We start from the raw sequence: 55,162 nt of genomic DNA, 5'->3' as shown, positions 1-55,162 counted from the left end.
TCGCCGCCGCCTCGGGGTCCTTCAGCACCAGCGTCCCGGCGGCGCCCGACCGCGGGTTGGTGAGCGTCTTGTCCGGATGCGCCTCGTTGTAGGCCGCCCACACCGACCGCAGCATCACGGCCTCGCCCCGGACCTCGACACGTCCGGGCGCCTCGATCCCGGTCGGCAGCCCCGGGATCACATGGCGCACCTTCTCGGTCACCAGCTCACCGACCGCGCCGGTGCCGCGGGTGGCGACGTAGTCGAGCCTTCCGTCGGTGTAGACGACGCTGAGCGAGAGCCCGTCGAGCTTCTCCGACACGCGGAACACCTGGCCGCCGAAGCGCTCGCAGAACGTGCGGATCTGCTCCTCGCTCGTCGCCTTCGCCAGCGAGAGCATCGGCCGCGCGTGCCGGACGGTCGGGCCGGTCAGCTCCGCCGGGGCGTTGACCTTGCCGAGCGGGCTGTCCGCCGGTTCGAGCTCGGGGTGCTCGGCGACGAGCGCCGCCAGCTCGTCCTTCAGCGCGTCGTAGTCCGCGTCCGGCAGCGGGCTGTCACCGGTGCCGTAGTACAGGTCGTTCAGCCGCCTGACCTCGGCGGTCAGCTCCGCGATGCGCTCTTCAACGTCCACTCCTCGATTAAAACCGACACCACCGACATTGCTCCGTCAGTCCGTCGTGCCGTCCAGCCGCCCGCCGAGCAGCATCTCGCACGAGACACGGATGTCGACGTCCGCCTCCGCCGGGGAGAGCCTCCCGTTCAGGCAGGACAGCAGCACGCCGTACCAGCACGATTCGAGCAGCCGCACCAGGCGCTCGTCGGCGGGCCCGGGGGCATCGATGCCGGCCGCCGCGAGCAGCATGTCGCGGAACGTGCGGTCCGACGACCAGGGGCCGTTCGCGGTGGCCTGCGCGGTCTGGTCGGCCTGGAGGATCGTGCGCGACAGCTGCGGCCGCCGCATCAGCTGCTCCCTGGCCCGCACCAGGGTCCGCACCACGGCGTCGAGGGGGTTCTCCGACGCCGCCCTCAGCCGGGCCACCTCCTCCGAGAGGAGTTCGACCTGCCTGCGCTTCACGGCGGCGAACAGATGGGTCTTCGAAGGGAAGTAGCGGTACAGGGTGGCGATCGCGACCCCGGCCTCGTTCGCCACGTCCTGCATCTGGACGCGATCGAGGTCGTGCACGCCGCCGAGCCTCCGCGCCGCCCGGAGGATGCGCTCGTGGCGGTCCTTCTGGTGCGGCGACCTGGGCTCGGCCGCCGGCCGGGGATCGGCGATGCGCGGCACGGCTTCTCCTTCGTCTCGACGCGGTCGATTGTGCCGTGCGCACCCCGGGGCTCGCACCCGTGGAGCCGCGGCCGCTCAGATCCAGGCGGCGTCCCGGTCGATCGCCGCGAGGCGGGCCAGCGTCTCGGCCGACCAGGTCTCCGCCGGTGCGCCGGCGGGTTGCCCCTCGACCTCCGAGACGAACTCCGCCGAGATCGTCCGCACCGCGGCGGCCACCAGCGGGGCGACGGTCTCCAGCAGGCATCCGGCGTCACCGGCGAGCGAGACGGCCCCGAGCGGACCCTCCGGGCCGCGCACGGCCGCGGCGACGCACGAGATGCCGGGGGTGTGCTCGCCCCGCTCGTAGGCGACCCCGCCGCGGTCGCGGATCCGGTGCAGCTCCTGGTACAGGGTCCGCAGGTCGCCGATCGTGCGCTGGGTCAGCCTGCTCATCGGGGCACCGACCCGCGCGTCGACCTCCTCGGCCGGCAGGCGGGCCAGCATCGCCTTGCCGAGCGCGGTGGAGTGGGCCTCGGCGCTGCCGCCCACCCGGGAGGGGACCTTGGCCGCGAACCGGCCGCCCATCTTGTCCAGATAGCGGACGCGAGCGCCCTCCAGCACGGCGAGATGCACGACCATCCCGGTCCTGAGCTGCAGCTCGTGCAGCACCGGGGCGGCGGCCGAGCGCAGGTCGACGAACCCTTGGGCGTCGCTGCCGAGCCGCAGGGAGCGGCGGCCGAGCAGGTACCCGGGCGGCGCGTGCTCCAGCCACGCCGCCCTCACCAGCTGGTCGAGGATCCGGTGCGTGGTGGACCGCGGGAGCCCCGACGCGTGGACGACCTCCTCGAGGGTCAGCCGCGTCGTCGAACCCCGGAACGCGTCCAGGATGAGCGTCATCCGCTCGACCATGGACGGCGGGAGCTCCCGCGGACGGCACCCGCGTCGCCCGGCCGTGGCGGCTGACGTCAACCCGACCACCTCCGAAACTGAAGTGAATTCTGGTTTCTGTCTCGCAAGGTAGCGCTCACGTGCGCAGAAGGGAAGCAATGAGCGCAGGCAAGGTGCGCGGGACGGCGGCCGGAGAGGCTAACGGGCTTCGGGTTCTCGTCCGGCGAGGCGACGTCTCAGACCGGCTCGCATGCGTGCTGACGCACCGGGCAGCGCGGCCAGGCGCTGCACCTCCTCCGGCTTCAGTTCCCGGCGGGCCGCGAGGGCGAGCACGGCCGCGTACGGCCGGCTCGCGGAGGTCAGCAGGTGAGCCTCGACCTCGGCCAGCACTGCGAGCAGCACGGCACGATCGGCTCTCGGGTGCTCGGCGAGCAGGTGCAGGAGCCGGCCGTCGTTCCACGCGCTGTCCCTCTTCGAGCACAGGTCACCCAGGACGTGCGCGGGCGTGCCGGGGTTCGCGGCCAGCGCCTGCCAGACGAACGGATACGGGCACCGGGCGAGAGAGGCCAGCGTCCGCGCGTCGGTGTCCGGGTCGCGCGCCGCATCGCGGTAGTCCGCAGGCCCGCGGAAGCGCAGCGGTGCCCGGTCGCCTTCGCTCTCGCCCACCCCGAGAATCTACGCTCGAACGGCCGAGGGACTCGCGTTCGCCGGGGGAAGCGCCGACCGTCCCGCATGCCGCGGCCTTCCAACTCCACCGCCTTCGTTCGTGCCTGCGGACGCTTCTCTGAGGGGGCGGCCGGTCTGTCGGGGCGGCCTTCTGCACGGCGCGGTCGTAGGATGGCGCGCCGTGGACCTGACAGCCGAACACCTTGATTCGCCCGTTGCCGAGGCCGGGCACTCGCCGGTTCCCGCCGTACCCGGCCTCGCCGGTCAGCCCTGCCCGCTGTGCGGCGAACTGATCAGGGAAGCGACGCAGGCGGGCGACGACCTCCAGGTCCTCCGTCCCTGCGGGTGCGTGGTCTAGCGACGTAGGCCGCGCTCGGCCTGGTCAGAGGCGGTCGCGGCGACGCGGCCGCCGTCACGGCCCCGCCGGCGGCGGCACCGCGGCGGCCGGCGGCGGGCGCGGTTCACCATTCCCGGGTGGCGATCAGCTCCTCGATGTCGGCCTCGGCGAAGCCGTAGGCGGTGGCCACGAACCAGAACTCTTCGCCGATCACGTCGCGGGCGACCGTCTCGATCTCGCTGCCGGCCGCGTCGAACTCCGCCTGCAGAGCGTTGAACTCCTCCGTCGCGGCATGCGTCAGCGTGTAGAGCGCCGCCAGATCCGCCGGCCGGTCGGCCTCGATCCGCTCGCACAGACCCACCAGGATCGCTTTGCCTTTGTCGACGAGGTGATCGGGGAAGTACCCGTCGTTGTACATCCCGGTGAGGAACTCGTGCTCGAGCACCTTCTGGTTCGTCACGGCCACCATGCTTGCCCTCTCGTCGCCCTGCCGGTCTCCGGCGCATACTTCACGGCGCCACTGACAACGCCGGGGACGTTCATCCGAACCCGGCGGATGCGCTCGCCTACAGCGATCGCTGTCAGTCGGGCTTTCGGCGGAGCATGGCGAAGGAGACCAGTCCGCCGATCGCCGACAGCGCGCTGAGCAGGACGAGGCAGAGGCGGAATCCCGAGGCGAGCGCGTCGGCGCGGCTGGGCGGGGCTTGCTGCGCGAGCAGGTGCTCGGTGCGGGTGGCGGCGACGGACAGCAGCACGGCGACCCCGATCGCGACGCCCAACTGGTAGGCGGTCTGCCGCAGCGCAGCCGCCATCCCCTGTTCCCCGGGCGCGACGCCGGAGGAGACCGCGACCGTCGTCGCGACCGCGGCCGTGGTGAACGCCGCGCCGATCAGCACGAGCCAGGGAAGGAGCGCGAGGTATCCGCCGGGCAGCCGGGCCAGGCCCGCGATGGCGGCGGCCGATGTCAGGAGCATCACGGCGAGTACGGCGCGGACGCCCCAGCGGGTGACCAGCGGTCCCGCGAGCCTCGTCCCCGCCAGCAGGCCGGCGAGTCCGGTGGGGACGAACGCGAGCCCGGCCTCCAGCGGCGTGTAGTGCCGGGCTTGCTGCAGGAACAGCGTGCACACGAGAACCACGGCGCCGTTGAGCGCACCGGTGACGGCGGTGGCGAGGTTGGTGCCGGCGAGCCACCGGGAACGCAGCATCGACAGCCGGATGAGGGGATCGCGGTACCTGGCCTCCACGGCGATGAAGACGGCGAGCAGGAGCAGTGACGCCGCGACCGCGGCGTAGAGCCCGGCCGAGGCCCAGCCGTGCTGGGAGCCGTACGTGGGCGCCCAGACGAGCAGGGCGACGGCCGAGGTGATGAGCACCGCTCCGGCGACGTCCGGCCTGCGGCGGGCGGCGGGCGGCACCGACGCGGGGATCGTGCGGACGGTCAGCAGCGCGGCGAGCGCGGCGACCGGGACGTTGACGATGAACACGCTTCGCCAGCCGAGCGTGTCGGCCAGCACGCCGCCGAAGATCTGGCCCGAGACGAACCCCAGCGAGGTCGCCGCGCCGAAGACCCCCAGGGCGCGGTTGCGCTCGGCCCCCTCCTCGAACGTGGTGGTCAGCAGCGCCAGGGCCGCCGGCGCCAGGACGGCGGCGCTGAGGCCCTGCGCGACCCGGGCGCCGATCAGGACCGCCGGGGCGCCGGCCAGGCCGCACGCCAGCGAGGTCGCGGCGAAGCCCAGGAGCCCGGCGACGAAGACCCGCCGATGCCCGAACTGGTCGGCCAATCGGCCGCCGAGGACGAGCACGCCGCCGAAGGCCGTCGCGTACGCGGTGATCACCCCTTCGGCGCCGACGGCGGAGAAGCCGAGGGAGTGCTGGATCGTCGGCAGAGCCACGTTCACGATCGCCGCGTCCAGGATGACCATGAACTGAGCGGTCACCATCAGGGCCAGGCCGAGGCGGCGCTGGCGTCTTCGGTCCTTGGCGGCGCCCGGCGCGGTCTCGTTCCTCAGGGGCAGGCCGTCGGTGGAAGCGCTCATCCTCATCCCTCATCGGTCAGCGAAATCCGGCCGACGCCGATCGCTCCGCTGATGCCGACCGCGACGCGGGCAGGGGCGATCGGCATCGGGCTTCTTTCGTCGGTTTCCGGCTCGGGCGTGAATTCCACGCTTTCAGCGAACGCGGCGCCGGAACAACGGCGATCTGCATCATGTTCGATCAGTCGCGCTCATCGATGGGAGGACCAGTGGACGTCGGAGAGATCGAGGTGTTCCTGGCGGTCGCCGAAAACCTCCATTTCGGCCGTGCGGCGGAGAAGGTGGGGCTGTCTCAATCGCGGGTGAGCCAGCTCGTCAGGACATTCGAGCGCCGCATCGGAGGGACGCTGTTCGAACGGACCAGTCGGAGCGTGGCCTTGACGCCGCTGGGCGCGCGGCTGCGCGACGGCCTGGCTCCCACGTACGCTCAACTCCTCGCCGTCCTGGAGGAGTCCCGCAGGGAGGCGGCGCGGACGGGCGAGGTGCTGCGCGTCGGGTGTGCCGGGGCCACCGGAGGTGCGATCCTCGACGCGGCCATCGAGGCCTACCGCGCGGAACGCCCCGGACGCGAGGTGGTCCTCTCCGAGACCCCGCTCGACGACCCCTACGGTCCGCTGCGCCGCAAGGAGGTCGACCTGCTGGTCGCCCGGCTGCCCGTCGGCGACGTGCCGGACGTCGCCGTCGGGCCGGTGATCGGCACCGACGAGCGGCTCCTCGCCGTCCCGGCCGGCCATCCCCTGGCCGAGCGCGGATCGGCGAGCGTCGAGGATCTCGCCGAGCTCGGCGTCTTCTCGCTCCGCTCGTCGCCCACCGGCCTGACCTGCCCCTTCGTCCCCCTGCACACGCCAAGCGGCCGGCTGATCCCACGCCGGCACGTCTTCTCCTCCTACACCGAGATGCTGGAGTTGGTCGCGCGGCACAAGGGCGCCCATCCCGTCGCCGCCTCGCTGCTGCGCTTCCACAAGCACCCGGGCGTGGCCTTCGTCCCGGTCCGGGACCTGGCACCGGTCGATGTGGCGCTCGTGTGGCCGGCCGGAGCACGGCATGCCGACGTCCGCGCCTTCGCCGAGGCGGCGGCGCGGGCACGAGCGGCAGTCGACCACTCGGACGCCGCAGACGGCTGATCCAGATCGGTTCGGTGCCCCGTTCGAGCCGGACCATGCGCGCGCCATCGGAGCCGCGGAGGCAGTTCCCCGACTCGGCAGCGGCCTGACCTTTTAAGACGGGATCCGATAATCGCGACCGCCTTTGCTGAGCGATCGTCGCCCTTGCACTCTCGTCCATTCGTCGAACGAGTGCCGGTAAGGGCCAGGCCGTCTTGCGAAGGAAAGGCACGCTCCGACGCGGGCGGTCGCCGGGCAGGTGACGCCCGGCGAGCCGTGAGAGCTACCGGCTCCGGGACCGGTCGCGGTCACCGCATGGGTTCCAGGGTGATCAGGTAGATGGCGTTGGGGTCGAGGTCGATGGCCTGGGTGTAGGTCTTGCCAGGGGTGATGGTCTTCTGGTCGACCATCTGGAGGCCGGCCGTGGCGGGGTTGGTGAAGTAGTTGCTGGTGGTCTGGTCGATCCGGTAGGTGCGCTGGCGGACCTTGCCGTGCCGGAGGTCGGCCGGCAGCCGGGACATGTCGATGGTCGCCCGATAGCTGTCGGTGTGGGTGTGCTGCCAGTTCCACACCATCAGGGAGGCGCCCGTCCTGTCCTTGGCGGCGAGCGCGTAGACGCCGTTGTCGCCCTTGAGGCTGCCGGAGACTGCGGACACCCGGGTGTCCTTCATCTTCGACTGCATCAGCATCATGTTCCCGTAGGGCGTGAAGGTGTCGAGGATGGGTCCGTTGGGGGTGCGGGTCACCAGTTGGTCCTTACCGGTCGGTGTAGTACGCGTGGGCGGGATGGTCGGGTGAGGTGGCCTCGCCGTGTAGCTGATGCCCGCCCGCCTGGCGACGTCCTTCATCGTGGCGCCGTAGAAACCCGTCTGGGCGAAGGCGTCCACGCACGCCTCCAGCACCCGGCGCCGGACCCCCGCCGACTTCGCGTACGGGCCGCGGCCCGGCCGAGAGCCCATGCAGCCATCTCCTCCCCGGGGCGATCCGCGCGACGAGCCCGCCCTGCCGATCCGCGACGGCAGCGCAAGCCGATCGGGAGCCCTGCCGATCCATCCTGGACGGCCGACCCCCGTCCGGGCAACGAGCTCGTCCCTGCCGGCGGCCACACGAGGAGCGGGTCACCGAGCCGGTCGTGGTACCACCGACCTCCACGGTCAGCCCGGCGGCACGGGCGTTGCGCAGAGCACCGGTCAGGGCGTCCCTCGTAGCGCCGGCAGTACTAATCGCGGCCTTGCCGACCGACACACCGACCGGTGTCGGGCATGGAACGGCGCAGGGTTCAGGCGGAATCCGGGCCTTCCGCCGCGGTGGAACTGGTGGCCGGCTCGGGCCGGTCATCGCGCAGGCGCTCTCGGCTCCGCCCGGGGTGCGCCGCCGGGGATCGGTCGGTGCCGTCGGCCGGCAGCCTGGCCAGGTGGGCCGACCGCACCATGTCGATGGTCGGCTTGATGGCGAACAGTACGGAGCCGATGAGAAACAGCCAGTCGGCCGGAAGGGACAGCGCCTCGTAGAAGAAGACACTACCGACGACGAAACAGGTGGCGGCACCGAAATCGACCCCCGTGCGGACCACCTGGTAACGCCAGAAGATCTCAAGATGACGGGGGGTGAGGTCGTTCAGGATCGGGTCGAGGATCTTCATGATGAAGCCGTTACCGAGAGGACGAGGCAGAAACACTCCCGCCGACGACCGGGGCCGCCCCGCCGAAGCGAGCCCCCGGCGCCTCACTCCCAGCGCGACCGTGGTGGCGTCCTGAACGGTGCAGTGCGGTGCCGCACTACCCGCGATCGTGGCCGCCTTGCGTGCCGGACGCGGAGTTCCCGCCGGTCCGACGTTCGGGTCCGGGCGGCACCCGCCGGGTGACGGGCACACCGCCGTAGGCCAGCGGGATCGGGCGGCCCTCCTCGTCGACGCCGCCAGGCGGCACTCGCAGTTCCGTGAACGTTCCGTCCGGCCGCTCCTCCAGCAGCCCGGTGGGGACGCCGTGCTCCAGCGCGTCCGCGTCCCTGCGCCGAAGGCCCGCGCAGACCCGATACGCGATTACGGCGGCGGTGAGCGGCACCACGAACACCCCGACCCGCCCACCCCACACGATCCACTCGAACGGCACCTCGAACATGGACGCCAGGAAGTCGTCCGCCCCGCACACCATCAGCACCAGGTAGAAGGTGACGGCGAAGACGCCGAGCGCGGTGCGGACCGGGGCGTCCCGGGGCCGCTGGAGCAGGTTGCGCAGCCCGTGGTCCTTGGTGGTGACCCGCTCCGCGTACGGGTAGACGGCCAGCAGGAACAGCATGCCGAGCGGCATCACCGCGGCCGGCCAGAAGGGGGCCGGGACGGTGTACGGCCCCAGGTGGATCGTCCAGGCGGGGAAGAGCTTCAAGGCACCGATGACGTAGCCGAGATACCAGTCGGGCTGGACGAACGTGGAGACCTCCGCGGGGGAGTACGGGCCCCAGAGCCAGACCGGCTCGATCTGGAGGATCCCGCCCATGATCGTCATGACGCCGACGGCGCAGGCCGCGTACGCGAGCGTCCGGCCGCCGAAGTGCCGGACGGCGCGGAACCCCACGATCGTGTGCTCGCGCGCCCCGGGCCCCGGCATGTGGGTGAGCCGCTGGTACCAGACCAGTCCCAGATGCACGGCGATCAGCGTGCCGAGGACGGCCGGCAGCACGAACACGTGGCCGAAGAAGAACCGGGGAAGCCACAGGTCGCCCTCGTACTCGCCGCCGAACACCATCCAGTGCAGCCACGTGCCGAACAGCGGGATCGACAGCAGCACGCCGGAGAAGATCCGCACGCTCTGCCCGGACAGCAGGTCGTCCAGCATCGCGTAGCCGGTGTAGCCCTCCACCAGCGCGACGATGAGCATGACGGCGCCGGTGAGCCAGGTCGTCTCGCGTGGTTTGCGGAAGGCGCCGGTGAAGAAGGTGCGGGCCATGTGCAGCGTCATCGACATGAGGAAGAGCAGGGCGGCCCAGTGGTGGACCTGCCGGAGCAGCAGCCCGCCCCGCACGCTGAAGGTGATGTCCAGGACCGACTTGTACGCGCGGGAGACGTGGGCGCCCCGCAGGTTCCCGTACGGGCCGTGGTAGACGACGTCGGCCTTGTCCGGGACGAAGAACAGCGACAGGACGATCCCCGACAGCAGCAGGACGGCGAAGGAGACCGCTGCGAGCCGCCCCCAGAAGAAGGAGTGGTGGGACGGCGTGACGCGGGACGACTCCCTGCGGACCCGGCCGAACAGGCGGTAGCGCTCGTCCAGTCCGTCGAGCGCGGCCCTGGCGGCGCGCCCGGCGAGCAGGCGGGCGGGGCGCGGAAGCCTCATCGGTCCGCTCCGGCGGGCGTCTCGGCGAGCGCGGCGCGGCGCTCCTCCGAGCCGATCCAGTTCCAGGTGATGACGACCATGGCGAGTCCCATCGGCAGCATTCCGACGATCATCGACAGGCCGCCGGCCTGGTCGCCGGACGCGACCCGGTACACCCCTGCGAGGTCCAGCAGCGGCATGGCGGTGAACAGGTAGAGCGTCCGGCCCGCGTCCGGCAGCCGCCGCCGGACGCCCAGCACCGGCGCCCAGAACGCGACCGCCCCGGCCAGCAGGACCAGCGCGGGCACCGCGTCGTGCGGCGACGGGCCCATGGGCATGTGGTCGCGGTGGTCCGGCCACACCGTGACCGCCGCGTGCAGCAGGACGAAGCCGGGCAGGGCCGCCCAGGCGGGCACGGCCCAGCGGTCCGCTCCCGGCGCGAACCGGGCCAGCAGGATCGTCACCGCCGGCGCCGCCACCGCCACCAGAAGCCCCATCCCCGCCATGTGCGCCATGTGCCAGCTCACCGGCGCCTCCCGCGGAGGGCGCGCGCCCCGGCCAGGGCCAGCGCCGCGGCGCGCGCCCACCAGGGCGGTTTCGGCGCCTCCCGTTCCGGCCCGGCGGCGGTGTCGGCGGCCTCGACCGTCCCGGCGTCGAGGCCGGAGCCGCGGTGGAGGGCGCGCGGCGGGCCTGCGGGCTCGGCGTCGTCCGGCACGACGGGCTCCGGGCGCGCGCCGCGCCGCAGCCGCTCGCCGCGCCGCAGCCGCTCGCCGCGCAGCAGCCACACCGCGAGCCCGAGCGGGTACAGCGCGAGCAGCGCCGGGACGCCGGTCGGCGCGGACCACCAGCCGTAGACGGCGCAGATGACGACCACGCCGACGGTGATCGCCGCCAGGACCGAGGCGCCCGCGCCGACCGGCTGCCGGAGCTGCGGCCCGGCCCGTCCCGCCCGGAGGGACCGCCGCACCGCGAGCCCGAACGCGGCGACGATGACGGCCGCTCCGACGAAGATCCCGACCGGCAGCGGCGGCGGCCCGAACGCCAGATGGACGAGCGCGAGCCCGAGGACGGCCGCCGCCCATCCGGCGACGACGGGGAACGGCCTCATCCGGTGCCCGCTTCGGCCTTGCCCTCCTTCTCCCGTTCCCTCTCGCGGAGATCCAGCAGCGGGGCGTGGCTGCGCACCGGAGGGACCGGGTGCCGGACGTCGAAGTTCCATCGCGGTGGCGGCGACGACGTCGCCCACTCCAGCGTGTGAGCCTGCCAGGGGTCGTCCGGGGCGTCCGGAGGGCGGCGCAGCGTGACGGCGACGTTGACGATGAACACCACCGCTCCGACGCCGAGCAGCGCGGCGCCGGCGGAGGAGACCAGGTTCCCGGTGGTGAAGCCGTCCGAGGGCAGGTACGTCGGGACGCGGCGCGGCATCCCGTGGAGCCCGAGCCAGAACATCGGCAGGAACGTCAGGTTGGTGCCGGCGACCCACAGCCAGAAGTGCGCCCTCCCGAGCGGCTCGCCGAGGATCCGGCCGGTCACCTTGGGGAACCAGAAGTACATGCCGGCGAACAGCCCGAACAGGCTGCCGGCGGCCAGCGTGTAGTGCCAGTGCGCGACGAGGAAGTAGCTGTCCTGGATCTGGTAGTCCAGCGCCGGCGTGCCGACCATGATCCCGGTCAGGCCGCCGACGAGGAACTGCGGGATGAACGCCAGCGCGAACAGCATCGGGGTGGGGAACCGCAGCCTCCCGCCGACGAGGGTGGCGAGCATGTCGAAGTACTCGACGCCCGCCGGGACGATCAGCGCGATGGACGTCAGCGAGTAGTAGTCGTTGGTCGCCTGACCGGTGGTGAACATGTGGTGCCCCCACACGCTCATCGACAGCGCCGCGAACCCCAGCTGCGACAGCGCGAACGCGCTGTAGCCGAAGAACCGGCGCCCGGCGAACGTGGCCAGCACCTCCGCGACCGCCGCCAGGAACGGGAAGAACATGACGTAGACGACGGGGTGCCCGAAGAACCAGAACAGGTGCTGGTAGCCGATGTTCCACGCGTTGTGGTCGAACAGGCCGGGGTCGGCGCGGCCGGCGACCAGGATGCCGACGGCGAACAGCAGCGACGGAAACGCGCCGATCACCATCAGGTTGGTCGCGACGGTCGACCAGCTGAAGACGGGGATCCGCATCATGGTCATGCCCTTGGTGCGCTTCAGCAGCACCGTCCACAGCACCGTCCCGGCCATGACCAGCATGCCGACGGCCGTCAGGGCGACGCTCGCCAGCCACAGGTCCACTCCCGGGCCCGGCGAGTAGCGGCTGCTCGCCAGGGGCGGGAAGGAGTACCAGCCCTGGTCGGCGGCGCCGGGGCCGGTCAGGAACCCTGCCGGCATCAGGACCGCTCCGATGAGGTACAGCCAGAACGCGAGCATCGTCGTCCGGGGCGCGGCGACGTTCGGTGCGCCGACCTGCAGCGGGACCAGGTACAGGCCCATCCCGATCGCGAACGGCGTGAGGACCAGGTAGATCATCATCGAGCCGTGGATCGTGAAGAACTGGTCGTACCGGTCGTTGGTCAGCACGTGCATTCCGGGCTGCGCCAGCTGCGTCCGCATCGTCAGGGCCAGCACGCCCGCCACCAGGAGCAGCAGCGTCGCCGTGCCGATCGTCATGAGCCCGATGCGCTTGTGGTCGGTGCTGGCGAGCCAGTCGACGACGGGGCCCGGACGCCGGCCCGCGTCCGGCTCGACGGCGGCGGACTTTTCGGTGTTCGCCGTCATACCGGCGCCCCGCCGCCCGCCAGGTACTGCCCGTACTTCTCGGGGGAGACGGCCTGCACGTAGAAGTCCATCGTCCAGTGGTGCGTCCCGCAGTACTCCGAGCAGCGCCCCCGCCAGCGTCCCTCATGCGGGAACGTCATCCGCAGCCTGTTCACGTGGTCGGGGAAGATGTCGCGCTTCACGGCGAAGTCGGGCAGCCAGAACGCGTGGATCACGTCCTTCGACCTCAGATCGAACTCCACCGGCTGCCCGGCGGGGACGACGAGCGTCGGGTACCGCCCGGCCCTGCACTCGCCGGTCACGCCGACCCGCGTGCCGCGGTAGGCGATGTCCCAGCACCAGCGGTACGCCGTGACGTCGATGCGGGCGCCGGGAGCCGCGGCGGCCGTGGTCACGGGCCCCTCGCCGCCGTCCAGCCGCCCGTTCGCGACGAAGCTGCCGGTGAACAGGGCGCCGACGATCGCCGCGAGGACCGCCACGTAGCCGAGTTCGAGCTTCTTGTTCTTGTCGGCCTGGAAGGCGACGCCGTGCCGCCGGTGCGCCCGGTTCCGCACCACCGCGACGAGCATGACACCGGTGACGAGGAGGAACACGGCCCCGGCGGTGGACGCCCAGATGGCCATCACCTGATCGAACACTTCGCGGAACTTCACGGCGCCCCCGGCAGGGAATCATCACCAGTTGTGATGAACTGATCACGGACAGCGTACATCGCGGCGTCGAAGCGGTGATCGCGGGTAGGGCCGGGGGAGCCGCGTGGACGGGAGGTGGAGATGGCGCGTCGGGGTCCGCGCGTCCGCGATCTCCGCCTACCGCGCCGGCCGGGCAGAGCCGCGCGCGCCCTCGTGCTGCTGTTCGGCCTGCTGGTGACCGGCGGTCTGTACGTCCTGCTCGTCCCGCAGGCGAGGCACGCCGCGGCCGAAGGCGGTCCGCCGCCGTCCACCGGGCAGCGCCTCTACGAGACCAACTGCATGAGCTGCCACGGCGCCGACCTGCGCGGCATTCCGCGCCGCGGACCGGGCATCGCCGGGACCGGCGAGGCCGCCGTGTACTTCCAGGTCTCCACCGGCCGGATGCCGCGCGCTCGGAACAGCGGCGTCGCGCAACGCAAACCGCCCGTCCGCGAACTGGATCCGAAGACCGCCGAGGGGCGCGCGAACCTGCTCGCCCTCGGCGCCTACGTCCAGGCGCGCGGGGGAGGCCCGCGACTCCCCGCCGAGCACGGCGGCGCGCTGGTCGGCCGCGACACCGCCGAGGGCGGGCAGCTGTTCCGCGCCAACTGCGCCACCTGCCACAACTTCACCGGCCGCGGCGGGCCGATGCCGGGCCGGAAGTTCGCACCGTGGCTGCGGGAGTCCGGTCCCGAGCAGCTCTACACCGCGATGCTCACCGGCCCCCAGGACATGCCGGTCTTCGGCGACCGCGACCTCACCCCCGGCCAGAAGAAGGACATCATCGGCTACGTCCTGTCGGTGCGCGGGCAGCGGAACGCGCCGGGCGGATTCGACCTCGGCGAGATCGGCCCGGTCACCGAGGGCTTCAGCGCCTTCGCCGTCGGGCTGGCCACGCTGTTCTTCATCGCCGTCTGGCTCGGGGCCAGGCTGTGAGCGACGAGCCCTCCGGCGCGCCCGCCGGCGGTGCCGGACGCCCCCTGCCGAGCGACCGCGAACTCTCCCGGATGAGCCGGGGCGAACTGGCCGAGCTCGCCGCCGAACTCGAAGACGTCACCGTCGTCTCGCGCACGCCGAAGCCGCCGGAGAAGCGGTCGGAACGAGCGGTCCTCGCATGGCTCGTGCTCTCCGCCCTGTCCGCCGTCGCGTTCGTGGTCGTGTACGTCGTATGGCCGCACGACTATGTCGCTCCGTCCGCCGGCGACCATACGATCCGCCTCTTCTACACGCCCCTCATCGGGCTCTTCGCGGGAACGTCCGTCCTGTCCCTCGGCATCGGCGCCGGCCTGTACGTCAAGAGGTTCGTCCCGGACGAGATCGCCGTGCAGCGCCGCCACGACGGGCCGTCCGACGACCTCACCCGCCGCACCGCGACCGCCCAGATCGCCGGCGCCGCCGCCGACACCGGCCTGGGCCGCCGCCCGCTCGTCCGATGGGCCGCGCTCGGGGCCCTGGGCCTGACGGGCGTCATCGGCGGAGTCCTCACGGTCGGATTCTTCGTCCGGAACCCCTGGAAAGGGCGGCCCAGCGCGCTCCGGAGGACCCTGTGGGCGCCGAGCGACGGCGAGACCGTCTACCTGCGGCACCGGACCACCGTCTCCGGCGAGGTCAGGCGCGTCCGCCCCGAGGACCTGCAACCCGGCTCGATGATCACCGTCTACCCCTACCGGCTCTCCGACGGCACCGACCCGGAGCGCCTCCACGAGGTCGACATCACCGCGGACGTCCCGGTGATGCTGTTCCGGTTGCAGCCCGGCGCGGACGTCCGCAAGAAGCGCGGCCAGGAGAACTTCAACCACGGCGACTACTACGCCTTCTCGGCGATCTGCACGCACCTCGGCTGCGCCACACCGCAGTACGACCCGCTGGACAACATCAGCATGTGCCCGTGCCACCAGTCGGAGTTCCTCATCACCGAGTGGGCCCGGCCGGTGTTCGGGCCAGCCGACCGCGCCCTCCCGCAACTGCCCATCGGGATCGACGGCGAAGGCTTTCTCATCGCCACCGGCGACTTCATCGAACCGGTCGGGCCGTCCTTCTGGGAACTGCGCTCGTCCTGACCGTCGCCGCAGCTAAGCGGCGCTGCTTCCCTGACCGGCACCCCCACCTGCAAGGGGGGTCCGCAGACGAGGCCCGTTCACCTAAACGACCACGGACCCGCCCTTAATCGAAGTCAGCACCATGCCCGGAATGGCGGCCGAATCTCAGGGGTCATCCAGCGGTGAATCCGGCGTCCAGCCCGCGGGCCTGTTCCTCTTCGGTCGTCCTGATCCGGAAGAAGCGGTCGATGACCTTGCCGATGATGTAGGTGACGAGGAATGCGTAGGCGCCCACGGCGAGCATCGCGGCGACCTGTTTGCCGAGGACCGAGACCGGCCCGCCGTAGAACAGTCCCGGTGAGCCCTTCTCCCAGCCGGTGGCCAGGAAGCCGAGCCCCACCACTCCCACGATGCCGCCCGCCCCGTGGATGCCGACGACGTCGAGCGTGTCGTCGTATCCGGCGACGAGCTTCAACTCGACCGCGTAGGTGCAGGCCAGGGCGGCCACGACTCCCATTGCCAGGGCGCCCTCCACGCTGAGGAAGGCGCAGGACGGGGTGATGGCGACCAGTCCGGCGAGCGCGCCGCTCGTGGAGCCCAGCCTGGTGAGATGCCGGAAGCGGATCCACTCCACCAGCCGCCAGGTCAGCATCCCCGCGCAGCCCGCGATCATCGTGCTGATGAACGCCCGGGTCGCCAGCACGCCGTCGTTCAGCGCCGAGCCGGCGTTAAAGCCGAACCAGCCGAACCACAGGAGGCCGAGTCCCAGCATGACGAACGGGATGTTGCCCGGACGGGGTCCTTCGCGGCGGCGGAAGGCGATTCCCGGCCCCAGTACGATCGCCATGGCGAGCCCGGAGATACCGGAGTTCAGTTCGACGACCAGTCCTCCGGCGAAGTCCATCACTCCCCATCTGTTCAGCCAGCCGGAGTCGGCGAAGACCCAATGGGCGACGGGGATGTAGACCAGCGTCACCCACACGATCACGAAGAGGATCCACGGCCCGAACCGGGCCCTGCCCGCGATCGAACCGCTGATCAGCGCGACCGTGATGATGGCGAAGGTCAACTGGAAGCAGACGAAGATCTGTTTCGGGATGCGGCCCTGCAGAGCCTCGGGGGAGATGTGCCCGAGGCGCCAGTCGCCCCAGCCGAGAAGTCCCAGACCGCCGAGATCCTTGCCGAACGCCATTCCGTATCCATAGAGGAACCAGAGGACCGTGACAAGGCTGATGGAGATGAAGCTCATATAGAGCATCGTCAGCATGTTCTTCGAACGGACCATGCCGCCGTAGAAAAAGGCGAGCCCCGGCGTCATGAGGAGCACCATCGCCGTGCTCGCCATCAACCAGGCGGAATCGCCCGTATTGAGACCGGTCGACATATCGGGCCTATCGGTCGTTTCTTGCCTCGCCGGGATCGCGGCGGGGATGCTTTCAGTCCTATTTGTTGCACGGCCAGGATGGGGCAAACTCCTGATTTCTGGACTTGACCAAACGTTGGCGGCAGCGGGTTGTTGTGGCATTGGCCTTCGGGGAACTCTGCTGGATGCCGTCCTCCGCATGGGGCGCCGTCCTCCGCATGGGGCGCCGTCGATCGCCATGCGGTCCATTCCGCGATAGGAGAGGCGTCCATGGACTCACCGCCGACGTCGGCGGGCGCGCGCGGTGAGCCGCCGCGCCCGCCGGCGGACCGGATCAGGGACGGAGTCCTGGCGATCCTCCGGGGTGTGGCCCAGGTCGACTTCCAGCCCGGCCACTGGACCGGGCTCATCTTTCTCGCCGCCCTCTTCGTCGGCGGATGGCAGTTCGGTGCCTTCGGGCTGCTCGGCTGCGTCACGGCCACCCTCACCGCGTGGCTGCTCGGAGTCCCCCGGGACCGGATCTCGGCCGGTCTCGAAGGGTTCTCCGGGACGCTCGTGGGGGTCGGCCTGGTGCTGTACCTCGGAACGAGCTGGGTGACGGCCCTCGTGGTCATCGGCGCCGCGATCGGGGCCAGCATGGTCAACTCGGCGCTGAACGTCCTGCTCAAGTCGTACGACCTGCCGGCGCTGACCGCGCCGTTCTGCGTGGTCACGCTGCTGATGCTGATCGCGGCGCCGTCCTTCCACCGGGTGTGGGTCCGCCATCCGCGCAACGTCGCGCCGGCGGTCGCCCATCCGGGCACGGCGGTCTCGTGGACGGACGTCTGGCACGGCTTCTTCAACGGGTTCGGGCAGATCTTCTTCCAGGACAAGTGGTACGTGGGGCTGATCTTCCTGGTCGGCCTGGCGGTCTCGAGCAGGACGGTCGCGGCGGTCGCGTGCGCGGCGAGCCTGATCGGCCTGCTGATGGGCTGGTGGCTCGGAGCGCAGGCGGCGAACCTCGGTGCGGGCCTGTACGGCTACAACGCGGTGCTGACCGGAATCGCGCTGGCCGGGACGTTCGTCGCGCTGGGGCCCGTCTCCCTCGGCTACGCGGCGATCGGGGCGGCGACCGCCGCGGTGACGACGCCCGCCATCACCAACACGTTCGGAATCATCGGCGGTCATGCGCTGACCTGGCCGTTCGTCCTGGTCACCTGGGTCTTCCTGGCCGCCGTGCCGACCCTGTCCAGGCTCCGGCGGACCGCGTGACCGGGCCGGGGGGCCGCGCCGTGCTGATGGTCGGCGGGCATGAGAGCCTTCCCGCGCACGTCCCGCGGGGCGGCGTTCCCCTGCCCGGCGCCGGGGGGATCCACGACCCCGGACGGGGACTCAGGACCGCCCTGCGAGACCGTGCGCGCGCCGTGGTGGTGCCGATGACGCTGGGCCGGGACCCCGTTCTCGGGCCGACGGCCGCGCAGACGCTGGCCTGGGCGGGGCGCGACCGGCCGGGCGACCTGCTGCTCGCCCCGCCGCTCGGCACGATCACGCACCTGATCGGGTGGATCCGGGCGGCGGTCCTGCGGGCCGTACGCGACGGGGACATCCGCGACGGGGACTCCCGCGCCGCGGTGCTGCTGGTGGCACGGGCGGCGGACCCGGAGGCGGACGCGGAACTCTTCAAGGTCGCACGGCTGGTCAGGCGGTATCTGCCCGTGCGCTGGGTAGAGGTCGCCTTGACGGAGGGTGATCCGGACGTGGCCGAGGGTGTGGAGCGCTGCCGCCGGCTGGGTGCCGGTGAGGTGGTGCTGGTGCCCGCTTCGCTGGTCCCGCTCCCGCCGTGCCCCGCGGCGGACCGCGTCGCCGGGCCACTGCTGGGAACGGCGGCGCTCACGGCGCTGGTCCGCGACCGCGCGGCCGAGGCGGAGCGCCGGTGGAGCCGGAACCGCGACGACGGCCTCGCCGCGGCCGCGCAACACGGCCACGGGCACGGGCACGGGCATGGCCACGGGCACGGCGGGGAGGACGCACCGCACCGTCACGACGATCTGCCGGAATTCACGAGGACGACACCGGGGGAGGAGACCGCGCATGGCGAACGGCGGTTACATGTTCGGGGACGGGGAGATCGAGCTCAACGCCGGTCAGCGCCGGGAGACGCTGACCGTGCACAACACCGGTGACCGGGCCGTCCAGATCGGCTCGCATTTCCATTTCTTCGAGGTCAACCGGGCGATGAGCTTCGATCGCGACAAGAGTTTCGGAATGCGGCTCGACATTCCGGCGGGCACCGCCGTCCGGTTCGAGGCCGGCGACACCAAGGAGGTGCAGCTCGTCGAGTACGGCGGCGGGCTGCGCATCGTCGGGTTCGGCGGGCTGCTGGACGGGAGCGTCCGCTCCTCGGCCGCGCGCAGGGAGGCGCTCGTCCGGCTGCGCAAGAGGGGATACCAGGACACCGAGGCGCACGGTGCATCGACCGGCGACCACTGAGGCGCTGGAGCCGCTGCTGGCGCAGTTGCAGCTGACCGACTCCGGATTCCCCAGCGGTCTGTACACCCTGTCGCACGGGGTGGAGGGCCATTTCCAGCTCCGCGCCTTCGGCGTGGACGGCCTGTACGACCTGATCCGCGACCTGGTGCGGGCCGCCGGGACCGCCGACGCGGCGGCGCTGGTGCTCGCGCACCGGGCGGTGACCGCCGGGGACTGGGACGCGCTCGTGGAGACCGATCGCAGGCTCCACGCGATCAAGCTCAACCGGGAGCAGCGGGCGGCCTCCGTGCGCACCGGGCGGCAGGTGCTGGACACGGCCGCTCCCGCGTTCGGCTCGGCCACGGCGGCCCGGCTGGCCCGCCTCGTCGCGGACGGTGCGACGCCGGGCAACCACGCGGTCGTCGTGGGCACCGTGCACGCGGGGCTCGGCGTGCCCGCGCGGAACGCCGTGGCGGGTGACCTGTACGCGTTCGCGGCGGGGTGCACGTCGGCGGCGGTGCGGCTCGGCCGGATCGACTTCCGGCGGGCGCAGGCGCTGCTGCGGGAGGTCCGGCCGAAGCTGGTCGCGGCGGCGGACGCGGCGCTGGCCGCCCGCGACCCGCGGGACCTGCACGCCTCGCTCCCGGCCGCGGACGCCGTCGCCGCCGAGCACGAACGGGCCGAGGCGCGCCTGTTCGCCACCTGATCCGATCGACGTCCAGGGGGACGACATGGAACTGGAAGAGGTGTACAAGGTCGGCGTCGGCGGGCCGGTGGGGTCGGGGAAGACCGCCCTCATCGAGGCGCTGGTGCCGCTCCTGGTCGCCCGGGGCCACCGCCCCGGCGTGATCACCAACGACATCTACACGCAGGAGGACGCGGAGCACGTCCGCCGGACGCTCGCCGGGATGCTGGACGCCGAGCGGGTCGTCGGCGTGGAGACGGGGTCCTGCCCGCACACGGCCGTCCGGGACGACCCGACGATGAACCTGGCCGCGGCGGCCGAGCTGCTCGACCGCTTCCCCGACATCGACGTGCTGCTGTTCGAGAGCGGCGGGGACAACCTGACCCTCACCTTCAGCCCGGCCCTGGCCGACGTGTACGTGTTCGTCCTGGACACCGCCGAGGGGGAGAAGATGCCGCGCAAGCGCGGCCCGGGCACCACCGACTCCGACCTCCTCGTCATCAACAAGATCGACATCGCGCGGTACGTGCGCACCGACCTGTCGGTCATGGAACGTGACGCGCGCGCGGTGCGGGGCGACGGCCCGGTCGTGCTGACCAACTGCCTCACCGGAACCGGCGTCCCGGAGGTCGCGGACTTCGTGCTGGGACGCCGGGAGGCGCTGTGCTCACCGGCGGGATGACCTCCGGCGGGCCGGTGACGGACACCGCCGGCCCGGTCCGGCCCGACCGGACGACCCCGGCGCACTGCGCTCCGGAGCGGGTTCCGCCCGCGGTGGCGCGGTACGCGGCGGTTCCCGACACCTTGCCGGTCGGCGCGGCCGGCAAGGTCGGCGTGCTGGAACTGGGATTCGCGCTGGCGGGCGGGCGGACCGAGCTGACCCGCCGCTACCAGAAGGCGCCGCTGCACATCGCCCGCCCGCTGCTCCTGGACGCCGCGTTGCCCGACATGCCGTACGTCATGTTCCTGTCGTCCGGGGGCGGGGTGCTCCAGGGCGACCGCTACCGCATCGGGCTGGAGTGCGGGCCGGGGACGTCGGCGCATTTCACGACCCAGACCGCCACGCGCCTGTACCGGATGGAACACGACTACGCGACCCAGGTCGTCGAGTTGAAGGCCGGGCCGGACAGCTACGTCGAGTACCTGCCCGCGACCACGATCCCGTTCGGCGACTCACGGTTCTACCAGCAGATGAACGTCACCGTCGGCGCCCGCGCGACGGTCGTCCTGGGTGAGAAGCTGATGGCGGGACGGCTCGCGCGCGGCGAACGGCACGCCTACTCCGCGTACTGCACGGACCTGGAAGTCCGGGACGGCCAAGGCCGCCTCCTGTTCGCGGATCCCCTCCGGCTCGTCCCCGGTGAGCGTGCGGTGACCGGTCCCGCCGTGCTGGCCGATTTCGGGGTGATGGCCACCCTGTACGTCGTCACCGAGATGGCGCCGGCGAGCGAGGTCGCCGGCGCCATGAACGCCGCGATCGCCGGTACGGGGCTGCGCGGCGGCGCGAGCGTGCTGCCCGGCGGCTGCGGGGCATGGGCCCGGATGCTCGGCGACCGGTCCCCGGAGGTCGACTCGGCCTACGCCCGGACGTGGGACGCGGTGCGGCGGCTGCTGCTCGACGTACCCGCGCCGGAGCACCCCGCCGGCCGCTGACCGCGGCGACTTGATCATTGGGGAGTCATGAGGCGCCCTTGGCTTTCCGGTGCGCGATAACGGAGATCAGGATATCGGGTCGCCCTTCCGTCCGGCTCGCGGCCATATCGTCCACGGCTCATGCCCGCGAGACGTCGGCACCGCCGCCTGGGGTCTTTCCGTACATACTCATCGAAAGGATCGCCGGTGAATCTCACGCCACGAGAGATGGACCGCCTGGTCATCTTCACCGTCGCGCAGATGGCCATCAAGCGGCGCGATCGCGGGCTGAAGCTGAACTACAGCGAGGCGGTGGCGCTGATCACCCACGAGGTCGTCGAGGCCGCCCGGGACGGCAAGTCCGTCGCCGACTGCATGGAGTTGGGCAAGCAGGTGCTGGGGCCCGACAAGGTGCTGCCCGGAGTCCGCGAGATGCTGCCGCTGCTGCAGGTCGAGGCCGTCTTCGACGACGGCACCAAGCTGATCTCCTGCCACGACCCGATCGGCGCGCAGTAGCCGGCCCGCGGATCACCCGGCCGTCCGCCGGAGCGGTCTCGGGCCGCCGGGCCCGCGGAAGCACGAGGCGCACAAAAGTATCTTCTCCAGGAAAGGTGCAATCGAATGACCTCCATGAGTCGGCAGAAGTACGCGTCGATGTACGGTCCGACGGTGGGGGACCGCTTCCACCTCGGGGACACCAACCTCGTCGTCGAAGTGGAAAAGGACCATAACGAGGGCCATTACGGCGACGAGACCCAGTACGGAGGCGGGAAGACCGCCCGCGACGGCATGTCGAGCGACCCCGCGTCGACCGGCGCGGTGGCGCTCGATCTGGTGATCACCAACGCCGTGGTCATGGACCCGATGATCGGCATCGTCAAGGGCGACATCGGCATCAAGGACGGCCGGATCGTCGGGATCGGCAAGTCCGGCAACCCCCACACCCAGAACGGCGTGGACCGGCGCCTCATCATCAGCGCCGACACCGAGGTGATCTCCGGGGAGAACCTCGTGGCCACCCCCGGCGCGATCGACACCCACGTCCACTTCATCTCGCCCGAGCAGGCCGTCCACGCGCTGAGCAACGGGATCACCACCCTGGTCGGCGGCGGCACCGGCCCCGCGGACGGCACCCGCGGCACCACCTGCACCCCCGGCCCGTGGAACCTCGCCCGCATCCTTCAGGCCTTCGAGGACATCCCCATCAACGTCGGGGTCTACGGCAAGGGCAACAGCAGCCTGCCCGCGCCGCTGGAGGAGCAGATCCGCGCCGGCGCCGCCGGGCTGAAGGTCCACGAGGACTGGGGGACCACGCCCGCCGTCATCGACACGTCCCTGTCGGTCGCGGACGCCTACGACATCCAGATCGCGATCCACACCGACACCCTCAACGAGGCGGGCTTCGTCGAGGACACCATCAACACGATCAACGGCCGCTCGATCCACACCTACCACTCCGAGGGAGCGGGCGGCGGGCACGCTCCCGACATCCTGCGGGTGACCGGCGAACCCAACATCCTCCCCGCGTCCACCAACCCGACGCTGCCCTACACCACCAATTCGGTCGACGAACTGCTGGACATGACGATGGTCTGCCACCATCTCAGCTACGACGTGCCGGAGGACGTGGCGTTCGCCGACAGCCGGGTCCGCGGCGAGACCATCTCCGCCGAGACCGTGCTCCATGACCTCGGCATCATCAGCATCATCGGGTCGGACTCGCAGGCGATGGGCCGGGTCGGCGAATCGGTCACCCGCGCCTTCCAGATCGCCCACCACAACAAGGACAAGCGGGGCGCCCTCCCGGAGGACTCCTCCCGGAACGACAACTTCCGGGTCCTGCGCTACCTGGCCAAGGTCACCATCAACCCGGCCCGCGCCAGCGGCATGGCGGACGAGATCGGATCGTTGGAGGACGGCAAGCTCGCCGACGTGGTGCTGTGGCAGCCGCACTCCTTCGGCGCCAAGCCCTTCATGGTGATCAAGGGCGGCCTGATCAGCTGGTTCCAGATGGGCGACCCGAACGCGTCCCTGCCCACGCCGCAGCCCGTCTACTACCGGCCCACCTTCGGCACCCACGCCGCCGCCCTGTCGGGCACCTGCGTGACCTTCATGTCCCAGGCCGGGATCGAGGCGGGGGTGCCCGAGAGGCTCGGCCTGCAGCGGCTCATCCGGCCGATCCGCCAGTGCCGGACGGTCGACAAGCGCCACATGGTGCGCAACTCGACGGTCGCCGACATCGCCGTCGACCCCGAAACGTACAAGGTGTCGGTGAACGGCGAACCCGCCCACATCGAACCGGCCAGGGAGTTGCCGCTCAACCGCCTGTTCTTCCTCACCTGACCGAAGAGCACCGCCGAGGACCTGCGGGACGTCGCCCGCGCCCGGAGCGGTGGGCGGGCGACGCCTCTGTTGTCATCCGCACTCCACCGGGCGGCACTCCGGGGCGGCGCCGCGATCAGACGAGGTGGCCGAGAAGGGTGTGGAGCGCCAGGTACGCGGCGAAACCCAGGAGCAGGCTGCCGATGGCGTTGACGGCGGCGCGGCCGTACGCGCCGTCCTGCATCAGGTGGACGGTGTCGAGTTCGAAGGTGCTGAACGTGGTCAGCGCACCGCACAGGCCCGTTCCCAGGAGCGCTTCGACGTAGGTGCCGGTTCCGGCGCCGTGCAGCGCGCCGAGGAGGCCCGCACCGAGGACGTTGACGCAGAGCGTGCCCCACGGGAACGCCTTGCCGAGGGCGGCCTTGACGTAGCCGTCCAGGATGTAGCGGCACACGGCGCCGACGGCGCCGCCCGCGAGGACCAGCACGATCGCCAGGAGGCTCGTCATGCCCGCCCTCCGCCGCGCCGGTCGTCTCCGCCGCCTCCGGCGCCGCCGCGCGGGCGGCGCGGGATCCTGCGCCCGAGCGCCAGCCCGAGGACGATCGCGATCCATCCGGCGACGACGCTCCCGGCCGCGTAGCCGATGCCCAGGCCCGGGTCGCCGCCGTGGCCGAGTCCGTAGACGCCGTCGATGAGGTGCGAGAACGTGGTGAAGCCGCCCAGGTAGCCCGTGACCGCGAACGGCCGGATCCACGGGTGCGGCCTCCCGCCGAGCAGGTACGTGGTCAGCACGCCCATGGCCACGCATCCGAGCATGTTGACGGTGAAGGTGTTCCAGGGGAACCCGGAGGCGGGCACCGGGATCGCCTCGCTGATCAGGTACCTGGCGAGCGCGCCGAGCGCGCCGCCTGCGGCGACCTCCGCGAGGACGCGCGGCCCCAGCCCCGGCGGCGGGGGCTTGCCGGTGCCCTTGTGGAGCGCGGCGGCCTCGGCGCGCTCGCGCCGGTACAGATGATGCAGGCGGTGCCCGGGGCCGTCCGCGTCCTGTACGCCGTTCACGCCGTTACCGATCCCGCTGCTTCCGGCCGGTGCCGGCCCGGAGCGGGGGAGCTTGGCGGGACGCGCCGGACGGCCATCGCCGCCGCCCCGGTCACGGGCTGGTCACCGGGGCCGAACCGGGTCGGTTCGGCGGACGACTCGAGCCCGCCGCGGTAGTGAACGTCGAGGTCGGCGCGGCGGGCGAGCCCGTAATTGTCGCGAGTAGGGCAGTAATGGCGGAAGCGGAGCACGGGTACCGGTCGTCAGGCATTCGCACATTGTTTCAAGAGGGGAAAGGCGAGGGGCCTGAAGTAGCAGCGTGTTGCCGAATCGGCGGTGCCGTGAACTTCGATATAGCGATGACATCGGGGTGCTTGCCAGACTTATCCGGGTATGTGGCCCGTGTGGGCATGGGGCCGTGGTCCCCGTGCCTGCACGGACCCGGGCCGATCGGCTGCCGATTCGCGGCCGACCGCCTCTCGCGCCGACTTGATCGATCCTTGATGGAACGCTCTTTTGCTGGTCCGGCTCGGGGGTAATCGAGCTTGGTGTCGGCTCGTCTTCGGCCTGCTCGAAAGGGTGAACATGCGCTCGTCTGCCGCGCTGGGCCGATGGCAGTTCGCGGTCACCCTGCCCGTCGTCTTCTTCTGGACCCGCAATGGTCCCATCCGAAGACATCCCAGTGGCGGCCGGGCGGGACCCGCACGGTGAAGGTTCCTGACGGCGTTGCACGGGAGCCCGGATGAACTACAAGATCAGCGTCCTCTTCCGAGCCGTACCCGTTCTCATGGGTGCCGTATCAGCGGCACTGGGTGGATACGTGCTCGCGCATGCGTCCGGGCCGAGTGCACGCGTCGCGGGCCTGGTCCTCATATTCCTGGCGGCCATCTGCGCCTGCCTGTTCGCCACCGCGGCGGCGATCATCAGGCAGCTCATCGACCGCTACACCGCCCTGGACAGGCTGCTTTATCCGGTGTTCGCCGTCGCCGTCGGCTGCATCCCCACGGGTTACGGGCTCGCCCTGCTCTCCGGATCCCCCCGACCGCCGCCCGACTTCGTCGCCGGGCACGTGCTCTTCGGGGTCGGCATGGTCTGCGTGTGCGTCTCGTGCGTGGCCACGGTCTCCACCCGGTTCCTTCTGATCGGCGAGAACTCGGCGCTGGCCGAGGGCGCGCCGCCACGTTCACCGGCGCCGTTCGACCCGCTCACGGCCCGGGCCCTGACGGCGCTTCCGGTCCTCGCCGCGCTGGCCACCTGGGTGTGGGCCTTCGTCCTGCTGGCGGGCGGAGGCGGCGGAGCCGCGGCGGGGCGCTTCACCGCCGCCCACGTGATGATCGGTCTGGCGCTCGTCTGCACCTGCCTCATCGGCCTGGTGGCCAGCATCCTGCGGCAGATCCAGAACACCTACACCCCGCGGGAGCGCCTTCTCTGGCCCGGATCGGCCGCCGCCCTGGGGACCGTCGGCATCGTGTGGGCACTGATCGTCATCTCCGTGCACACGCGACCCGCCCAACTGGCCGCCGCGTACGTCCTGATCGGGCTGGGGCTCATCTGCTGGAGCATCCTCAGCAAGGTGCTGCTGCTCGCGCTCGTCTGGCGGCGGAAGGCGCCCCTGGCGAACCGGGTTCCGCTGATCCCGGTCGGTACGGCCCTGCTCTGCCTGTTCCTCTCGGCCTTCCTCTTCGAGTCGGCCGATCCGGCAGTGCTCGTCGCGGCCCGGGTCCTGGTCGGCCTCGGCTGCATCTGCTTCTCGCTGTTCTCCATCGTCTCCATCCTGGAGTCCGGCACCAGCTGATGGACGGGTCACGAGTGCCCGTTGAAGGGTGTTCCTGAGCGGTCGGGTGGCCGGCGTCACGGCGGCGAGAGAACGCGGATCGTGCCGGAGCCGGGCGAGACGAGCCCGCAGGACGAGCAGCGTCGACCTGCCGGCACCGTTCGGTCCGACCAGGCCGACGAACCCGGCCCTGCGGGCTGTTCAGGCACCGCCTGGACGGGAGCTCGTGAGCCGGGCCGGCCGATCAGCTCGCCAGTACTGACGACACGGTGGCGACATCCGGGCGAACAGCGAGCCGGTGTGCGGGCACATCGGGCGTGGATCTTCGTGTGTAAGCACACGTTTACCCTGGTCGGGGGTGGCGCGCCCGGCAGGATTCGAACCCGCGACCGTCGGTTTAGAAGACCCCTGCATGACCACGGTCCCAGTGCCGGCTGCCTGTCGACCCGTACGGTTCTGTGCCGCTCTCTCCGCGGTACGGCCGACACTGCTGCTGCCCTGTGCCGGCCCCTGCCGCGCTGTTCCGCGACATACGAGCAAACAACGAGCGAACACGGTCGGTGCGTCACGTCAGTTCGGAGCGCCGGCAATACCATCAGCAGCGGGCTTGAGCGCCTGGCTGTCGTAAACGTTGGCCGCCGACACCGCGACCACCAGTGGCAGCCCGGCGGCGTCGGACAGTACATGGAGCTTGCTGCACTTCCTGCGTTCGGGGGAGATTCTTCTCCTCGGTGTGAGAATCCTCCCCCGGAGGCGCCCTTCTCAACTTTTTGTGGCCGGAGCGTCACGCACGTCTCATCTCGATCCCACTCACCACTGTCAACTGAGCCAATTCGACCGCTGCCGACCGGCAGGCGATCGGACTGAGGGAGGTGGGTCAAGATGGGAGATCCAACACTGATCGGTGCGGCGGTGGTCGTAACGACCATCGTCGCGGGCGTGGTTACGACGTGGTTACGGACGCGCTCGCTGGAGCGGCTCCACCGAGAGCGGATGAGCACCCGCGAGGCCATGGTGCGACGGCTCGCCCCCAAGGGCCGCCTCATCGATGTCCTGGACGGCCGCCTTCTCGTGATCGAGGTCGGGGAGCGCATGCCCCCACACGACCTGACCGTCCCACTGTTGGCCGCGCTGTCCCAACAGTCCGGCGACGGACGGTGCCAGGCAGTCGCCGGAGGGTGGCTGGAACACCCCCGTGCAAAATGAGATCAGCGAGTACTTCAAGCAGGACTACAACGAGCTTGTCGGGTTCGTCATGAGACTCGGTGCCCAGCAGTCGACCGCGGAAGACGTGGCCCAGGCAGCCTTCGTCGAGGCCTACATCCAATGGAGCCGGATCACCCATCCCCGCGCGTGGGTTCGCCGCGTCGCTTCCCGCATCCACTACCGGGAGTCTAAGAAGGCCGACCGCCTGAGTGAACAGCGTCACCTTGCATCGACGCCCGCAGTCGACCCGGCCGATCACGCGGCCGGCTGCGACCGGGTGCTGGCAGCGCTGGCGATGCTTCCGGTCAGACAGCGGGAGGTGATGGCGTGGCATCTGGACGGATACGAGCCTGAGCAGATCGCCCGCGAACTCGGGTTGACCGCCGACAACGTCCGTAAAGCGCTGCAACGAGCACGGGAGCGGCTCAAGAAGCTGCTGGCAGAGCAACCGGAGAGGGGGACACCATGATGAGCCATCACCATGATGCAGAACCGTCGCCTCTCCTCACAGACGCCGAATTGGATTCGCTGCTCTCCACGTCGGACGCGCAACTGGCCGAGACGCTGCGACGTACGGTCGATCAGCCCGCAGGGCTCGCCGCTGTGCTCGAAGAGGCCAGGGAAAAGCAGGCATCGGTCCCACCGCGGGCAACCAGACGATCCGTCAGCGCCATGAGTCCGGGAGATCACGGCTTGCTGGCCTACGGCAGCCATGAAGAGCGCGACAGGGTCATCGGCCGCTTCGTCCGGGAGGGTCTCGAGACCAACGAGAAGGTCGTCTACGTGACCGACGCGCCCGCCGAGCGGCTGCCCGGCATCGGCCCACGGCACCGCGTGGACGTGCAGGCCTACAGCAGGACGGGCCAGCTCCGGGTGATCGCCCGGCGCGACGCCTGCCTCGACCGGCGCGGCGCCTTCCAGCCCGGACGGATTGTGGAGACGATCGGCCGGGAGGTGGACGCGGCGTTCGGCGAGGGCTTCCGCGCCGTCCGGCTGACCACCGACTACAGCTGGCTGCTCAGCGAGCCCGGGCGCTCCGACATCGCCGAGATGTTGGGCTGCGAGCACGGGGTCGGCGACGCCGTCTCGTCCAGCACGATGGCGATGGCGATCTGCCAGATCGACCGGCACGCGTGCCCGCCCGACGAGCTTGCCGCCCTGCGGGACATGCACGAGGTGCTCGTGGAAGTGAACCCCGAGTTCGACGATGGGATCCTGAAGATCGTCCGCACGTTCGAGCCGAACGGGCTGCGCCTTGAAGGGGAACTCGACGCCGCCCGGTACGCAGTGTTCGCTGAGCAGCTCGCGCAGGTGTGCATGACGCGGCGGCGCGTCCATCTCGACTTCGCCGACCTCGGCTTCATCGACCTCGGCGGCCTGAACCTGCTGGCGCGGCACGCCGCCGTCCAGCCGGCTGGCGAGCCGCTGGTGCTCGACCACCTGCCCCCGGACGTGGAGAACGTCATCGAGATGGTCGGCTGGCACCGGCTACCCGGACTGGCGCGAGGGAAGGAAGCCGGGGACTGGATCGACGGAAGTCATGCCGCCTCGACCGGAAGCTCGAAGGCTGCGAGCGAGGAGAAGGCCGAGCACAAACCAGGGCACTAGGTGTTGTTGGCCAACACGTTGTTGACAGCGGTGGGAAGCCAGATGCTCTGGCCGCACCGTCAGCGCTACCCGGGGCAGGTGGTGGCAGTTACCGTCTGAAGGCGGCGGCCGTCGCTTCGCTGATCGCGCGTTCGGCGATGTCGGCGGGTGCGGCGGCGATGACGGCGTCGAGCGAGGACCGGGAGACCTGAAGGTCGGTGATGGCCTTGGTGATCCGCTCGCGTTCCCTGTACAGGTCGGCGACGAGGTCGGGGCAGGTCGGCACGAGGCGTTCGTCCTCCTCGCGCAGGCAGGGGAGGATCGTGGCGATGGTGGCGGTGTTCAGGCCGGCGGCGAGCAGGCTGCGGATGCGGCGCACGGTGTCCACGTCGGCCTCGCTGTATTCGCGGTAGCCGCTGGGGCGCCGCGCGGGGTGAAGGAGCCGCTGCTCCTCGTAGTAGCGCAGCAGCCGTTCATGCACGCCGGTCCTGCGGGACAGTTCACCGATCCGCACGCGGCCCTCCTCACCGATGCCTTGCCGACGGGTAACGCCGCTTGACTCTCACATCGATGTCAGAGTCTAGCGTTCCGGGCATGAGTAAAAGCGCCGTCTCGCTCGCGGCCCTGTGCGCGAGCGTCTTCGTCGTCGGTACGTCGGAATACCTGGTCGCGGGCATGCTGCCCGAGATCGGCGCGGACCTCCGGGTCTCCCAGGGCACCGCCGGGCAGGCGGTGACCGCCTACGCGCTCGGGGTGGTGATCGGCGGCCCCCTGGTGACCATGGCGACCGCACGGCTGCCCCGCAAGGGACTGGCGATCGGCCTGATGCTGCTGTTCGCCGCGGGCAGCGCGCTCAGCGCCCTGGCCCCGACGTTCGCGCTGCTGCTGGCTGGACGGGTGGTCTCCTCGCTCAGCCACGCCGCGTTCCTGGCGCTGGCCCTGGTGATGGCCACCAGCGTGGTGCCCGAGCACAGGACCGGCTCGGCGATCGCCACCGTGGCCTCCGGGTTCACCGTGGCCACCTTGCTCGGGGTTCCCCTGGGATCGCTGCTGGGACACGCCGCCGGATGGCGCGCCCCGTTCGCGGTGCTCACCGTGCTCACGCTGGCCTCCGTCGCGTCGCTGGCCCTGGTGCTTCCCAGGCGGCAGGCGCCGGCCATGAGCCTGCGTGACGAACTGCGCGTCGTGACCCGCAAACCGGTGCTGCTGGCCACCGCCACCACCGCGGTCGGCTTCTCTGGTGTCTCCGTCGTGTTCACCTTCATCGCACCGCTGCTCACCCGCATCACCGGTTTCTCGTCGGCCGCCGTCTCAGCCCTGCTGCTCGCCTACGGCGCCGGCAGCTTCCTGGGCAACCTGGCCGCCGGCAAGCTGACCGACAGATCCATGACCGCGACCGTGCGCGGGGTGTTCGGCGGCCTGACCGGCGTGCTGGCGGCCATGCCGTTCGCCGCCGCCTCGCGGCCCACCGCCGTTCTCGCCGTTCTCGCCTTGGGCCTGCTCGCCACCGCCACCATCGCCCCCGTTGCAAGGTCTGATCCTGCGCCACGCCGGGACGGCACCGACCCTGGCGGTCTCCGTCAACGTCGGCGCGTTCAACCTCGGCGCCGCCGCCGGCTCCGCCCTCGGCGGGCTCCTCGTGGCCGGGGGCGCGCTGCGCTGGAACGGGCTGGCCGGGGCCGTGCTGAGCCTGACCGGCCTGGCCCTGACCTACCTGATCCTGCCCCGCACCCGCACCGCGTCACCCGCCGACAAGGCTGCGGTCTCCACCGCCGCTTGAACGTCCGCCCTATTCCCCCTTGGAAGGTCCTTCCTGACCGTGCATGCCGTCCAGATCGACCGCCACGGCGGCCCCGACGTCCTGACCGTCCACGACATCGCTGAACCAGCCCTCGCCGTCGGCGAAGTCCTCATCCGCACCACGGCCAGCAGCCTCAACCCGGTGGACTGCAAGACCCGCGCCTGGCAGGTCGGCCCGCCGCTGCCGGCAACCCTCGGCTGGGACCTGTCCGGCCGGATCGTCGCCAGCACCGACCCCGCCCACCAGGTCGGCACGGCCGTGATCGCCATGTCCGCGCAGATCGCCACCGGCCGCGGCACTTGGTCCGAACACGTGGCTCTGCCCGGCCATCTGGTGACCGCCGCACCGGCCTCCATCCCGTTGGCGGAAGCCGCGGCCCTGCCCCTGGCCGGAGTGACTGCCCTGCAGGCCCTGCGCACCGCCGAGCTGACCGCCGGCGAGCGCATCCTGGTCATCGGCGCGGCAGGGGCGGTCGGCGGCCTGGCCGTCCAACTCGCCCGTCAAACCGGCGCCCACGTCGACGCCCTGGTCTCCCGGCCCGGACACGAACACGCCGCCCGGGACCTCGGCGCACAGCAGGTCTGGCACCGCCCGGACGACCTGCCCCACGACCGCTACCCGGTCATCCTCGACACCGCCGGCGTCGACGCAGGCGCCGCCCTCACCCCGGGAGGACGCTACGTCTCCATCGCCGACCACCCGCTGCCCGATGTGCCCGGCGCCCGCAAGAGCTATGTCCAGGAGAACGCCACCGACCTGGCCCACCTCGCCCACCTCGTCGACACCCGGGAACTGCGCCTGCGGATCGCCGACCGTTACCAGTACACCGACATCCGCGCCGCCCACGAGCGCTACGAAGCCGGTGGCCTGCTCGGCAAGATCCTCATCACCTTCTGAAGCATCCCGCCCTTCGCCGATGACCCGCAATCACTGACGGAAGATCCCCTTGCCCCACGCCAACGCCCCCCTGTCCGTCGAAGGACGCCGACGCCTCATCGAACGCTGCGAGAGCCGACCGATCGCCCACGTGGCAGCCGAGATGGGAATCTCCCGGGCCTGCGCCTCCAAGTGGGTCAACCGCTACCGCCGCCACGGTGCGCCCGGCCTGATGGACCGGTCGTCGACCCCAAGACGCCAACCGACCGCGACCGATTCCGACATCGTCTCCCGGATCGAGGTGCTCCGCCGTACTCAGAAATGGTCGGCGTCCCGGATCGCCTTTGAGTTGCGGTCCGCGGGGATCTCGATCGATCGCCGCACCGTCTCACGGCACCTGCTCGCGCTCGGGCTGAACCGTCGCAAGTTCATCGATCCGAATGGCGAATCGAACCGTGAGCCCCGGAAGATCAACGCCCGCAGGCCCGGGCACATGGTGCACATCGACGTGAAGAAGGTAGGCCGGATCCCCGACGGCGGCGGCTGGCGGGTGCACGGGCGTGGAAGCGAACAAGCCAAGAGCGTCGAGCGACACAAGAAGAGTGAACGCCGCGGCGGCTACGTCTACCTCCACTCCGCTGTCGACGGCTTCACCCGACTCGCCTACACCGAGGCGCTCTCCGATGAAAGAGCCGTAACCGCCGTCATGTTCATGCACAGGGCCCGTGCGTGGTTCGCGATCCACGGCATACACCACATCGAAAGGATCGTCACATATAACGGTGCCTGCTACCGCGCCGACGCCTTCGCCCGAGCACTACTCGGCTCACGCCACCAGCGCATCACGCCCTACACACCCAAACACAACGGCAAGGTGGAGTGCTACAACCGAATCCTCGCCGAGGAATTCCTCTACGCCCGAACCCGGCTTTCCGAAGACCAGCGCCGCGAAGCCCTTGGAGTCTGGAACATCCACTACAACTACCACCGCCCCCACAGCGCAACAGGAGGTCAACCACCGGCCGCCCGAAAACGAGGAGGCGTAGCCAACGTCATGGCCTCCTACATTCAGCCCCGACGGCAACCTCCTGGCCACTGTCGGCTACGACAAGACCGTGCGGCTCTTTGACACCCGCACCCGCCAGCAGATCGGCGCCCCCCTCACCGGCCACACCGGCTACGTCAGATCGGTGGCGTTCAGCCCCGACGGCAAAACCCTGGCCACCGGCGGCGAGGACAAGACCGCGCGGCTCTGGGACATGACGATGCCCAAGGACGAGGACCTGGTCGGCCTCGCCTGTGGAGTGGCCAAGCGTTCGCTGACGCACAAGGAATGGGCCCAGTACGCACCGGCCGGAATCAAGTTCCAGAAGGCCTGCCCCTGACCAATCCTCAGGGTCTCACTCCGGCCTTCACCGCCCTCCCCGCGAACGCCCCCCGGAGCCTTGTGTGCCTGTATGAGATGGCGCCCCGCCAGGGCGCCGTGACCGCCTTGGTTCGAAGATTTGCAAAGTAGAGTGAGATAGTGATCTCTCCGCCAGAAGATCCCCTGATCAGCAACCAGCCGTTGACGCGGAGCGCCGCGGAGATGTTCGTGACGTAGCGGTCTGACGGCGTTCGGGCAGGTGGATGAGGCGCCAGGCGATCAGGGCGGCGGCGATGTAGGCGGCGCCGACCAGGAGGAACGACAGGGCCGCTCCGGCGGTCCAGCCGGGAGCGACGGCCAGGACGGCGCCGGTGGAGGCGATGCCGACCAGGGAGCCGAACTGCCTGTTGGCGTTGAGGACCGAACCGGCGGTGTTGGCGTGCCGGGTGCCCGCCGCGTTCACCGTGGCCGCCGTCATGGCGGGGGAGATGAAGCCGCCGGCGATGCTGGTCAGGCCGAGGGCGACGGCCAGCATCCAGTACGGGGTGGAGGGCGACAGCGCGACCAGGGCCAGCGAGGCGACCCCCGCGCCCAGGAAGGAGACGGCCAGCAGCGGACCGGCCGCGATGCGCCCGGAGATGCGGGCGAAGGCGATGTTGCTGAATGGGATGAAGATCGTGAGAGGCAGGATCTCCAGCCCGGCCTGAAGCGGGCTCGCGCCGCGGGCGTGCTGGAGGTACAGGCCGATCATGAACAGCGAGCCGTAGAACGCGGCGTTGAACAGGAAGCCCACGGCGTTGGCGCCGGCGAAGCGGGCGCCGCGGAACAGTGTCCAGGGCATCACCTGGTTGGTGGTGCGGCGCTCGCGGGCGATGAGCAGGACGGCGGCGAGCATGGCGGCGGCGATGGCGCCGATCACCGGGGCCGAGTTCCAACCGAGCTGCGGCCCCTCGATCAGCGCGAAGCTGATGCCGGCCAGCCCGACGATGACGGCGGCGTGCCCGGGAGCCGCCAGCGGCCGGGCGTCGCCCTCCTCCCCGGTGATGTGCCGGCGGGTCAGGAGCATGCCCGCGATGCCGACCGGCAGGTTGATCAGGAAGATGCTCGGCCAGTCGAACGCGCCGACCATGAGGCCGCCGACCGTCGGGCCCAGCGCCATGGACGAGGAGACTATCGCCGACCATACGCCCAGCACCCTGGTGCGTTCTCGCGCGTCCGGGAAGGCCCGCACCAGCAGCGCGAGCGAGCTCGGCATGAACAGCGCCGCCCCGGCCCCCTGCAGGAGCCGCGCCGCGATCAGGACCTCGATGCCCGGTGCCAGCGCGCAGGTCAGCGATGCGCCACCGAAGATCGCCATGCCCCACATGTAGACCCGTCTGGCGCCCACCCGGTTCGCCAGGCCGCCGGCCAGCATCAGCAGGGCGGCGAAGGTGAGAACGTAGCCGTCCACAGCCCAGGTGAGCTGGGAGAGGGAGGCGTGCAGGCGTTCTTGGATCGTCGCTCCGGCGACCTGCATCACGGTGGTGTCCAGGCTCGCCATGACGAACCCGGCGGCCAGCGCCGCGATCTTCATCGGGCCCGGCGGAATCTTGGGCATGATCGACCTCGCATCTCCGGAACTAAATGGACGGGTGAAGTCCGGATCGGGACGCTAGTGCAACCGGACTCCTATTGTCCACTTAAATCGGACTAGATCCGTCCACTTGCTAGGGTGGCTGCATGACAGCAGCACTCGCGGTGGACCGGCTCCTGGACGACGGCTCCGGCCGACGCCCGCGCGCCGACGCCCGGCGCAACGTGGCACGCCTCGTCGTCGCCGCCCGTCAGGCCGTCGTCGAGGGCGGCGAGATCACCGCACACGAGATCGCGCGCCGCGCCGGTGTGGGCATCGGCACGTTCTACCGCCGGGTCGGCTCCCTCGAGGCCCTCCTCGATGCGGTCCTCACCGAGGTGCTGGAAGAGATCATCGCCAAGGGCGACGAAGGGCTGGCCGATCCGGACCCCTGGGCGGGCTTCACCAGGTTCGCCCTGTCCTACATTCACCTGCGCAACGAGCTGTGCGACGTGAACAAGCGCCTCGGCGATGTTCTGGACCACTCCAGGGCCGAGCTGCGCCACCGCATTCGGCTCCTGGTGGAGCGAGCCCAGCAGGCAGGAGTGATGCGCACGGATGCGACCTGGGAGGACGTGGCATTCCTCATGGTCGCCGCGTCCTCCACCGGGCCCCACACCCTGGGCCTCCAGGCGGACACCCGCCAGTGGGACCGCAATCTCCAGGTCGTCCTGGACGGCCTGCGTAACCCCGATCCCGGCCCCCTCCCCGGCGAACCGCCCGTCCTGGACCCCCGACCGGAAGTCCCCTGACCACAGCCGGGCCGGCTACGCCGGCATCACCGCTGGTCGCGGGTGGCGGCGCCGAGCTGCTCGCGCACGGCCGCGGCGTCGGCGCGCGCGTCCTCCAGCGCGCGTCGCAGCTCGGCCTCGGCGGCCTTGCGGCCGCCGCGTTCGACCTCCAGCTCGGCGCGCGCGGTGTCGCAGTCGTGTTCGGCGTTCTGCAGTGCCTCGCGCAGCCGCGCGTTCTGCTGCTGCCGACCCGAATTCTGTCCGTCAGCCACTCGGCCAGCCCGTCCTCATCCGCCCGGGTCGACTTCTGGAACCAGTCGACGCGGCCTTGGGCAAGGCATCCACGTGCCGGGGGAACCGGCCCTCCTACTCAAAGGACTTCATCAAGAGGTCGAAGCCCAGACGCGTCGCCTCGGGGTTGTTCCCCACCAGATCCCAGTCGCCGTCCAGCAGCGTCCACGCCGCGATCAGCTCCTCCGGCTCCCACTCCCGACGCATCCGAACCTGACCTCGACCCGACCGTCTCCGACGCGAAAACGATCGTGCGAGCCCCCAACCAATCCGCCGCATTCCCCGCTCGCAACGATCACCAACCGCAATGCGACCTCTCACTCAGCTACCTGGCGGCTGGGGACAGGTTCGGGAGCGGAGGGCTGGATCGGCCGGGCCTGACACATCAGCCCGCGATCCAGGACACACAGCGCAGAAGTTGTCTTCGCTCGGACAAGGAGTAACCTAGGCCAGGAATGACCGACCGGTCGGTCAACGAATCGAGGATGTGCGATGCCTTTCGTCCAAAGCAGAGCAGGGCAGGTGTTCTATACCGAGCAGGGCCGTGGTCGGCCGGTCGTGCTGCTGCACGCCGCACTGCACGACCACACCGACTTCGACGCGGTGGCCGAGCCTCTTGCGGCCGCCGGCCATCGCGTGCTGGCCGTGGACTGGCCGGGTCACGGTCGTTCCGAGACACCGACCAGGGGGCCGCGGTCGGTGGCCGCGCCGCTGCTCGCCGGTGTCCTGGCCGATCTCGTCGCCGAGCTGGACCTGGAGCGGGCCGTCTTCGTCGGCAATTCGGTCGGCGGGTACGCCGCGGCCAGGCTCGCGTTGGACCACCCGGACCGGGTCGCCGGGCTGGTCCTGGTCAATGCCGGCGGGTTCGTCAAGGTCCCCCGCCTCGCGGCCCGCGCCTTGGGTGTCCCGGCCGTCAACCGGGCGGTGTTCCCCCGGCTCGTTCCCCGGTACATGAAGCCGGACAGCGACCGGCTGCACGCCATCACCCGCCGGGTCCAGGACAGGGCGCGCAGCAGGACGGGCGCCGCGGTGTCCGCCGCGCTGTGGCGCAGCATCGCCGATCCGGCCTACGACCTGCGGGCCGACGGACCCCGGCTCGGTGTACCCGTGCTGCTGGCCTGGGGGGCCCGCGACATCATCCTCCCCATGTCGGCCGCACGCCAGACGCAGGCGGCGATACCCGACGCGGACCTGCGGACGCTGCAGACCGGGCACGTGGCCTTCGCCGCCGATCCGGACGGCTTCCTGGGTCTGGTACTGCCCTTCCTGGAATCGGTGGAGACCGCCGGGAGCGCGCAGTGAGCACCGGCGTCCGGCAGCAGCGCGCGGCGGCCACCCGCCGGCAACTCATCACCGCGGGCCTGTCCCTGGCAGAGCGGACGGGCCTGGCAGGCATGAGCGTCAATCTCATCGTCGCTGAGGCGGGTGTGGCCAAGGGCACCTTCTTCCACCACTTCCGCGACCGGTCGCAATTCCTGCTGGCGCTGCACACCGAGTTCCACGACCGCGCATTTGCAGAGATCAACAAGACGATCGCGGGGATGGCCCCGGGCCGAAGTCGGCTGCTCGCCGCCGCGAACGCCTACCTGGACGAATGCCTGCGCCATCGTGGTGTCCGCGCACTGCTGCTGGAGGCCCGTGTCGACCCCGCGATCATCGAGGCGATCGCGTCCCGGAACAGAACGGTCGTCCAGCTGACCAGTCCCGACTTCGCCGCCATGGGCCGGGCGCACCCCGAGCCGAGCGCCGCCATGTGGAACAGCGCCGTCGTGGAGGCCGCCATCCTCGAACTCAACCAAGGCGGCCACCAGCCCCACATCCGAACAGCACTGGCCCAGTTCCTCCCCGAATAGCGGATTCCAGCGAATGGCGAAGCAAAGACCATCATCGCGGCGCCCAAGCGCCCAAGCGCCCAAGCGCCTAACGCCGAAGCGCCCGCTCGGCCGTACGCCAGCACCGGTCGCGGGCTCTCGCATCAAATAGGTCCCCGCTGTGGCAGGCGTGCCACAGGCGGCACCCCTGAGGTTCCTTCCGAGATGCGGAGGGAGCTGACAGCAGGTAGGGGATGTATTGCGCCACTGAGCCGAAGCCGTTCTTGATGGTCTGCGAGATGACCGGTTATTTTGTCGAGCAGTTCTGGCCCGGAGATGTCGCTCTGTCTTGGCCCAAGGGCTGAGGTCGGCGTGGGCCGTGGGCGGGTCGGCTTGGATAGGCTTGTCAACGTTTCCTCGCCACGGGTGGGGGGACTTCCACCCTGATCGTGGACACCGGTTGCTATGCGGCAGCGGTCAGCGTAGTTGATCGCTTCTCATACTCTGTCGGGCTGAGATAGCCAAGAGCCGAGTGGCGGCGGTGGGTGTTGTAGAAGGCCAGCCGGCCAAAGACCGCCAGGCGGGCCTGGGTGATGGTGGACCAGCCGCCGGCGCCTCGGCCAGGGCGTTGTCGGCGCTGGAACCGGCCGCGCCCATCGACTGGCGTATCCCGGCCGCCGCGCACGCGCCGGCGAACGCGGCTGATGTGTACTGGGCGGACTCAACCGGTCGTCGCAACACCTCGATCTCGGAGGTGTTGATGGGGCGTCCAGCTGGGTGGATGCAGGCATTGACGGGGCGGTCACCGATGAAGTCGCCGGGTGCGCCGGCGCATCGGCGGGAGATCGAGCGGGCGTTCTGGCGGGAGATCGCGAAGGGGCTTCTTGCGGAGGAGGCGGCGGCTGCGGTCGGGGTGTCGCAGGCGGTGGGTGGCCGCTGGTTCCGGCATGGTGGCGGCATGCCACCGATGGATCTTGCCCCGCTCTGCGGCCGGTACCTGTCCTTCCAGGAGCGGGAGGAGATCGCGATCTGGAAGGCGCAGGATGTCGGGGTTCGGGAGATCGCCCGGCGGCTTGGCCGCCACCCGTCGACGATCTCCCGGGAGCTTCGGCGCAACGCCGCGACCCGCGGCGGCCGGCTGGACTACCGCGCGTCGGTCGCGCAGTGGAAGGCCGATCTGGTGGCCCAGCGTCCCAAGGCAGCCAAGCTGGCCACTGACGATCGACTGCGCCAGTACGTGCAGGAACGGCTGTCCGGTCAGATCCACGGGCCGGACGGGGCGGTACTCGGACCAGCGGTCGGGCCGTGGAAAGGGCGAAACAAACCGCACCGAGGAGACCGCCGGTGGGCGAGCGCCTGGAGTCCGGAGCAGATAGCCAACCGGCTCAAGGCCGACTTCCCCGAAGATGAGTCCATGAGGATCAGCCATGAGGCGATCTACCAGGCCCTCTACGTCGAGGCCCGGGGCGCGCTCAAGCGCGAGCTTGTCGCCTGCCTGCGCACCGGTCGTGCGCTGCGGGCTCCCCGAGCCCGCTCCAAGCGCAAGGCGTGGGCGCACGTCACACCTGAGGTGATGATCAGCGAGCGACCGGCCGAGGCCGATGACCGCGCCGTCCCCGGGCACTGGGAGGGCGACCTGGTGATCGGGTTGGAGCGGTCGGCGATCGGCACGTTGGTCGAGCGCACGACCCGCTTCACGATGCTGGTCCACCTGCCTCGCCAGGAGGGATTCGGCGTCACCCCCCGGACCAAGAACGGGCCGCCGCTGGCCGGCTACGGCGCTGAGACGATGAAGAACCCCCTCGCCACCACCATCGGTGCCCTACCCGAGCAGCTGCGCCGGTCACTGACCTGGGACCGGGGCAAGGAGTTGTCAGCACACGCCCAGCTCACGATCGAGACAGGCGTGCCGATCTTCTTCGCCGACCCGCACAGCCCTTGGCAGCGCGGCACGAACGAGAACACCAACGGCCTACTTCGCCAGTACTTCCCGAAGGGCACTGACCTGTCCCGCTGGAGCGCCGACGACATTGCGGCAGTCGCGGCCGCTCTCAACGCCCGACCTCGTAAGGCCCTCGGCTGGAAGACGCCTGCCGAGGCCCTCGATGATCACCTACTATCGCTCCAACAGGCCGGTGTTGCTTCCACCGGTTGAGTCCGCCCAGTTCACCTCCTGGGCCTTCACCGAACGCGCCCGCAAGGCCGGGCTGCTCCCTTCCCTGGGAACCGTCGGCGACCCCTACGACAACGCCGTCGCCGAAGCGTTCTGGGGCCGGATGCAGACCGAACTGCTCAACCGGCGGCGCTGGAACACCCGTCTCGAACTCGCCAACGCGATCTTCGAGTACATCGAAGGGTTCCACAACCGCACCCGACGCCACTCCGCACTCGGGTGGAAGACACCACAAGAGTTCGAACAACACCACCAACTCCAGGCCACCATCTCCTCACACGCGTGACCGCGAAACCGGGGGAACATCAATCTACTGATGCCGCGTGCACGTCGATGGCGTCACGGATCTGGTCGCAGTCTTCGACGATGTCGTCGATATCGCCGTTCTGGACCTCCATGATCGCCATGTTTGGGCCTCGGTGCGGACGATGTTCGCCTGTTCTGCGGTCATCGCCACATCCAAATTCTCGCTGGCGGTACGGTCAGGCCGTTCGATCGGTCATGCCGCACGGGGCGTGCCTACCCGTCCTGCAGTTGACGGTAGAGAGGGGTGTCGTGGATGCCGAGCACGGTCTCGATGGTCTCGGCGGCGTCGAGGCACAGGTCCTCCCGGAAGCGGGGTCCGATGATCTGGACGGCTTGAGGCAGGCCGTCCCGGACGCCGACCGGGACCGTCACGGCGGGCAGCCCGAGCACATTGACCGGCAGGACCATGCGCATGGCAGTGATGAGTTCCTCGGTGGTGTCGGGAACCTTGAGGTCCCAGCCGACGGGGAACGGCGGCTGCGCGCAGACCGGGGCGAGGATCAAGGGGGACTCGGCCTGGAACCGGGCCCACTGCGCCGCGACGCTCTTGCGGGCGCCGTAGGCCATGCCGTGCGCGACGGGGTCGGGTGCGGGGAAGAGATGAAAGTAGCCGTCCTCGACGACGGTCCGCAGCTCCTCGGAAGCCAGCGGGCCGAGCCGCTGCCACGCCCATCGGAACTCGCTGGCGGCCAGGATGTTCCACAGCTCCACGGCACGGTCCACCTGCGGTGGCTCGTCCTCCTGGACGGTGTATCCGGCCTCGGCGAGGACCTGGGCGGCGCGCAGCACGCCTGACTCCACCTGCGGATCGACGCCGTCCCACAGGGTGAGCGCGACACCGATCGGACGGGAAAGCGGGGGACCCTCCAGCGGGACGGGCACCTGCCACGGGTCCCGCGGGTCGGCTCGGCAGGCCGCGGCGAACGCCGGGCGCAGATCCGCCACCCTGCGCGCCATCGGTCCGTTCGCCTGGAGCAACTGCAGGCTCATCGGCAGTTCGGCCGCGGCCTCCGAGTGCGCCGCGATCCGCCCGAAGGACGGCTTGAGCGAGGCAACACCACAGCACTGCGCGGGGAACCGCAGCGAACCGCCAAGGTCGTTGGCGATCCCCAGCGCGGTCATCCCCGTGACGAGCGCGACCGCGTCACCGCCGCTGGAGCCTCCGGGGGTGCGGGCGCGATCCCAGGGGTTGAGGGTGGTGCCGCCGATCCCGCTGGTCGTGTGGTAGCGGAACCCGGCCTCGGACATGTTCGTGCGGCCGATGGGTATCGCGCCCGCCGCCCGTAAACCGGCCACGATCGGAGCGTCGGCCGACGCAAGGGCCTGGCCGAGCCCGGCGAAACCGCGGGTGGTGGCGTTGCCCGCCAGGTCCAGGTTCTCCTTGACCGTGAACGGCACGCCGTGTAGCGGCCCGACCTCCTCACCGGCGGCCAGACGGCGGTCCGCCCCGTCTGCGGCCGCCAGGGCCTCGTCCGCCAGGACCACCCTGATCGCGTTCAGCTCGGGGTTGACCGCCCCGATCCGGTGGAGCACGCCCTCGACCACCTCACGGCTGGACACCTCCCGTGCCCGGACCGCACGCGCCAATTCCAACACCGACGAAAACATCAGAAAATTCCTTTCACCAGATCAACCTTGTCCCTGCGCCCTTGGCGGGATCGTCGTCCTCGAAGGTCATGACACCGTGGCGTCGACGAGCCGTTCGGCCGTCCGGCGGGCACGCGCGGCGGCGTCCCGGTCTCACCCACGACGAAACGCGCGTAGAGCGTCCAGCATGGGACGTCGCTGCAGTCGCGGCGGCCCTGGGCCAGCCGCGACTGCAGCGAAAAAGGGTCAGAATGGCGGCGCCGGCGTTAGTTCTCGCCGGCTACGGCACGGTTCTCCTGCCACCGCTGCACTGCCGTCTGTACGGCCTCTTCGTCTTCGAGTGCATGCCCACCGGATGCGCCTGCGGCACCGAGAATCACCCCGCCGTCGGTGATCAGGACACCGCCCGCCCACGGGATGAAGTCGCCGCCGTAGAGGTGCTGGATGCCGTCGATGATCCCTCCGGGGAGTTTGATCGAGCCGGAGGGCTGCAGCGCGAACAGCGCGGTGCGCGCCTTGGACACCGCGATGCGGCTGGTCATCGGCATACCACCGTCGTCTCGCCGCAGGGCCGTCACCGCTCCGACGACATCGATGACGGCCACCGCGAGCGGCGGGAAGCCTCGCTCCGCACCGACCGCCAGCGCAGTGCGCACCAACCAGTCCGCCTCGGCCGACTTCAGTCCAGGAAGACGCGGAGTATCAGACACGGGCACGGGCTTCTCCAAGATTCTCATTGGGCGGTGACGGGGTTCTCTGGGCCCAGGGGCGCGCCTGCTCGAGTTGCGCGGCAATGGCGATGAGGAGGTCCTCGCGGCCGTGGGCGGCGGCGAATTGGACGCCGATCGGAAGCCCCGCGCGATTCCAGTGGAGCGGAAGGCTGACGGCCGGCTGGCCGGTGATGTTGAACGGTCTGGTGAAGACGATGTACCTGGCGCCCAGCGCCGCGGCCTGCCGCGGATCCCCGCTGTAGGACCCGATGGCTGGGGCGGGGGCGGCCGTCGTCGGCGTCAGCAGCAGGTCGAACCCGTCCGCCCACCACTGCTGCATCTGCCTGCGGTAACGCACGCTCTCCGCGTACGCCTGCAGGTAGTCGTCGGCGAGGACCCGCTTGAGCTTCTGGTAGGCGGCCCAGGTGAGCGGCTCCATGTCCGCGGCGGTCAGGTCGCGGCCGAGCGCGTCGGCGAGGTGGCGGAATGAGCCGAGCATCGGGCTTGTGGCCATGAGCGCCAGTGGGCCGTCGGCGACGTCGGCCTGTCCGAGGACCGGGGGGAAGGCGGATTCGACCTGATGTCCGAGTTCTTCGAGCAGAGCCGCCGCGTCGTGAACGGCTGCGGCGCAGTCGGCGTGGACGGCTCCCCCGGAGGGCAGGCGATCGAGAACGCCGATGCGGAGCGGGGCGGGAGCCGCGTCGAGTTCGCGGACGTAGGGCCGATCGGGTGCCGGTGCGACGACGAGATCGCCCACCGATGGCCCGCAGACCGCGTCGAGGAGCGCCGCCGTGTCGCGGACGGTGCGGCTGACCGCGAAAGACACCGCGGGCCCCCATTCGTCCGCGAAGGGGCCGGCGGTGATGCGGCCGCGCGATGGCTTGAGGCCCACGAGGCCGCTCAGGGCGGCCGGAATGCGGATCGAGCCCGAGCCGTCGGATGCGTGCGCGATCGGCACCATGCCGGCCGCCACCGCGGCGGTGGCGCCGCCGCTCGAGCCCCCGGTCGAGTAGGCGGGATTCCAGGGGTTGCGCGTGGGGCCCCAGGCTCTCGGTTCCGTGGTCCCCATCGCGGCGAACTCGGGCGTGTTGGTACGTCCCACCGTGATCAGGCCGGTTCCGCGGAACCTGCTGACGAGCGTGGAGTCGGCGGTCGACGGGACCGCGAGGTCCTTCAGCCTGCCGTTCCCGTTCGACATCGTCTGCCCGGCGTAAGGCGCCATGAAGTCCTTGAGGAGGAAGGGCACGCCGGCGAACGGCCCTTCCGCGGCTTGGTGCGCGACGAGCGATCGTGCGTGGTCGTACCACTCCATGACGACCGCGTTGACGGCCGGATTCAGCGCCGTGATCCGCTCGATCGCCGCGTCCACCAGTTCGAGCGCGGTGACCCCGCCGGACCGGACCAGGCGCGCCTGGTCCGTCGCGTCCATCCATCGGGTCTCACGCGCCAGCCCCCGCAGCGCGACATCGGGTGCGAGGTGTTCGTGGGGCATGGGTCATTCCTCCGTCGCCGGGTCGACGCCGCTCTTCAACTCCACGAGCACGTTTCTGTATCGTTCGCCGCCTTGGTTCTGGAAGCTGTGAAGCTCTCCCGAGTCGTGCCATTCGACCGCGCCGGCCTCGAGCGTTCGCTCCGCGGGCGGACCTTGCGGGCTTTCGACGCTCAACCGGCCGTCGGTGAGATTCACCAGAAGATACGGGCGCAGATGGTGGTGGAGCGGCAGCGAGTCGCCCGGGGCCACATCGACGAGCCATACCCGGATAACGTCGTTTTCGAAGATGATCTCGTTTCCAACGGGATGCAGCTGTTCCTTCATTGTCCTGCTTTCCTATTCTCCCTGTACGGGCCGTACGGGCCTGGGTGCCGGTCGAAGGACGGAGTCCATCCCCGATCGCAGTGACACCGCCACGCTCCGGCGGGGGTTCACCACCTGGCACACGGTTATCTCCAGAAGGAGCCCGACCGCCAGGTAGGCGTCGCGGTGGGCGATTCCCTGGGCGTCGGCGAATCGCGTCACACATTCCTGAACGGCGACCTCGAGGGCCTCGTCGAAGGTGTCGCCGACGCCGATCACCCACGCCCGCCGGCCCATCGTGACGACCGGCGCGCGGCCCGGCCACGGTTCGCCGCCGACGACCGAGAGGTCGACGATGCCGTCGACCTCGACGCCGGTGCCGCAGACCTCCCCGTCACCGATGGCCGTGTGCACATCGCCCAGGTACAGGCCGGCGCCGTCGACCCGCGCGCGCAGCCAGACCGTCGCTCCCGGGCCGCAGTGTGCGAAGTCCAGGTTCCCGCCGTGGAAGCCAAGATCGCGGGGCTCCGTGGGATCGGAGGGGAGAAGCCCGAGCGTGCCGACATGAGGTCTGGCCTCGAGGTCGACGGTCGCGCCGCCGCCAAGCCAATCGATCACCGGGCGCCGGGCGCCGAGACGCCGGACGTGGAATTCGACGTCGGAGCCGAAACCCAGCCCAGGCCGAGTCCACGTGTGCCCCCACTCGCTCGCCGGACGTACGGACCGCAGCTGGATGCCGACCGTGTCTCCCGCGCGGATCCCCTCGACCCCGATGGGGCCGGTCACCGGGAACAGTGCGGCCTGATCGATCGCGTCCGCCGAGACCGCCTCGTGCATCTGACCGCCCGACGCATCGATCGTCCGCACCCGGAAGTGCTCGCCGAGCCGCACGCGGGCCGCCATCGGCACGTCGGGGCCCACGGTGTACGTCACCGCGTCGATGTCCGTCTCCTCGGCGACGTCCGTGTCCGTCTCCCCGGTGATCTCCGTCATTTCGCCTCCGGCGCGAGGACGAAGGGCTGGTCGAGCTGCGCGCATTCGGCGGAGATCTCGGCGCACACCCTCTTCAGGTCCTCGCCGCGGTCGCGGATGTCGTCGTCGCTCCATTTCGCGCTGACATTGGCGATCGCCGCCGCGCCGAGAATCTCGGATCTCGCGTTGACGATCGGGGCGGCGATCGCGGAGATGCCCACCTCGACGTCACCGATGCTGACGGCGTATCCGATGTTCCGGATCCGTTCGAGGTCGGCTCGGATCGCATCGGGTTCGAGCGGCGTTGCGTCAGTGAAGGTCGTGAGCGTGCGGGAAAGGTACTGTCCGCTCAGCCGTTCAGGACCATGGGCCAGAATGGCGCGGGACGCGGCACCGACATGCAACGGAAGGCGCTTGCCGATGTCGCAGTAGAACTGCACGTCGCGGTTGGCGTTGACTTTGTCGACGAACACGACGTGGTCGCCGTCGGGAATGGCGACGGTGATGGATTCGGCGTAGTGCTCCGCGAGCGCGGCCAGTCGTTCCGCCGCCACCGTACGCAGTTCGGTTCGTTCCAGGCGGGCGGTGGCCATCTCAACGATCTTCCAGGTCAACTCGTAGCCGGCCCGCCGGGAGGGCGCCTGCCGGACGTACCCCTCCGCGATCAGCGTGCAGGCGACCCGGTAGGCCGCCACCTCGGAGGTGCCCAAGGCGTCGGCGAGCGCCGCGAGCGTGACCGGTTCTCGCGCCTCGGCTATGACCTGCAAACCCTGGAGGACTCGACGCGCCGAGGAAAGGACGTTCTTGCTCTCGGCGTCGGACCGCGCTGGAGCGTCGTCTGCGCGGTCCGGCGCGGGCGCCGGACCGGCGTCCGGACGCGGCGAACGTGACGAGGACTTCATATCGAGATCCGGACCCATCCCTCTACTTCCATTGGCTTTCTGGTCGACATTCTGCTCACCCTCCCTCGGGCCGATGGCGGACCGCCGTCCCCGGCGGGCCGCCATCGGCGTCCGGACGCCGGTTACGTATCGGAGCCGGCCGTGACGACTTCCGGGTGTCGTTTGCGATAGGCCCGCAACCAGACCCATCCGGCCACGGTCGCCAGTCCCGCGACGATGACCATCAGCATCAACGGCACCGACGAGCCACCCGTTTCACCGACCCAGGCCAGTGCCGGGATCGGCAGGACCGCCCCGGCGATGATCCCGCTCAGCGCGATGCAGACGCCCACGCCGATGAACCTGAACTCCACCGGGAAAAGCAGCGATATCAGCCGCGGCGCGACGCCCCCGAACGCCCCGTACCCGATGGCGCCGACCGCCATTCCCGTCCAGAGCAGGACCGGGACCTGCGCGTCGATCAGCGCATAGGACGGCACCGCCCAGACCACGAACCAGATGCCCGACGCGAGCACGACACGGTCCGGGCCGAGCCGGTCGCCGTACCGGGCGGTGACGGTCACGACGGTGATCAGCAGGACCGAGGTGATGATCAGCCCGATCTGCGCATCGACCGGCGCGAGGTCGGTGCGCCACGACGACACGAAGGCGATGACGCTGTTCAGGAACGCGTAGCTGAACGCGAGCGGACCGATCCACAGCAGTGTGGCGATCACGAGTGGCTGAGCCGAACGCCGCAGAAGCACACCGAAGGAGACCCGGCCGTGCTTGACGGCGCCTTCCGTCGCCCTGACGAACTCCGGCGTCTCGGCAAGGCGGGTACGGATCGCGAGGCCGATGACGAGCAGGACCGCACTCAGCAGGAAAGGCACCCGCCACGCTCCCGCCCGCCACGTCTCCGGGGAGACCGCCAGGGTACTGATCACGAGAACGATGCCGCCCAGCAACGACCCGAGCATGTTCCCGATCTGCGGGAAGGCCCCGTAGAGCGTCTTGTGGTGAGGCGGGGCATGCTCGACGGCCACCACGACGGCCCCGGGGTACTCGCCCCCGATCGCGACTCCCTGCAGCAACCTCAGCACGGTCAGCAGGATCGGGGCCGCCGCTCCCACCACCGCATAGGTGGGCAGCAGACCGACCAGGACCGTGGCGCTGCCCATGAAGGCCAGCGACAGCAGCACGGGAGCGCGCCGCCCCCATCGATCGCCGACGCGGCCGAAGATGATCGCGCCCAGCGGCCGCACGAAGAAGGCCAGGGCCTGCGTGGAGAACGCGAGCAGGGTCCCGACCCATGCCGCGTCGGTGGGGAAGAACAGCGGTCCGAAAACGGCGCCCGCGGCGTAGGAGTAGATGATGAAGTCGTAGAGCTCGATCGCGTTGCCGAACATCGTGGCGAACGCGACGCCGCGCGGCGTCAGAGGCCGACGTCCGGCGGTCGGGGAAGCCGGGCTCGCGAGCATGACCGGTTCATCGGTCGCCATGACCGCCCCCTTGTCCGGCCGGCATGTCCTGTGCGGGCGCGGTCCGGTTCGGCGTCGCGCATGGTCGGGCGTGATGGGCGGCCACGAGGGCTGCCGGTGGATCGTGCTGATCCGCCACGGTGGGGTCTCCATTCGGTGGCAACGAACGATGTCGGACGGAACCGCTGGGAGCGGTGCGCCCGAGTACGGCGCATGGCCGCCTCCACGAGTCGCGTGTGCTGTCGCTCGGGAGCGGTCGCCACAGCACTTACGCTATATGTAAGTGAACTTACTTATAGCGTTAGAACGCCCACACGTTAAACAGGACTCGTCTGGAAAGTCAACGGGCCGTGCGATGTCAGGCCGAGGTCAGTTGCAGCCGACGATGTGCCTGCGGTCCGTTCCGCAGAGAGGAAGACAGGCGGTCAGTGGCGCTCATCGCCGCGTTCTCCGCGCGTTCGCGGCAATGGCGGTGGGCGCCGACGCGCCCGCGACGAAAAGAGAAGACCGCCTCCTCTCGATGAGGAGGCGGCCGGCCGGCGTCTTCGAGACGGGGCGGTACCCGCGGCGTCCGCCGGGCAACGCCGCGCCGTGCGGCGTCACACGAGTTGGGCCTGGAGCCTGTCGGCGGTCTCCAGCAATACGGGCAGCACACGCTCGCGCATCTCCTGGCTGGATATCCGCTCCAGGGTGGCGCCGACGTTCAGGGCCGCGATCACGGTGCCGTCCCACCGGCGCAGCGGCACCGCGGTCGAGTGGAAGCCGGCCTCCACATCGTGGGCGACGTACGCGCGGCCGGCCGCCGCCACCTCCGCGATCTTCCGCTCCAGCGCCGCGACGGCCTCCTCGTCCCCGTCCGAGTGGGTGACCAGATGCCGGTGGCGGCGCTCCTCGTCCAGGGCGCCCAAGAGGACCAGCCCCAAGGCCGACCGGAGGGCGGGCACGCGGAAGCCGACCCCCTGGCCGATCGGCAGGGTGTGCCGCGGCAGCCCCCGTGCGATCATCACGGCCGCCGCGCCGTCCAGGACCGCGGCCGTGCATGATGCCCGGAACTCCTCGGCGAGCCTGTCGCACACCGGTTGCAGCACGTGGCTCACGGGGTTCGTGGTCAGGTAGGCCGAGGCGAGCGTGAGGACCTTGGGCCCCAGTCGGTAGGCCTTGTCGTCGGGGATCACGTAGCCCAGGTGCGTCAGCGTGAGGAGGGCGCGGCGCACGGTGGCCCGGGGCAGTTCGAGCTTGCGGGCCAACTGGGCTTGGGACAGGCGTTCCTCGGTGTGCTCGAAGGCGGTCAGGACGAGCAAGCCGCGTTCGAGGGCCTCGGAATAGTCCGCGTGGTTGCTGCCGTCCAGTTCGCGCGCGGCCCGCCGGGCCTCATCCCGTGCGTTGAGCTTCGCCATCGATCCCCACTTTGTTCGATTAACGCACACTCCGTACGGAATATAGCAGCGGATCGCTGCCCAGATCTTGCGACGGGCGACAACGTCTGCCTACATTGCTCATATCTGAGCATAGTGTTCGTTAATCGAACATATGGAGGTCGCCCATGCGCGCTGAGGACAACCGGAAGATCACCGAGACGGGGCCCGGCACGCCCGGAGGCGCCTGGATGCGCCTGTACTGGCAGCCGGTCGCGCTGACGGAGGAAATGGAGGGCGAACGTCCCGTCGTCCCGGTCCGGATCCTGGGCGAAGACCTCGTGCTGTTCCGCGACGACGACGGCGCGATCGGCCTCATCGACCGCCGATGCGCGCACCGCGGCGCCGACCTGTCGCTGGGGCGGCTGGAGGACGGCGGGCTCCGCTGCTACTTCCACGGCTGGCTCTTCGGCGCGGACGGGTCCTGCCTGGACACGCCAGCTGAGCCGGCGGACAGCAGGCTCCGCTCGAAGGTGCGGATCCGGTCGTACCCGGTGCGGGAGCGCAACGGGATCGTGTGGGCGTTCCTCGGAGACGGAACGCCGCCGAACCTGCCCGCGCTCGACTGCCTCATCGCCCCGCAGGAGTACACCTTCGCGTTCAAGGGCTACCTCGACTGCAACTGGCTGCAGGCGCTCGAGGTCGGCATCGACCCCGCCCACGCCTCATACCTGCATCGGTTCGAGAACGACGAGGACACCGCCGACGGCTACGGCAGGCAGTTCCGCAACGCCTCGCTCGGGACCGACCTGCCGATGACCAGGATCCTCCGCGAGTACGGGCGGCCCGAGATCCTCAACGCGCGCACCGAGTACGGCCAGCGGCTCGTGGCGTTGCGCAGGCTGGACGGCGAGGGCCTGGACGGCTCGTCCACCCACGTGCGGATCACGCATCAGGTGTTCCCGCACGGGATCACGATCCCGCTGAGCGCGACGATGGCGATCACTCAGTGGCACGTGCCGACCGACGACGTGTCCTGCTACTGGTACGCGATGTTCACCAGCCTCGACGAGCCGGTGGACAAGGCGACTATGCGCGCCCAGCGCCTGGAGGGCATCACCCTGCCCGACTACAAGCCGGTGCGGAACAGGGCCAACAACTACCGGTTCGACCCTCACGAACAGCGGACGCAGACCTACACCGGACTCGGACGGGACATCAACGTGCACGACCAGATGGCGGTCGAGGGACAGGGCCGCATCTACGACCGCAGCCACGAGCACCTCAGCCGGTCCGACCGGGCGATCGTCACCTACCGGCGGATGGCCCTGCAGGCGATCGACACCGTCGCCGAAGGCGGCAGCCCCGAGACCCTGCTGACGGACACCGCGGATGTGGAGAGCCGCGGGCCGATCCCGCTGGACGGCATCGGCCCCACGGGAGAGTGGGAGCAGTACTGGGCCCGCTCGATCGCCGACCTGCGCAAGGCCAGCCCGTGGGCGTCCCGTCTGCAGGCGGCGCTCGCGACGGGGCCGGCCGGCGTTCCGGGCTCGGAGATCGAACCCGACCGCTCCGGGTCGCCCGACGCATACGACCGCTCGAACGGCTGAGCGGACCGCCATGGGCTTCATCGAGAAGTTCGGCTTGTGGACCGAGGAGCAGCAGGAGGCAGCCCGTGCCGTCCTCGCCCGGATCGAGGCCGAGGAACTGCGGTCGGTCCGGGTGTCCTTCGTGGACCAGCACGGACTGCTGCGCGGCAAGACGATCCCCGCGAGCGGACTCGCCGCCGTGTTCGGCAGCGGCGTCAACTGCGTGTCGACCCTCCTGTCGAAGGACACCTCCGGCGCCACCGTCTTCGCGGCCTTCGACGCCGACGGCGGACTCGGCGTGGCCGAGATGGCCGGCGCCGCCGACCTCGTGATGGTTCCGGACCCGACCACCTTCCGCCTCGTGCCGTGGGCGGATCGGACCGCCCGGGTGCTGTGCGACCTGCGCTTCCAGAACGGGGCGACGGTACCGTTCTGCAGCCGCGGGTTGTTCCGGGCGGCCCTCGACCGCGCCGGCGCGGCCGGGTACGGCTACGTGGCCGGTCTGGAGATCGAGTTCCACCTATACCGGCGGGCGGAGCACAGCCCGAACGCCGACGGCATCGGCCGGTCCACGTACCCGACTCCGGTGGAACCCATCAACCAGGGCAACCAGCTCCTCGCCGAGGACCGCGGCGACGAGGTCGAGCCGGCCACCCGGCGGATCCGCGAGGCCCTCGAACGGATGGGCATCGAACTGCGCACCATCGAGGTGGAGTACGGCGCCGACCAGCTCGAGGTCACGCTGGACCCGGTGGCCGGGCTCGGCTCCGCCGACGCCATGGTGCTGCTGCGCAGCACCATCAAGCAGATGGCACGGCGCACCGGCTACCACGCCACCTTCATGTGCCGGCCGCAGCTCACCGGCAGCAAGGCGAGCGGCTGGCACCTGCACCAGAGCCTGGTCGGCACCGGGGCGGACGCCGGCCGCAACATGTTCGTGCCGAAGGACGGGCAGGAACCGATCTCGCCGATCGGCCGGCACTTCATTGCCGGTCAACTCGCCCACGCGCGCGGCGCCTGCGTGTTCGCGAACCCGACCGTCAACGGCTACAAACGTTTCCAGCCGTACTCGATGGCCCCCGACCGGATCGCTTGGGCGCGCGACAACCGGGGCGCGATGATCCGGCTCGTCGGCTCGGCCGAGGAGGACTCCACGCACCTGGAGAACCGGATCGGCGAGTCCGCGGCCAATCCCTACCTGTACATGGCGTCCCAGCTCCATTCCGGTCTGGAAGGCATCGACGCCGGGCTGCCGCTGCCTTCGTCCGCCGACGACCCCTACACCACCGAGGCCGGGCGCCTGCCGGCGAACCTGCGGGAGGCCGTCGACTCGCTGGAGGCCGACACCGGCCTGGTCAAGGCGATGAGCCCGCAGTTCACCGCGTACTACGCCGCGATCAAGCGAGCCGAGATCGCCCGCTTCGAGCGCACGGTCACCGACTGGGAGCAGCGTGAGTACTTCGACCTTTTCTGAGAACCCATGGACATGATGGACCTGCCACTGCGCGTCACGCGAATGACCTGGGAGGCCGAGGGCGTGGCCGGGGTGCGCCTGTCCGCACCGGACGGGCGGCCGCTGCCGCCCTGGGAACCCGGCGCGCACATCGACGTCCGGCTGCCGTCGGGACTGACCCGCCAGTACTCGCTCTGCGGGGACCCGCGGGAGCGCCGGCATTACACGATCGCGGTGCGGCTTGTGGCCGCCGGACGAGGCGGCTCGGCGGAGATCCACGGTACGGCGCTGGTCGGCCGGGAGTTGGTGGTGACCGGGGTGGGCAACCATTTCCCGCTCGGCGACGCGGACGAGTACCTGCTGATCGCCGGCGGCATCGGGATCACGCCGCTCCTGCCCATGGCCCGTGTCCTCGCGGCACGCCGGGCGACGTGGACGGCGGTCTACTGCGGCCGTGGCGCCGCCACGATGCCCTTCCGCTCCGAACTGGCGGCCACCGGCGCAGACCGGGTCCGGTTCGTCGACACCGCGACCGAACCGCGCCCGGATCTCAAGGCGCTGATCGGCGGCCTCGGAGCGAGCGCCGCGGTCTACTGCTGCGGCCCGAACAACCTCCTGGACAGCGTGACCGAGATCTGTGCGGCCACCGGCATCAGCTGCGAGACCGAGCATTTCGGCGCCGCCGCCCCGAGCTCCGGCACCGGAGACGGCGAAGCGGTCGAACTGGAACTACGCCGCTCCGGGACGACCGTGCTGGCCGCCCCGGAGACGACGCTGCTTCAGGCGATCCGGAACGCCGGAGTGGACATCGAATCCGACTGCGAGGAGGGCTACTGCGGCACGTGCGAAACCCGTGTCCTCGACGGCGTTCCCGACCACCGCGACGTCGTGCTCTCCAAGGCCGAGCGGGCCTCAGGCCGAACGTTCCTGCCCTGTGTGAGCCGGTCGCACGGCCACAAGCTCATCCTCGACCTCTGACAGAGATGATGCAGGTGAGCATCTCGCGATGGGGTCTGACCCGGGCTCTGACGGGCTTCGGGCCTTTGACCGGGCCTGTGGCCCTGGTCGGCAGGCGCTCATGTGAAGCGCCCCGGTCCCGATGGAGGCTCGACCAGACGGGGCGCTTCACAGCGTGAGGGCAGTTGGTGCATGCGGGCGACGCCCCCGGAGATCTTCGTCCATAGGCAGGCACCAACGACAGGGCGACGACATCCGAGCAAACATCGAGCTAACACGGGGACATATTTGGCGTGGATCTTGGCGTGTAAGCGTGCGTTTATGCAGGTCAGGGGTGGCGCGCCCGGCAGGATTCGAACCCGCGACCGTCGGTTTAGAAGACCGATGCTCTATCCAGCTGAGCTACGGGCGCTCGGCGGCCCGGCGGGACGCCGGGACACAGTGTAAGGCGGAGCGTCCTCCGGCTCCACATCCATAATGCGGCGACCTGGGGACGCGTCGGGACCGGGCGGTGGGCGGAGGGTCCTATCTTGGGGTGCTGTGGCGGTGGACAGCGAGGTGCCGCTCTCCGGCGGAGACGTGACGGAGGGCGTGGTGCGGGTGGGGAACACGGTGCGCAGGCCGCTTCGGGCGCACAGTGCGGCGGTGCACGGGCTGCTGCGGCATCTGGAGGCGGCCGGGTTCGGCGGGGCGCCGCGGGTGCTCGGGGTGGACGAGCGCGGGCGGGAGATCCTCAGCTGGGTTCCGGGGGACGTGCCGCACCGGCCGCTGCCCCGGTACGCGGTGTCGGAGGACGCGCTGCGGGGCGTCGGGGCGCTGCTGCGGCGGTACCACGACGCGGTGGTCTCCTACGGGGTGCCGGATGGGGACTGGGACCGGGAGGCGTCGAACCTGGACGGGCCTCCGGAGCTGATCGGGCACTGCGACGTGACGCCGGAGAACGTGGTGTTCCGGGCCGGTGCGCCGGCGGCGCTGATCGACTTCGACCTGGCGCGGCCGACGACGCGGCTGTACGACGTGGTGACGGCGCTGCGGCACTGGGCGCCGATCGCCGATCCGGCGGACCGGGACGCGCTGCTCTACGGGGCGGACGTCGCGCGCCGGGTGCGGATCTTCTGCGACGCGTACGGGCTGGACCGGGAGCGGCGGCGGGAGGTGCTGCCGGCGGCGCGGGTGCGGTTCGAGCGGTCGTACGAGGCGATGCGGGCGAGGGCGGCCGGGGGCGGCGGCTGGGCGCGGATCTGGCAGGGTGGGGCGGGCCCGCGGATCAGGCGGGCGCAGGACTGGTTGGAGCGTCACTGGGATGAGCTTGATGCGCGGCTCTGCTGAGGGGCTGGTTCTGGGGGTGGCGCTGGACGCGCTTCTGGGGGATCCGAGGAGGGGGCACCCGGTCGCGGGGTTCGGGCGGTTGGCGTCGGGGTTCGAGCGGCTGGCGTACCGGGATTCGCGGGCGGCGGGCGTCGTCTACGCCGGGGTCCTCGTGGGCGGTGCCGTGGTCTCGGGGGTGCTGCTGGAGCGGGTCGCGCGGGGGCCTTCGAGGGTCGTGCTCACGGCGGCCGTCACGTGGGCCGTTCTGGGCGGGACGTCGCTGGGACGTGAAGGGCTCGCCATGGAGCGGGTCCTGGAAGAGGGCGATCTGGAGGCCGCGCGGGAGCGGCTTCCGCATCTGTGCGCGCGGGATCCCAAGGGCCTGGACGAGGCGGCGCTGGCCAGGGCGACCGTGGAATCGGTGGCGGAGAACACCTCGGACGCGGCCATCGCCCCGCTGGTCTGGGGGGCCGTGGGCGGCGTTCCGGGGCTGCTGGCCTACCGGGCCGTCAACACCCTGGACGCGATGGTCGGCTACCGGAATCCGCGTTACGAGCGGTTCGGGTGGGCGGCGGCGCGGCTGGACGACGCGGCGAACTGGGTTCCGGCGCGGGTGACGGGAATGCTCGTCGCCCTCTGTTCGGGACGGGATGCCTGGCGCGTGCTGCGGCGGGACGGCGGCAACCACCCGAGCCCCAACGCGGGGCGGTGCGAGGCCGCGTTCGCCGGTGCGCTGGGCGTCCGGCTGGGCGGGACGAACTCGTACGGGGGCGCGGTGGAGCGGCGGCCGGAGATGGGGGACGGGCGGGCTCCGGAGGTCCGCGACATCGGGCGGGCGGTGCGGTTGTCGGCGGCGGTGACGTTCGCGGCGGCGGCGCTGGTGTGGGGGCTGCGGTGAGCGGCGGTCTGCTGGTCGCGGGGACGACGTCCGACGCGGGCAAGAGCGTGGTGACCGCCGGGCTGTGCCGGTGGCTGGCGCGGCGGGGCGTGAA

The 55,162-nt window shown here is 70.6% G+C and carries 59 protein-coding genes, 1 tRNA gene and 1 pseudogene (2 of these 61 cut by a window edge); 30 read left to right on the top strand and 31 right to left on the bottom strand.

Features of this window, described 5'->3' with window-relative positions:
• The 7 genes from ligA to J4557_RS51205 all read right to left on the bottom strand — a co-directional run.
• On the bottom strand, positions 1–610 hold the 5' end (the start) of the coding sequence (gene ligA / locus J4557_RS34915) for an NAD-dependent DNA ligase LigA (RefSeq protein ID WP_208271044.1). It extends 1,382 nt beyond the left edge of the window; only the first 610 of its 1,992 coding nucleotides appear in the window; its start codon is at positions 608–610; its stop codon lies off the left edge, out of view.
• Between the two features lie 36 nt (positions 611–646).
• Positions 647–1,264, bottom strand: coding sequence for a TetR/AcrR family transcriptional regulator (locus tag J4557_RS51840; protein WP_208271043.1), 618 nt, complete (start codon positions 1,262–1,264; stop codon positions 647–649).
• 75 nt (positions 1,265–1,339) lie between these two features.
• On the bottom strand, positions 1,340–2,140 hold the full coding sequence (locus tag J4557_RS34905) for an IclR family transcriptional regulator (protein ID WP_243776819.1): 801 nt from the start codon (positions 2,138–2,140) through the stop codon (positions 1,340–1,342).
• Positions 2,141–2,329: 189 nt separating this feature from the next.
• Positions 2,330–2,797: a hypothetical protein gene (locus J4557_RS34900; RefSeq protein WP_208271041.1), complete on the bottom strand. Its 468-nt coding sequence runs from the start codon at positions 2,795–2,797 to the stop codon at positions 2,330–2,332.
• A 461-nt stretch (positions 2,798–3,258) separates the two neighbouring features.
• Positions 3,259–3,603 (bottom strand): DUF5713 family protein, encoded by a 345-nt coding sequence (locus J4557_RS34895; protein ID WP_208271040.1) that lies wholly within the window; start codon positions 3,601–3,603, stop codon positions 3,259–3,261.
• A gap of 112 nt (positions 3,604–3,715) precedes the next feature.
• The gene (locus tag J4557_RS34890) at positions 3,716–5,170 is read right to left on the bottom strand and encodes an MFS transporter (protein ID WP_208271039.1); all 1,455 of its coding nucleotides are present in this window, start codon (positions 5,168–5,170) and stop codon (positions 3,716–3,718) included.
• Positions 5,171–5,172: 2 nt separating this feature from the next.
• Entirely contained in the window at positions 5,173–5,298 is a 126-nt protein-coding gene (locus J4557_RS51205) for a hypothetical protein (protein WP_279576283.1), read from the bottom strand.
• Positions 5,299–5,376: 78 nt separating this feature from the next.
• Here J4557_RS51205 and J4557_RS34885 point away from each other — a divergent pair, with 78 nt between their 5' ends.
• A complete protein-coding gene (locus J4557_RS34885) occupies positions 5,377–6,291 on the top strand; it encodes a LysR family transcriptional regulator (RefSeq protein ID WP_208271038.1) in 915 nt (304 codons plus the stop codon).
• A 287-nt stretch (positions 6,292–6,578) separates the two neighbouring features.
• Here J4557_RS34885 and J4557_RS34880 read toward each other — a convergent pair whose 3' ends face one another.
• The 7 genes from J4557_RS34880 to J4557_RS34850 form a co-directional block, all read right to left on the bottom strand.
• On the bottom strand, positions 6,579–7,229 hold the full coding sequence (locus J4557_RS34880; protein WP_208271037.1) for a TetR/AcrR family transcriptional regulator: 651 nt from the start codon (positions 7,227–7,229) through the stop codon (positions 6,579–6,581).
• A 320-nt stretch (positions 7,230–7,549) separates the two neighbouring features.
• Positions 7,550–7,912: a YrhK family protein gene (locus J4557_RS34875; RefSeq protein WP_208271036.1), complete on the bottom strand. Its 363-nt coding sequence runs from the start codon at positions 7,910–7,912 to the stop codon at positions 7,550–7,552.
• A gap of 136 nt (positions 7,913–8,048) precedes the next feature.
• Positions 8,049–9,602: a cytochrome bc1 complex cytochrome b subunit gene (gene qcrB / locus J4557_RS34870; RefSeq protein ID WP_208271035.1), complete on the bottom strand. Its 1,554-nt coding sequence runs from the start codon at positions 9,600–9,602 to the stop codon at positions 8,049–8,051.
• Positions 9,599–10,108, bottom strand: coding sequence for a cytochrome c oxidase assembly protein (locus J4557_RS34865; RefSeq protein ID WP_208271034.1), 510 nt, complete (start codon positions 10,106–10,108; stop codon positions 9,599–9,601). The genes qcrB and J4557_RS34865 overlap by 4 nt, the downstream gene beginning before the upstream one ends.
• Positions 10,105–10,689, bottom strand: a complete 585-nt coding sequence (locus J4557_RS34860) for a hypothetical protein (RefSeq protein WP_208271033.1) — start codon at positions 10,687–10,689, stop codon at positions 10,105–10,107. Before J4557_RS34860 ends, J4557_RS34865 begins: the two co-directional genes overlap by 4 nt.
• Positions 10,686–12,350, bottom strand: coding sequence for a cytochrome c oxidase subunit I (locus J4557_RS34855; RefSeq protein WP_208271032.1), 1,665 nt, complete (start codon positions 12,348–12,350; stop codon positions 10,686–10,688). Before J4557_RS34855 ends, J4557_RS34860 begins: the two co-directional genes overlap by 4 nt.
• Positions 12,347–12,988: a cytochrome c oxidase subunit II gene (locus J4557_RS34850; RefSeq protein WP_208271031.1), complete on the bottom strand. Its 642-nt coding sequence runs from the start codon at positions 12,986–12,988 to the stop codon at positions 12,347–12,349. Before J4557_RS34850 ends, J4557_RS34855 begins: the two co-directional genes overlap by 4 nt.
• A 135-nt stretch (positions 12,989–13,123) precedes the next feature.
• Between J4557_RS34850 and qcrC the strand changes: the two genes are divergently transcribed.
• Both qcrC and qcrA read left to right on the top strand, forming a co-directional pair.
• Positions 13,124–13,957 (top strand): cytochrome bc1 complex diheme cytochrome c subunit, encoded by an 834-nt coding sequence (gene qcrC, locus J4557_RS34845; RefSeq protein WP_208271030.1) that lies wholly within the window; start codon positions 13,124–13,126, stop codon positions 13,955–13,957.
• A complete protein-coding gene (qcrA, locus tag J4557_RS34840) occupies positions 13,954–15,081 on the top strand; it encodes a cytochrome bc1 complex Rieske iron-sulfur subunit (protein ID WP_208271029.1) in 1,128 nt (375 codons plus the stop codon). Before qcrC ends, qcrA begins: the two co-directional genes overlap by 4 nt.
• A gap of 151 nt (positions 15,082–15,232) precedes the next feature.
• On the opposite strand, the gene J4557_RS34835 is transcribed toward qcrA, so the two are convergent.
• Positions 15,233–16,444, bottom strand: a complete 1,212-nt coding sequence (locus J4557_RS34835) for an ammonium transporter (protein WP_208271028.1) — start codon at positions 16,442–16,444, stop codon at positions 15,233–15,235.
• Between the two features lie 249 nt (positions 16,445–16,693).
• On the opposite strand from J4557_RS34835, the gene J4557_RS34830 reads away from it, so the two are divergent.
• From J4557_RS34830 to ureC, 8 genes are all read left to right on the top strand, one after another.
• Complete coding sequence (locus J4557_RS34830) at positions 16,694–17,674, top strand: urea transporter (protein WP_208271027.1); 981 nt, start codon at positions 16,694–16,696, stop codon at positions 17,672–17,674.
• Positions 17,671–18,585, top strand: coding sequence for a sirohydrochlorin chelatase (locus tag J4557_RS34825; RefSeq protein WP_208271026.1), 915 nt, complete (start codon positions 17,671–17,673; stop codon positions 18,583–18,585). The genes J4557_RS34830 and J4557_RS34825 overlap by 4 nt, the downstream gene beginning before the upstream one ends.
• Positions 18,494–18,892 (top strand): urease subunit beta, encoded by a 399-nt coding sequence (ureB, locus tag J4557_RS34820; RefSeq protein ID WP_208271025.1) that lies wholly within the window; start codon positions 18,494–18,496, stop codon positions 18,890–18,892. The genes J4557_RS34825 and ureB overlap by 92 nt, the downstream gene beginning before the upstream one ends.
• Positions 18,870–19,577 carry an urease accessory protein UreF gene (locus J4557_RS34815; protein WP_307800386.1) on the top strand — a complete coding sequence of 236 codons (708 nt, stop codon included), beginning with the start codon at positions 18,870–18,872 and terminating at the stop codon, positions 19,575–19,577. Before ureB ends, J4557_RS34815 begins: the two co-directional genes overlap by 23 nt.
• 25 nt (positions 19,578–19,602) lie before the next feature.
• Positions 19,603–20,238 (top strand): urease accessory protein UreG, encoded by a 636-nt coding sequence (gene ureG / locus J4557_RS34810; protein WP_208271024.1) that lies wholly within the window; start codon positions 19,603–19,605, stop codon positions 20,236–20,238.
• On the top strand, positions 20,220–21,209 hold the full coding sequence (locus tag J4557_RS34805; RefSeq protein WP_307800385.1) for an urease accessory protein UreD: 990 nt from the start codon (positions 20,220–20,222) through the stop codon (positions 21,207–21,209). The genes ureG and J4557_RS34805 overlap by 19 nt, the downstream gene beginning before the upstream one ends.
• 186 nt (positions 21,210–21,395) lie before the next feature.
• A complete protein-coding gene (locus tag J4557_RS34800) occupies positions 21,396–21,704 on the top strand; it encodes an urease subunit gamma (RefSeq protein ID WP_208271023.1) in 309 nt (102 codons plus the stop codon).
• Between the two features lie 105 nt (positions 21,705–21,809).
• A complete protein-coding gene (gene ureC / locus J4557_RS34795; RefSeq protein WP_208271022.1) occupies positions 21,810–23,531 on the top strand; it encodes an urease subunit alpha in 1,722 nt (573 codons plus the stop codon).
• 115 nt (positions 23,532–23,646) lie between these two features.
• On the opposite strand, the gene J4557_RS34790 is transcribed toward ureC, so the two are convergent.
• Both J4557_RS34790 and J4557_RS34785 read right to left on the bottom strand, forming a co-directional pair.
• A complete protein-coding gene (locus J4557_RS34790) occupies positions 23,647–24,018 on the bottom strand; it encodes a fluoride efflux transporter FluC (RefSeq protein ID WP_243776817.1) in 372 nt (123 codons plus the stop codon).
• Complete coding sequence (locus tag J4557_RS34785) at positions 24,015–24,569, bottom strand: FluC/FEX family fluoride channel (protein ID WP_208271021.1); 555 nt, start codon at positions 24,567–24,569, stop codon at positions 24,015–24,017. The genes J4557_RS34790 and J4557_RS34785 overlap by 4 nt, the downstream gene beginning before the upstream one ends.
• A gap of 721 nt (positions 24,570–25,290) precedes the next feature.
• On the opposite strand from J4557_RS34785, the gene J4557_RS34780 reads away from it, so the two are divergent.
• Positions 25,291–26,343, top strand: a complete 1,053-nt coding sequence (locus J4557_RS34780) for a DUF2776 family protein (protein ID WP_208271020.1) — start codon at positions 25,291–25,293, stop codon at positions 26,341–26,343.
• A gap of 549 nt (positions 26,344–26,892) precedes the next feature.
• Here the strand turns inward: J4557_RS34780 and J4557_RS52240 are convergent.
• Positions 26,893–27,042 (bottom strand): transposase, encoded by a 150-nt coding sequence (locus J4557_RS52240; protein WP_372442565.1) that lies wholly within the window; start codon positions 27,040–27,042, stop codon positions 26,893–26,895.
• 162 nt (positions 27,043–27,204) lie between these two features.
• Between J4557_RS52240 and J4557_RS34775 the strand changes: the two genes are divergently transcribed.
• The 3 genes from J4557_RS34775 to J4557_RS34765 are packed head-to-tail and all read left to right on the top strand — an operon-like array spanning position 27,205 to position 29,136.
• Entirely contained in the window at positions 27,205–27,528 is a 324-nt protein-coding gene (locus J4557_RS34775; protein WP_208271019.1) for a hypothetical protein, read from the top strand.
• Positions 27,518–27,997, top strand: coding sequence for an RNA polymerase sigma factor (locus J4557_RS34770; RefSeq protein WP_208271018.1), 480 nt, complete (start codon positions 27,518–27,520; stop codon positions 27,995–27,997). The genes J4557_RS34775 and J4557_RS34770 overlap by 11 nt, the downstream gene beginning before the upstream one ends.
• A complete protein-coding gene (locus tag J4557_RS34765; RefSeq protein ID WP_243776816.1) occupies positions 27,994–29,136 on the top strand; it encodes an MEDS and STAS domain-containing protein in 1,143 nt (380 codons plus the stop codon). Before J4557_RS34770 ends, J4557_RS34765 begins: the two co-directional genes overlap by 4 nt.
• A gap of 88 nt (positions 29,137–29,224) precedes the next feature.
• On the opposite strand, the gene J4557_RS34760 is transcribed toward J4557_RS34765, so the two are convergent.
• Positions 29,225–29,629 (bottom strand): MerR family transcriptional regulator, encoded by a 405-nt coding sequence (locus J4557_RS34760; protein ID WP_208271017.1) that lies wholly within the window; start codon positions 29,627–29,629, stop codon positions 29,225–29,227.
• Positions 29,630–29,709: 80 nt separating this feature from the next.
• On the opposite strand from J4557_RS34760, the gene J4557_RS34755 reads away from it, so the two are divergent.
• From J4557_RS34755 to J4557_RS34740, 4 genes and pseudogenes are all read left to right on the top strand, one after another.
• On the top strand, positions 29,710–30,999 hold the full coding sequence (locus J4557_RS34755) for an MFS transporter (RefSeq protein ID WP_208271016.1): 1,290 nt from the start codon (positions 29,710–29,712) through the stop codon (positions 30,997–30,999).
• Positions 30,935–31,813, top strand: coding sequence for an NADP-dependent oxidoreductase (locus J4557_RS34750; RefSeq protein WP_208271015.1), 879 nt, complete (start codon positions 30,935–30,937; stop codon positions 31,811–31,813). Before J4557_RS34755 ends, J4557_RS34750 begins: the two co-directional genes overlap by 65 nt.
• 49 nt (positions 31,814–31,862) lie before the next feature.
• A pseudogene (locus J4557_RS34745) lies at positions 31,863–32,858 on the top strand (IS481 family transposase); the annotation flags it as partial.
• Positions 32,859–32,907: 49 nt separating this feature from the next.
• Positions 32,908–33,177: a WD40 repeat domain-containing protein gene (locus J4557_RS34740; protein ID WP_307800384.1), complete on the top strand. Its 270-nt coding sequence runs from the start codon at positions 32,908–32,910 to the stop codon at positions 33,175–33,177.
• 168 nt (positions 33,178–33,345) lie between these two features.
• Here J4557_RS34740 and J4557_RS34735 read toward each other — a convergent pair whose 3' ends face one another.
• Positions 33,346–34,755 (bottom strand): MFS transporter, encoded by a 1,410-nt coding sequence (locus tag J4557_RS34735; RefSeq protein ID WP_208271014.1) that lies wholly within the window; start codon positions 34,753–34,755, stop codon positions 33,346–33,348.
• A gap of 122 nt (positions 34,756–34,877) precedes the next feature.
• Here J4557_RS34735 and J4557_RS34730 point away from each other — a divergent pair, with 122 nt between their 5' ends.
• Positions 34,878–35,522: a TetR/AcrR family transcriptional regulator gene (locus tag J4557_RS34730; RefSeq protein WP_208271013.1), complete on the top strand. Its 645-nt coding sequence runs from the start codon at positions 34,878–34,880 to the stop codon at positions 35,520–35,522.
• A 26-nt stretch (positions 35,523–35,548) separates the two neighbouring features.
• Here J4557_RS34730 and J4557_RS34725 read toward each other — a convergent pair whose 3' ends face one another.
• Complete coding sequence (locus tag J4557_RS34725; protein ID WP_208271012.1) at positions 35,549–35,773, bottom strand: hypothetical protein; 225 nt, start codon at positions 35,771–35,773, stop codon at positions 35,549–35,551.
• 94 nt (positions 35,774–35,867) lie between these two features.
• Positions 35,868–35,999, bottom strand: coding sequence for a hypothetical protein (locus J4557_RS51200; RefSeq protein ID WP_279576281.1), 132 nt, complete (start codon positions 35,997–35,999; stop codon positions 35,868–35,870).
• Positions 36,000–36,284: 285 nt separating this feature from the next.
• Between J4557_RS51200 and J4557_RS34720 the strand changes: the two genes are divergently transcribed.
• The 4 genes from J4557_RS34720 (at position 36,285) to J4557_RS34705 (ending at position 40,062) form a co-directional block, all read left to right on the top strand.
• Positions 36,285–37,094, top strand: coding sequence for an alpha/beta fold hydrolase (locus J4557_RS34720; protein WP_208271011.1), 810 nt, complete (start codon positions 36,285–36,287; stop codon positions 37,092–37,094).
• Complete coding sequence (locus tag J4557_RS34715; protein ID WP_208271010.1) at positions 37,091–37,645, top strand: TetR/AcrR family transcriptional regulator; 555 nt, start codon at positions 37,091–37,093, stop codon at positions 37,643–37,645. The genes J4557_RS34720 and J4557_RS34715 overlap by 4 nt, the downstream gene beginning before the upstream one ends.
• Positions 37,646–38,384: 739 nt before the next feature.
• Positions 38,385–39,758 carry an IS30 family transposase gene (locus J4557_RS34710; protein ID WP_208271085.1) on the top strand — a complete coding sequence of 458 codons (1,374 nt, stop codon included), beginning with the start codon at positions 38,385–38,387 and terminating at the stop codon, positions 39,756–39,758.
• Positions 39,709–40,062 (top strand): integrase core domain-containing protein, encoded by a 354-nt coding sequence (locus J4557_RS34705; RefSeq protein WP_208271009.1) that lies wholly within the window; start codon positions 39,709–39,711, stop codon positions 40,060–40,062. The genes J4557_RS34710 and J4557_RS34705 overlap by 50 nt, the downstream gene beginning before the upstream one ends.
• 233 nt (positions 40,063–40,295) lie before the next feature.
• Here the strand turns inward: J4557_RS34705 and J4557_RS34700 are convergent, their stop codons facing one another.
• The 8 genes from J4557_RS34700 to J4557_RS34665 all read right to left on the bottom strand — a co-directional run bounded on the left by J4557_RS34700 (position 40,296) and on the right by J4557_RS34665 (position 48,905).
• Positions 40,296–41,690, bottom strand: a complete 1,395-nt coding sequence (locus J4557_RS34700; RefSeq protein WP_243776814.1) for an amidase — start codon at positions 41,688–41,690, stop codon at positions 40,296–40,298.
• 245 nt (positions 41,691–41,935) lie between these two features.
• Positions 41,936–42,397 carry a GlcG/HbpS family heme-binding protein gene (locus J4557_RS34695; protein WP_208271007.1) on the bottom strand — a complete coding sequence of 154 codons (462 nt, stop codon included), beginning with the start codon at positions 42,395–42,397 and terminating at the stop codon, positions 41,936–41,938.
• Positions 42,372–43,871 (bottom strand): amidase, encoded by a 1,500-nt coding sequence (locus J4557_RS34690; RefSeq protein ID WP_208271006.1) that lies wholly within the window; start codon positions 43,869–43,871, stop codon positions 42,372–42,374. Before J4557_RS34690 ends, J4557_RS34695 begins: the two co-directional genes overlap by 26 nt.
• Positions 43,872–43,874: 3 nt before the next feature.
• Positions 43,875–44,195 carry a cupin domain-containing protein gene (locus J4557_RS34685; RefSeq protein ID WP_208271005.1) on the bottom strand — a complete coding sequence of 107 codons (321 nt, stop codon included), beginning with the start codon at positions 44,193–44,195 and terminating at the stop codon, positions 43,875–43,877.
• 12 nt (positions 44,196–44,207) lie between these two features.
• The gene (locus J4557_RS34680) at positions 44,208–45,095 is read right to left on the bottom strand and encodes an acetamidase/formamidase family protein (protein ID WP_208271004.1); all 888 of its coding nucleotides are present in this window, start codon (positions 45,093–45,095) and stop codon (positions 44,208–44,210) included.
• Between the two features lie 68 nt (positions 45,096–45,163).
• A complete protein-coding gene (locus tag J4557_RS34675) occupies positions 45,164–46,066 on the bottom strand; it encodes an IclR family transcriptional regulator (RefSeq protein ID WP_208271003.1) in 903 nt (300 codons plus the stop codon).
• Between the two features lie 104 nt (positions 46,067–46,170).
• A complete protein-coding gene (locus J4557_RS34670) occupies positions 46,171–47,529 on the bottom strand; it encodes an MFS transporter (protein WP_208271002.1) in 1,359 nt (452 codons plus the stop codon).
• A 578-nt stretch (positions 47,530–48,107) separates the two neighbouring features.
• Positions 48,108–48,905, bottom strand: a complete 798-nt coding sequence (locus J4557_RS34665; protein WP_208271001.1) for an IclR family transcriptional regulator domain-containing protein — start codon at positions 48,903–48,905, stop codon at positions 48,108–48,110.
• 146 nt (positions 48,906–49,051) lie between these two features.
• Here J4557_RS34665 and J4557_RS34660 point away from each other — a divergent pair, with 146 nt between their 5' ends.
• The 3 genes from J4557_RS34660 to J4557_RS34650 are packed head-to-tail and all read left to right on the top strand — an operon-like array spanning position 49,052 to position 52,883.
• Positions 49,052–50,473, top strand: coding sequence for a Rieske 2Fe-2S domain-containing protein (locus tag J4557_RS34660; RefSeq protein ID WP_208271000.1), 1,422 nt, complete (start codon positions 49,052–49,054; stop codon positions 50,471–50,473).
• A 10-nt stretch (positions 50,474–50,483) separates the two neighbouring features.
• The gene (locus tag J4557_RS34655; RefSeq protein ID WP_208270999.1) at positions 50,484–51,926 is read left to right on the top strand and encodes a glutamine synthetase family protein; all 1,443 of its coding nucleotides are present in this window, start codon (positions 50,484–50,486) and stop codon (positions 51,924–51,926) included.
• A 6-nt stretch (positions 51,927–51,932) separates the two neighbouring features.
• On the top strand, positions 51,933–52,883 hold the full coding sequence (locus tag J4557_RS34650) for a PDR/VanB family oxidoreductase (protein WP_208270998.1): 951 nt from the start codon (positions 51,933–51,935) through the stop codon (positions 52,881–52,883).
• Between the two features lie 314 nt (positions 52,884–53,197).
• On the opposite strand, the gene J4557_RS34645 is transcribed toward J4557_RS34650, so the two are convergent.
• Positions 53,198–53,274, bottom strand: a tRNA-Arg gene (locus J4557_RS34645).
• A 128-nt stretch (positions 53,275–53,402) separates the two neighbouring features.
• Between J4557_RS34645 and J4557_RS34640 the strand changes: the two genes are divergently transcribed.
• The 3 genes in view from J4557_RS34640 to J4557_RS34630 are tightly spaced (each overlapping or abutting the next) and all read left to right on the top strand, a layout consistent with a single transcriptional unit that may run on beyond the window.
• Positions 53,403–54,191, top strand: coding sequence for a phosphotransferase (locus J4557_RS34640; protein ID WP_307800383.1), 789 nt, complete (start codon positions 53,403–53,405; stop codon positions 54,189–54,191).
• The gene (locus J4557_RS34635) at positions 54,175–55,068 is read left to right on the top strand and encodes a cobalamin biosynthesis protein (RefSeq protein ID WP_243776813.1); all 894 of its coding nucleotides are present in this window, start codon (positions 54,175–54,177) and stop codon (positions 55,066–55,068) included. Before J4557_RS34640 ends, J4557_RS34635 begins: the two co-directional genes overlap by 17 nt.
• A protein-coding gene (locus tag J4557_RS34630; protein ID WP_208270995.1) for a cobyric acid synthase crosses the window boundary here: on the top strand, positions 55,065–55,162 show its beginning. 1,402 nt of this gene lie beyond the right edge of the window; only the first 98 of its 1,500 coding nucleotides appear in the window; it begins with the start codon at positions 55,065–55,067; the stop codon falls past the right edge of the window. The genes J4557_RS34635 and J4557_RS34630 overlap by 4 nt, the downstream gene beginning before the upstream one ends.

The organism is Actinomadura nitritigenes, from assembly GCF_017573545.1.
Taxonomy (GTDB): Bacteria; Actinomycetota; Actinomycetes; order Streptosporangiales; family Streptosporangiaceae; genus Spirillospora; species Spirillospora nitritigenes.
Note: the sequence above shows the minus strand (reverse complement) of the source record. Positions and strands in the feature narration are given on the sequence as shown.

What these genes read in the sequence shown, in the direction of transcription:
- J4557_RS34905 (WP_243776819.1), bottom strand. Translation starts at nt 2,140, where the DNA reads ATGACGCTCATCCTGGACGCGTTCCGGGGTTCGACGACGCGGCTGACC.
- J4557_RS34895 (WP_208271040.1), bottom strand. Translation starts at nt 3,603, where the DNA reads ATGGTGGCCGTGACGAACCAGAAGGTGCTCGAGCACGAGTTCCTCACC.
- J4557_RS34890 (WP_208271039.1), bottom strand. Translation starts at nt 5,170, where the DNA reads ATGAGCGCTTCCACCGACGGCCTGCCCCTGAGGAACGAGACCGCGCCG.
- J4557_RS34880 (WP_208271037.1), bottom strand. Translation starts at nt 7,229, where the DNA reads ATGGGCTCTCGGCCGGGCCGCGGCCCGTACGCGAAGTCGGCGGGGGTC.
- J4557_RS34875 (WP_208271036.1), bottom strand. Translation starts at nt 7,912, where the DNA reads ATGAAGATCCTCGACCCGATCCTGAACGACCTCACCCCCCGTCATCTT.
- qcrB (WP_208271035.1), bottom strand. Translation starts at nt 9,602, where the DNA reads ATGAGGCTTCCGCGCCCCGCCCGCCTGCTCGCCGGGCGCGCCGCCAGG.
- J4557_RS34860 (WP_208271033.1), bottom strand. Translation starts at nt 10,689, where the DNA reads ATGAGGCCGTTCCCCGTCGTCGCCGGATGGGCGGCGGCCGTCCTCGGG.
- J4557_RS34855 (WP_208271032.1), bottom strand. Translation starts at nt 12,350, where the DNA reads ATGACGGCGAACACCGAAAAGTCCGCCGCCGTCGAGCCGGACGCGGGC.
- qcrC (WP_208271030.1), top strand. Translation starts at nt 13,124, where the DNA reads ATGGCGCGTCGGGGTCCGCGCGTCCGCGATCTCCGCCTACCGCGCCGG.
- J4557_RS34835 (WP_208271028.1), bottom strand. Translation starts at nt 16,444, where the DNA reads ATGTCGACCGGTCTCAATACGGGCGATTCCGCCTGGTTGATGGCGAGC.
- J4557_RS34830 (WP_208271027.1), top strand. Translation starts at nt 16,694, where the DNA reads ATGGACTCACCGCCGACGTCGGCGGGCGCGCGCGGTGAGCCGCCGCGC.
- ureB (WP_208271025.1), top strand. Translation starts at nt 18,494, where the DNA reads ATGGCGAACGGCGGTTACATGTTCGGGGACGGGGAGATCGAGCTCAAC.
- ureG (WP_208271024.1), top strand. Translation starts at nt 19,603, where the DNA reads ATGGAACTGGAAGAGGTGTACAAGGTCGGCGTCGGCGGGCCGGTGGGG.
- ureC (WP_208271022.1), top strand. Translation starts at nt 21,810, where the DNA reads ATGACCTCCATGAGTCGGCAGAAGTACGCGTCGATGTACGGTCCGACG.
- J4557_RS34790 (WP_243776817.1), bottom strand. Translation starts at nt 24,018, where the DNA reads ATGACGAGCCTCCTGGCGATCGTGCTGGTCCTCGCGGGCGGCGCCGTC.
- J4557_RS34780 (WP_208271020.1), top strand. Translation starts at nt 25,291, where the DNA reads ATGAACTACAAGATCAGCGTCCTCTTCCGAGCCGTACCCGTTCTCATG.
- J4557_RS34775 (WP_208271019.1), top strand. Translation starts at nt 27,205, where the DNA reads ATGGGAGATCCAACACTGATCGGTGCGGCGGTGGTCGTAACGACCATC.
- J4557_RS34765 (WP_243776816.1), top strand. Translation starts at nt 27,994, where the DNA reads ATGATGAGCCATCACCATGATGCAGAACCGTCGCCTCTCCTCACAGAC.
- J4557_RS34755 (WP_208271016.1), top strand. Translation starts at nt 29,710, where the DNA reads ATGAGTAAAAGCGCCGTCTCGCTCGCGGCCCTGTGCGCGAGCGTCTTC.
- J4557_RS34735 (WP_208271014.1), bottom strand. Translation starts at nt 34,755, where the DNA reads ATGCCCAAGATTCCGCCGGGCCCGATGAAGATCGCGGCGCTGGCCGCC.
- J4557_RS34730 (WP_208271013.1), top strand. Translation starts at nt 34,878, where the DNA reads ATGACAGCAGCACTCGCGGTGGACCGGCTCCTGGACGACGGCTCCGGC.
- J4557_RS51200 (WP_279576281.1), bottom strand. Translation starts at nt 35,999, where the DNA reads ATGCGTCGGGAGTGGGAGCCGGAGGAGCTGATCGCGGCGTGGACGCTG.
- J4557_RS34720 (WP_208271011.1), top strand. Translation starts at nt 36,285, where the DNA reads ATGCCTTTCGTCCAAAGCAGAGCAGGGCAGGTGTTCTATACCGAGCAG.
- J4557_RS34710 (WP_208271085.1), top strand. Translation starts at nt 38,385, where the DNA reads ATGCAGGCATTGACGGGGCGGTCACCGATGAAGTCGCCGGGTGCGCCG.
- J4557_RS34705 (WP_208271009.1), top strand. Translation starts at nt 39,709, where the DNA reads ATGATCACCTACTATCGCTCCAACAGGCCGGTGTTGCTTCCACCGGTT.
- J4557_RS34700 (WP_243776814.1), bottom strand. Translation starts at nt 41,690, where the DNA reads ATGTTTTCGTCGGTGTTGGAATTGGCGCGTGCGGTCCGGGCACGGGAG.
- J4557_RS34690 (WP_208271006.1), bottom strand. Translation starts at nt 43,871, where the DNA reads ATGCCCCACGAACACCTCGCACCCGATGTCGCGCTGCGGGGGCTGGCG.
- J4557_RS34685 (WP_208271005.1), bottom strand. Translation starts at nt 44,195, where the DNA reads ATGAAGGAACAGCTGCATCCCGTTGGAAACGAGATCATCTTCGAAAAC.
- J4557_RS34675 (WP_208271003.1), bottom strand. Translation starts at nt 46,066, where the DNA reads ATGGGTCCGGATCTCGATATGAAGTCCTCGTCACGTTCGCCGCGTCCG.
- J4557_RS34670 (WP_208271002.1), bottom strand. Translation starts at nt 47,529, where the DNA reads ATGGCGACCGATGAACCGGTCATGCTCGCGAGCCCGGCTTCCCCGACC.
- J4557_RS34665 (WP_208271001.1), bottom strand. Translation starts at nt 48,905, where the DNA reads ATGGCGAAGCTCAACGCACGGGATGAGGCCCGGCGGGCCGCGCGCGAA.
- J4557_RS34660 (WP_208271000.1), top strand. Translation starts at nt 49,052, where the DNA reads ATGCGCGCTGAGGACAACCGGAAGATCACCGAGACGGGGCCCGGCACG.
- J4557_RS34655 (WP_208270999.1), top strand. Translation starts at nt 50,484, where the DNA reads ATGGGCTTCATCGAGAAGTTCGGCTTGTGGACCGAGGAGCAGCAGGAG.
- J4557_RS34650 (WP_208270998.1), top strand. Translation starts at nt 51,933, where the DNA reads ATGGACATGATGGACCTGCCACTGCGCGTCACGCGAATGACCTGGGAG.
- J4557_RS34635 (WP_243776813.1), top strand. Translation starts at nt 54,175, where the DNA reads ATGCGCGGCTCTGCTGAGGGGCTGGTTCTGGGGGTGGCGCTGGACGCG.